50 protein-coding genes, 2 tRNA genes, 1 other RNA gene and 2 pseudogenes (1 of these 55 cut by a window edge) are annotated in these 56,746 nt (G+C 62.7%); 14 read left to right on the top strand and 41 right to left on the bottom strand.

Annotation, left to right across the window (positions count from 1 at the left end; genetic code table 11):
• A pseudogene (locus tag G1E_RS30250) lies at positions 1-786 on the top strand (DUF748 domain-containing protein) (its annotated part extends 701 nt beyond the left edge of the window); the annotation flags it as partial.
• 36 nt (positions 787-822) lie between these two features.
• The gene (locus G1E_RS30245) at positions 823-2,235 is read left to right on the top strand and encodes a DUF748 domain-containing protein (RefSeq protein WP_371259931.1); all 1,413 of its coding nucleotides are present in this window, start codon (positions 823-825) and stop codon (positions 2,233-2,235) included.
• A gap of 147 nt (positions 2,236-2,382) precedes the next feature.
• Here G1E_RS30245 and G1E_RS14750 read toward each other — a convergent pair whose 3' ends face one another.
• Positions 2,383-2,796 (bottom strand): VOC family protein, encoded by a 414-nt coding sequence (locus tag G1E_RS14750; RefSeq protein ID WP_009685357.1) that lies wholly within the window; start codon positions 2,794-2,796, stop codon positions 2,383-2,385.
• 58 nt (positions 2,797-2,854) lie between these two features.
• Between G1E_RS14750 and G1E_RS14745 the strand changes: the two genes are divergently transcribed.
• Positions 2,855-3,157 carry a putative quinol monooxygenase gene (locus G1E_RS14745; protein WP_009685356.1) on the top strand — a complete coding sequence of 101 codons (303 nt, stop codon included), beginning with the start codon at positions 2,855-2,857 and terminating at the stop codon, positions 3,155-3,157.
• Between the two features lie 69 nt (positions 3,158-3,226).
• Here the strand turns inward: G1E_RS14745 and G1E_RS14740 are convergent, their stop codons facing one another.
• The 16 genes from G1E_RS14740 to rlmE form a co-directional block, all read right to left on the bottom strand.
• The gene (locus G1E_RS14740) at positions 3,227-3,577 is read right to left on the bottom strand and encodes a BON domain-containing protein (protein ID WP_009685355.1); all 351 of its coding nucleotides are present in this window, start codon (positions 3,575-3,577) and stop codon (positions 3,227-3,229) included.
• Between the two features lie 264 nt (positions 3,578-3,841).
• On the bottom strand, positions 3,842-5,947 hold the full coding sequence (pnp, locus tag G1E_RS14735) for a polyribonucleotide nucleotidyltransferase (protein ID WP_009685354.1): 2,106 nt from the start codon (positions 5,945-5,947) through the stop codon (positions 3,842-3,844).
• A gap of 250 nt (positions 5,948-6,197) precedes the next feature.
• Positions 6,198-6,467, bottom strand: coding sequence for a 30S ribosomal protein S15 (gene rpsO, locus G1E_RS14730; protein WP_009685353.1), 270 nt, complete (start codon positions 6,465-6,467; stop codon positions 6,198-6,200).
• Between the two features lie 147 nt (positions 6,468-6,614).
• The gene (gene truB, locus G1E_RS14725) at positions 6,615-7,532 is read right to left on the bottom strand and encodes a tRNA pseudouridine(55) synthase TruB (protein ID WP_009685352.1); all 918 of its coding nucleotides are present in this window, start codon (positions 7,530-7,532) and stop codon (positions 6,615-6,617) included.
• A gap of 3 nt (positions 7,533-7,535) precedes the next feature.
• Positions 7,536-7,934, bottom strand: coding sequence for a 30S ribosome-binding factor RbfA (gene rbfA, locus G1E_RS14720; protein WP_009685351.1), 399 nt, complete (start codon positions 7,932-7,934; stop codon positions 7,536-7,538).
• Between the two features lie 116 nt (positions 7,935-8,050).
• Entirely contained in the window at positions 8,051-10,579 is a 2,529-nt protein-coding gene (infB, locus tag G1E_RS14715) for a translation initiation factor IF-2 (RefSeq protein ID WP_009685350.1), read from the bottom strand.
• 27 nt (positions 10,580-10,606) lie between these two features.
• Entirely contained in the window at positions 10,607-12,088 is a 1,482-nt protein-coding gene (nusA, locus tag G1E_RS14710; protein ID WP_009685349.1) for a transcription termination factor NusA, read from the bottom strand.
• A gap of 59 nt (positions 12,089-12,147) precedes the next feature.
• On the bottom strand, positions 12,148-12,606 hold the full coding sequence (rimP, locus tag G1E_RS14705) for a ribosome maturation factor RimP (protein ID WP_009685348.1): 459 nt from the start codon (positions 12,604-12,606) through the stop codon (positions 12,148-12,150).
• Positions 12,607-12,735: 129 nt separating this feature from the next.
• Positions 12,736-12,812 (bottom strand) — tRNA-Met (locus G1E_RS14700).
• A 100-nt stretch (positions 12,813-12,912) separates the two neighbouring features.
• A tRNA-Leu gene (locus G1E_RS14695) sits at positions 12,913-12,998 on the bottom strand.
• A 21-nt stretch (positions 12,999-13,019) separates the two neighbouring features.
• Positions 13,020-13,421 (bottom strand): preprotein translocase subunit SecG, encoded by a 402-nt coding sequence (secG, locus tag G1E_RS14690; RefSeq protein WP_009685347.1) that lies wholly within the window; start codon positions 13,419-13,421, stop codon positions 13,020-13,022.
• A gap of 4 nt (positions 13,422-13,425) precedes the next feature.
• On the bottom strand, positions 13,426-14,181 hold the full coding sequence (tpiA, locus tag G1E_RS14685; RefSeq protein WP_009685346.1) for a triose-phosphate isomerase: 756 nt from the start codon (positions 14,179-14,181) through the stop codon (positions 13,426-13,428).
• A 65-nt stretch (positions 14,182-14,246) separates the two neighbouring features.
• Complete coding sequence (gene glmM, locus G1E_RS14680; RefSeq protein ID WP_009685345.1) at positions 14,247-15,587, bottom strand: phosphoglucosamine mutase; 1,341 nt, start codon at positions 15,585-15,587, stop codon at positions 14,247-14,249.
• A 16-nt stretch (positions 15,588-15,603) separates the two neighbouring features.
• Positions 15,604-16,455: a dihydropteroate synthase gene (gene folP, locus G1E_RS14675; RefSeq protein ID WP_009685344.1), complete on the bottom strand. Its 852-nt coding sequence runs from the start codon at positions 16,453-16,455 to the stop codon at positions 15,604-15,606.
• An 8-nt stretch (positions 16,456-16,463) separates the two neighbouring features.
• Positions 16,464-18,368, bottom strand: a complete 1,905-nt coding sequence (gene ftsH / locus G1E_RS14670; RefSeq protein ID WP_009685343.1) for an ATP-dependent zinc metalloprotease FtsH — start codon at positions 18,366-18,368, stop codon at positions 16,464-16,466.
• A gap of 203 nt (positions 18,369-18,571) precedes the next feature.
• Entirely contained in the window at positions 18,572-19,198 is a 627-nt protein-coding gene (gene rlmE, locus G1E_RS14665; protein WP_009685342.1) for a 23S rRNA (uridine(2552)-2'-O)-methyltransferase RlmE, read from the bottom strand.
• A gap of 102 nt (positions 19,199-19,300) precedes the next feature.
• On the opposite strand from rlmE, the gene yhbY reads away from it, so the two are divergent.
• Positions 19,301-19,609: a ribosome assembly RNA-binding protein YhbY gene (yhbY, locus tag G1E_RS14660; protein ID WP_009685341.1), complete on the top strand. Its 309-nt coding sequence runs from the start codon at positions 19,301-19,303 to the stop codon at positions 19,607-19,609.
• 152 nt (positions 19,610-19,761) lie between these two features.
• Here yhbY and guaD read toward each other — a convergent pair whose 3' ends face one another.
• From guaD to xdhA, 4 genes are all read right to left on the bottom strand, one after another.
• The gene (guaD, locus tag G1E_RS14655) at positions 19,762-21,066 is read right to left on the bottom strand and encodes a guanine deaminase (protein ID WP_009683927.1); all 1,305 of its coding nucleotides are present in this window, start codon (positions 21,064-21,066) and stop codon (positions 19,762-19,764) included.
• Between the two features lie 10 nt (positions 21,067-21,076).
• Positions 21,077-21,922: a xanthine dehydrogenase accessory protein XdhC gene (gene xdhC / locus G1E_RS14650; RefSeq protein WP_009683926.1), complete on the bottom strand. Its 846-nt coding sequence runs from the start codon at positions 21,920-21,922 to the stop codon at positions 21,077-21,079.
• A gap of 162 nt (positions 21,923-22,084) precedes the next feature.
• Positions 22,085-24,484 carry a xanthine dehydrogenase molybdopterin binding subunit gene (gene xdhB, locus G1E_RS14645; RefSeq protein WP_009683925.1) on the bottom strand — a complete coding sequence of 800 codons (2,400 nt, stop codon included), beginning with the start codon at positions 24,482-24,484 and terminating at the stop codon, positions 22,085-22,087.
• On the bottom strand, positions 24,477-25,931 hold the full coding sequence (gene xdhA, locus G1E_RS14640) for a xanthine dehydrogenase small subunit (protein WP_009683924.1): 1,455 nt from the start codon (positions 25,929-25,931) through the stop codon (positions 24,477-24,479). Before xdhA ends, xdhB begins: the two co-directional genes overlap by 8 nt.
• A gap of 268 nt (positions 25,932-26,199) precedes the next feature.
• On the opposite strand from xdhA, the gene G1E_RS14635 reads away from it, so the two are divergent.
• The 5 genes from G1E_RS14635 (at position 26,200) to ffs (ending at position 34,333) form a co-directional block, all read left to right on the top strand.
• Complete coding sequence (locus G1E_RS14635) at positions 26,200-26,859, top strand: GntR family transcriptional regulator (protein WP_009683923.1); 660 nt, start codon at positions 26,200-26,202, stop codon at positions 26,857-26,859.
• Between the two features lie 3 nt (positions 26,860-26,862).
• Positions 26,863-30,351: a chromosome segregation protein SMC gene (smc, locus tag G1E_RS14630; protein WP_009683922.1), complete on the top strand. Its 3,489-nt coding sequence runs from the start codon at positions 26,863-26,865 to the stop codon at positions 30,349-30,351.
• A 205-nt stretch (positions 30,352-30,556) separates the two neighbouring features.
• Positions 30,557-31,447, top strand: a complete 891-nt coding sequence (zipA, locus tag G1E_RS14625; RefSeq protein ID WP_009683921.1) for a cell division protein ZipA — start codon at positions 30,557-30,559, stop codon at positions 31,445-31,447.
• A 205-nt stretch (positions 31,448-31,652) separates the two neighbouring features.
• On the top strand, positions 31,653-33,983 hold the full coding sequence (ligA, locus tag G1E_RS14620; RefSeq protein ID WP_009683920.1) for an NAD-dependent DNA ligase LigA: 2,331 nt from the start codon (positions 31,653-31,655) through the stop codon (positions 33,981-33,983).
• A gap of 253 nt (positions 33,984-34,236) precedes the next feature.
• Positions 34,237-34,333: signal recognition particle sRNA small type (gene ffs, locus G1E_RS27655), an RNA gene on the top strand.
• Between the two features lie 28 nt (positions 34,334-34,361).
• On the opposite strand, the gene G1E_RS14615 is transcribed toward ffs, so the two are convergent.
• A complete protein-coding gene (locus G1E_RS14615) occupies positions 34,362-34,781 on the bottom strand; it encodes a helix-turn-helix domain-containing protein (protein ID WP_009683919.1) in 420 nt (139 codons plus the stop codon).
• A gap of 82 nt (positions 34,782-34,863) precedes the next feature.
• On the opposite strand from G1E_RS14615, the gene G1E_RS14610 reads away from it, so the two are divergent.
• Positions 34,864-35,352 (top strand): DUF2938 domain-containing protein, encoded by a 489-nt coding sequence (locus G1E_RS14610; RefSeq protein WP_009683918.1) that lies wholly within the window; start codon positions 34,864-34,866, stop codon positions 35,350-35,352.
• 15 nt (positions 35,353-35,367) lie between these two features.
• On the opposite strand, the gene G1E_RS14605 is transcribed toward G1E_RS14610, so the two are convergent.
• The 3 genes from G1E_RS14605 to G1E_RS14595 all read right to left on the bottom strand — a co-directional run bounded on the left by G1E_RS14605 (position 35,368) and on the right by G1E_RS14595 (position 36,736).
• Positions 35,368-35,547, bottom strand: a complete 180-nt coding sequence (locus G1E_RS14605; protein WP_009683917.1) for a hypothetical protein — start codon at positions 35,545-35,547, stop codon at positions 35,368-35,370.
• Between the two features lie 33 nt (positions 35,548-35,580).
• Complete coding sequence (locus G1E_RS14600) at positions 35,581-35,775, bottom strand: hypothetical protein (protein WP_009683916.1); 195 nt, start codon at positions 35,773-35,775, stop codon at positions 35,581-35,583.
• A 187-nt stretch (positions 35,776-35,962) separates the two neighbouring features.
• Positions 35,963-36,736 carry an ABC transporter substrate-binding protein gene (locus G1E_RS14595; RefSeq protein WP_009683915.1) on the bottom strand — a complete coding sequence of 258 codons (774 nt, stop codon included), beginning with the start codon at positions 36,734-36,736 and terminating at the stop codon, positions 35,963-35,965.
• A 120-nt stretch (positions 36,737-36,856) separates the two neighbouring features.
• On the opposite strand from G1E_RS14595, the gene dnaX reads away from it, so the two are divergent.
• The 3 genes from dnaX (at position 36,857) to recR (ending at position 40,090) form a co-directional block, all read left to right on the top strand.
• Positions 36,857-38,914 (top strand): DNA polymerase III subunit gamma/tau, encoded by a 2,058-nt coding sequence (gene dnaX, locus G1E_RS14590; protein WP_047149905.1) that lies wholly within the window; start codon positions 36,857-36,859, stop codon positions 38,912-38,914.
• A gap of 64 nt (positions 38,915-38,978) precedes the next feature.
• Positions 38,979-39,314, top strand: coding sequence for a YbaB/EbfC family nucleoid-associated protein (locus G1E_RS14585; protein ID WP_003254305.1), 336 nt, complete (start codon positions 38,979-38,981; stop codon positions 39,312-39,314).
• A gap of 173 nt (positions 39,315-39,487) precedes the next feature.
• Entirely contained in the window at positions 39,488-40,090 is a 603-nt protein-coding gene (recR, locus tag G1E_RS14580) for a recombination mediator RecR (RefSeq protein WP_009683911.1), read from the top strand.
• Between the two features lie 137 nt (positions 40,091-40,227).
• Here the strand turns inward: recR and G1E_RS14575 are convergent, their stop codons facing one another.
• The 16 genes and pseudogenes from G1E_RS14575 to ccoN (G1E_RS14500) all read right to left on the bottom strand — a co-directional run bounded on the left by G1E_RS14575 (position 40,228) and on the right by ccoN (G1E_RS14500) (position 55,974).
• Complete coding sequence (locus G1E_RS14575) at positions 40,228-40,776, bottom strand: adenine phosphoribosyltransferase (RefSeq protein ID WP_009683910.1); 549 nt, start codon at positions 40,774-40,776, stop codon at positions 40,228-40,230.
• Between the two features lie 55 nt (positions 40,777-40,831).
• On the bottom strand, positions 40,832-41,566 hold the full coding sequence (gene fnrA, locus G1E_RS14570; protein ID WP_009683909.1) for a Crp/Fnr family transcriptional regulator FnrA: 735 nt from the start codon (positions 41,564-41,566) through the stop codon (positions 40,832-40,834).
• A gap of 186 nt (positions 41,567-41,752) precedes the next feature.
• A complete protein-coding gene (hemN, locus tag G1E_RS14565) occupies positions 41,753-43,135 on the bottom strand; it encodes an oxygen-independent coproporphyrinogen III oxidase (RefSeq protein WP_009683908.1) in 1,383 nt (460 codons plus the stop codon).
• Positions 43,136-43,335: 200 nt separating this feature from the next.
• On the bottom strand, positions 43,336-44,019 hold the full coding sequence (locus G1E_RS14560) for a sulfite exporter TauE/SafE family protein (protein ID WP_009683907.1): 684 nt from the start codon (positions 44,017-44,019) through the stop codon (positions 43,336-43,338).
• Positions 44,012-44,227 carry a cbb3-type cytochrome oxidase assembly protein CcoS gene (gene ccoS / locus G1E_RS14555; protein ID WP_009683906.1) on the bottom strand — a complete coding sequence of 72 codons (216 nt, stop codon included), beginning with the start codon at positions 44,225-44,227 and terminating at the stop codon, positions 44,012-44,014. Before ccoS ends, G1E_RS14560 begins: the two co-directional genes overlap by 8 nt.
• Positions 44,206-46,696 (bottom strand): annotated as a pseudogene (locus G1E_RS14550) (heavy metal translocating P-type ATPase). Before G1E_RS14550 ends, ccoS begins: the two are co-directional and overlap by 22 nt.
• Before the next feature lie 155 nt (positions 46,697-46,851).
• Positions 46,852-47,376 carry a FixH family protein gene (locus G1E_RS14545; protein WP_009683903.1) on the bottom strand — a complete coding sequence of 175 codons (525 nt, stop codon included), beginning with the start codon at positions 47,374-47,376 and terminating at the stop codon, positions 46,852-46,854.
• Positions 47,377-47,391: 15 nt separating this feature from the next.
• A complete protein-coding gene (gene ccoG / locus G1E_RS14540; protein WP_009683902.1) occupies positions 47,392-48,807 on the bottom strand; it encodes a cytochrome c oxidase accessory protein CcoG in 1,416 nt (471 codons plus the stop codon).
• Positions 48,808-49,115: 308 nt separating this feature from the next.
• A complete protein-coding gene (gene ccoP, locus G1E_RS14535; RefSeq protein ID WP_029885690.1) occupies positions 49,116-50,093 on the bottom strand; it encodes a cytochrome-c oxidase, cbb3-type subunit III in 978 nt (325 codons plus the stop codon).
• A complete protein-coding gene (locus G1E_RS14530) occupies positions 50,090-50,281 on the bottom strand; it encodes a CcoQ/FixQ family Cbb3-type cytochrome c oxidase assembly chaperone (RefSeq protein ID WP_009683899.1) in 192 nt (63 codons plus the stop codon). Before G1E_RS14530 ends, ccoP (G1E_RS14535) begins: the two co-directional genes overlap by 4 nt.
• Before the next feature lie 5 nt (positions 50,282-50,286).
• The gene (ccoO, locus tag G1E_RS14525) at positions 50,287-50,895 is read right to left on the bottom strand and encodes a cytochrome-c oxidase, cbb3-type subunit II (protein WP_009683898.1); all 609 of its coding nucleotides are present in this window, start codon (positions 50,893-50,895) and stop codon (positions 50,287-50,289) included.
• The gene (ccoN, locus tag G1E_RS14520; RefSeq protein WP_029885689.1) at positions 50,895-52,337 is read right to left on the bottom strand and encodes a cytochrome-c oxidase, cbb3-type subunit I; all 1,443 of its coding nucleotides are present in this window, start codon (positions 52,335-52,337) and stop codon (positions 50,895-50,897) included. Before ccoN (G1E_RS14520) ends, ccoO (G1E_RS14525) begins: the two co-directional genes overlap by 1 nt.
• Positions 52,338-52,789: 452 nt before the next feature.
• The gene (gene ccoP, locus G1E_RS14515) at positions 52,790-53,731 is read right to left on the bottom strand and encodes a cytochrome-c oxidase, cbb3-type subunit III (RefSeq protein ID WP_009683896.1); all 942 of its coding nucleotides are present in this window, start codon (positions 53,729-53,731) and stop codon (positions 52,790-52,792) included.
• Positions 53,728-53,922, bottom strand: a complete 195-nt coding sequence (locus G1E_RS14510; protein ID WP_009683895.1) for a cbb3-type cytochrome c oxidase subunit 3 — start codon at positions 53,920-53,922, stop codon at positions 53,728-53,730. The genes ccoP (G1E_RS14515) and G1E_RS14510 overlap by 4 nt, the downstream gene beginning before the upstream one ends.
• A 5-nt stretch (positions 53,923-53,927) precedes the next feature.
• Complete coding sequence (gene ccoO, locus G1E_RS14505; RefSeq protein WP_009683894.1) at positions 53,928-54,536, bottom strand: cytochrome-c oxidase, cbb3-type subunit II; 609 nt, start codon at positions 54,534-54,536, stop codon at positions 53,928-53,930.
• A 13-nt stretch (positions 54,537-54,549) separates the two neighbouring features.
• Positions 54,550-55,974, bottom strand: a complete 1,425-nt coding sequence (ccoN, locus tag G1E_RS14500; protein WP_029885688.1) for a cytochrome-c oxidase, cbb3-type subunit I — start codon at positions 55,972-55,974, stop codon at positions 54,550-54,552.
• A 50-nt stretch (positions 55,975-56,024) separates the two neighbouring features.
• Here ccoN (G1E_RS14500) and G1E_RS14495 point away from each other — a divergent pair, with 50 nt between their 5' ends.
• Positions 56,025-56,717, top strand: coding sequence for an alpha/beta family hydrolase (locus G1E_RS14495; protein ID WP_009683891.1), 693 nt, complete (start codon positions 56,025-56,027; stop codon positions 56,715-56,717).
• Positions 56,718-56,746 lie beyond the last annotated feature (29 nt).

Here is a 56,746-nt window from a genome sequence, read left to right as displayed (position 1 = left end):
TGCCGTGCCCCTGGTGCTGCAGGACGGGCTGGTCAGCCTTCAGACCCAGTACAAGCTCAACCTCGCCAAGCAGACCGAGCTGCTGCTGGACAACGCCACGCTGCGGGTGGCCCCGTTCGCCATCAACGCGCCAGACGGCCGCCCGTTGGCGCGCCTGGCCAACCTGGAGGTGAGCGAGACGACCGTCGACCTGGTCAAGCAACAGGTCAGTGTGGGCAAGCTGCGCAGCGACAAGCTGGAAACCTGGGCAGCACTGGAAAAGGACGGCCAGCTCGACTGGCAGAAGCTGTTCGCCAGCCAACCGGCCAAAGCCACGCCGAAAGAAAAGGCCGAACCGGCTGCCGCCGGCCCTGCGCCTGAGCCGCAATCGGCCAACGAACCGGCCAAGCCTTGGCAGGTATTGCTCAAGGACGTGCAACTGCGCAACTACCTGGTGCACCTGGCAGATCGCAGCCAGAAAGAACCGGTAGCGCTCGATGTCGGCCCGCTAAATGTCGACCTGCAAGGCTTCGACAGCCTCAACCAGGCCCCCTTTACCCTCAAGCTCGATACCGGCGTGGCAAGCAAGGCAAGCTGCAGGCCGCCGGCCAGGTGAACCTGGCGCCCATCCAGGCCAAGCTCGACGTCAGCACCCGCGACATCGACCTGCGCGTGGCCCAGGCCTACGTCAGCCCGTTCATCCTGCTGGAACTGCGCAGCGGCATGCTCGACAGTGACCTCCAGGTCGACCTGAAGAACACCACGCCACTGGCCTTCACGGTCACCGGCAAGGCCCAGGTCAGCCAACTGCATACGTTGGACACCATCAAGAGCCGGGACTTCGTGAAATGGCAACAGGTCAACGTAGACGGCTTGTCGTATGTGCACGGTGATGCCCTGTCGATCGACAAGGTGACCCTGCAGGAGCCCTACGCGCGCTTCATCATCAACGAAGACCGCACGACCAACGTCAATGACCTGTTGATCCCGCAACCGGCCGGCGCCAAGCCAAGCAGCCCGGCCACAACGGCCCCCGCCAGCAGCAGCAAGCCGCTGGGCATTCATATTGGCCAGGTCGACATCAAGAACGGCTCGGCCAACTTTGCCGACCTGTCCCTTACCCCCAACTTCGCCACCGCCGTGCAGCAACTCAACGGCCAGATCGGCACCATCGACAACCGCAAGCCGGTGCCTGCCAAGGTTGACGTGAAAGGCAAGGTCGACCGCTATGCCCCGGTTACCATCAAGGGCGCCCTCAACCCGTTCAACCCGCTGGCCAGCCTGGATATCGCCACCAGCTTCAAGCGCGTCGAGCTGACCACCTTGACGCCCTACTCCGGCAAATTCGCCGGCTACCGCATCCGCAAAGGCCGGCTCAACCTCGATTTGCACTACCTGATCACCAATGGCCAGCTCAAAGCCGAGAACAAGGTGGTGGTGGAGCAACTGCAGTTAGGTAAGAAAGTCGACAGCCCGGATGCAGTCGACCTGCCGATCCGCCTGGCAGTGGCGTTGTTGAAGGACACGCAAGGCAAGATCTCGATTGAGCTGCCGGTGTCGGGCGACCTCAACAACCCGCAGTTCAGCGTGATGCCGATCGTCTGGCAAACCCTGCGCAACCTGGTGCTGCGGGCAGCCCAGGCGCCCTTCAAGTTCATCGGTGGGCTGATCACTGGCGGCGGTTCGCAAGACCTGGGTAACGTTGCCTTCGCCCCCGGTTCCAGTACCCTCAGTGGCGATGCCCAGGCGGCGCTGGACAAGCTGGCTTCCGCGCTTAAAGAACGCCCGGAATTGCGCCTGGAAATCGAGGGCACCAGCGCCCAGGCCAGCGATGGCCCACTGATTGCCCAGCAACGCCTGGAACGTGAGTATCAGGCCACCTGGTACAAGATATTGCAGCGCCGCGGCGACAAGGTGCCTGCCAATGCCTCGATGCTGGTGGTCGACGACAGCGACAAACCGGCGATGCTCGAAGGCATCTACCGTACGCGCCTGAAGCAACACCCGCCGGCCGAATGGGAGCAACTTAGCCGTGACGAACGCACAGCCAAGTTGCGCGATGCGGTGATCAAGTCGTGGGCGGAGAGTACTGCGTTGTTGCGCACGCTGGGTCAGGAGCGGGCCAGCAGCATCAAGGATTACCTGGTCGACAAAGGCAAGCTGGAAGATGACCGGGTGTACTTCATCGACACCAGCCTGGGCCAGCCCGAGAAAGACGGCCGGGTGGTCACGCCAATGCATCTGGATGCTGAGTAATTAGCAAGCCTGACGCGCACCTGTGGGAGCGGCCTTGTGTCGCGAAAGGGCCGCAAAGCGGCCCCAGCAATTGATAAATCGCTGCTGAAACCCTGGGGCCGCTGCGCGGCCCTTTCGCGACACAAGGCCGCTCCCTCAGAGGCGGCTTCAGACCAACCGCTGCCCCGACACCGCCGGGTGATACAGCGGCTGCACCTTGTTCCCCGCCGGGTCCAGCAGGTGGAAGCTGCGCGCGCCATCACCATGGTTGAAAGGCCGGTCGAGCAAGGTCACCCCTCGGGCCTTGAAGTACGCATACCAGGCCTCCAGTTCCTCGACGCTGTCCACGATGAACCCGTAATGGTCCAAGGTCTGCAACCCGTTGGCAGCCCCTGCCCCGCGCCCCAGCGACATGTTGTCATTACCGCAGGTCAGGTACACCAAGTCTTCATTGGCGCGGCTCAGTACTTCCATACCCAGCACATCGACGTAAAAGCGTTCGCACTCCTCAAGGTTGGGTACCAGCAAGGCAATATGGCGCAGGCCATTCAGGCGGCCAGGGCGGGCAGGCAATTCAGGCATGGCTAGGCTCCTTTTTGTATACAATTCATTATTGAATTTAAAACAAAAGGAGCACTTTGTGTATAGCCTGTTCATTAAGACCCGCGTGAAGCCCGGGTGTGCCGATGCTTTCCTAAGCGCGATCAAAGTCAATGCCGCTGCTTCGGTGGCCAGCGAGGCGGGTTGCCTGGTGTTCGATGTGTCGCAGGACAGGGTCGATCCGGATGTGATCTACCTGTATGAGATCTACCGCGATGATGCGGCGTATGAGGCGCATACCCAGACCGCCCATTTTCGAGATAGCCGGCCCCTGGTCGAGCCGCTGATCATTGAGCAGGAATGCTTCGAGAGTGGTGTGGTAGCGCGTAATCCGGCTTATTAAATAAAAGGGGCCGCGAAGCGGCCCCTACAGCATTGGGTGGCCAAATCCGTTTGGCCGACGGGACATTCCTTATTCGGCTTTCAGGCCGTCAGCCGAAACGGCCTGTACGCCTTTGATCTTCTTGGCAATGCTGACTGCCATTTCTTTCTGGGACTCAGTCACTTTCATGTCAGACGACAGCGAAACCACGCCTTTGTTGGTTTCTACCTTGATGTCGCTGCCCGGTACGCCTTTCTCGGTCATCAGGTCAGCTTTGACCTTGGTGGTGATCCAGGTATCGGAGGTAGCTTCCTTGGCTTTGGTCACCTCACCGGCCGCCAGCATCATCGGGGCCTGGGTGGTCTGTTGGGCAAAAGCCGCATTAGCCATGGTCAGGGTCAGAGCGGTAGCAGTAGCGGCAGCAATGGCGAACTTCTTCATGTGGGTCACTCCTGTTTTTCGAAAGGTCTGCGCCGTGTGTCCTGGCGTCAGGTATGAAGGTAGTTGCATGCGCTGTGCCAGGTTTTGATTTTCTATTAAAACCTTATAAATCAGTACGTTAGCGATTAGACCAAACGGCAGTAGTCATGCATTTTGCAATCTGCACCTGCAACCTGCATGCAAGATGCAAGTCCGCAAAAGGTTCCCGCCCCGGTCAAAAAAAAAGAGCCCCGAAGGGCTCTTCCATTGCTGCGTAGCGGTCGCTTAAACGCCCGAGGCCTTGGCCGCGGCTACGTCCTTGATCGACAGCTTGATACGGCCGCGGTTGTCCACGTCCAGCACCAGTACTTCAACTTCCTGGCCTTCTTTCAGGATGTCGGTGACTTTCTCGACGCGCGCATCGCTCAGCATGGAGATGTGCACCAGGCCGTCTTTGCCAGGCAGGATATTGACGAAGGCGCCGAAGTCGACGATACGCTCGACCTTGCCGACGTAGATCTTGCCGATCTCGGCCTCGGCGGTGATGCCCAGGATGCGCTGCTTGGCAGCATCTGCCGCTTCCTTGGTTTCGCCGAAGATCTTGATCGAGCCGTCGTCTTCGATGTCGATCGAAGCCTTGGTCTCTTCGCAGATGGCGCGAATGGTGGCGCCGCCTTTACCGATCACGTCACGGATCTTGTCGGTGTCGATCTTCATCGAGATCATGGTAGGCGCATTGGCCGACAGCTCGGTACGCGACTGGCCAATGACCTGGTTCATCTGGCCGAGGATGTTCAGGCGCGCTTCCAGGGCTTGGCCCAGGGCGATTTCCATGATCTCTTCGGTGATGCCGTTGATCTTGATGTCCATCTGCAGCGCGGTGACGCCTTTGGCGGTACCGGCTACCTTGAAGTCCATGTCGCCCAGGTGGTCTTCGTCACCGAGGATGTCGGTCAGGACCGCGAACTTGTCGCCTTCCTTCACCAGGCCCATGGCGATACCGGCCACTGGCGCCTTCATCGGCACACCGGCGTCCATCAGCGCCAGCGAAGCACCGCAAACCGAAGCCATGGAGCTGGAACCGTTGGATTCGGTGATTTCCGATACCACGCGGATGGTGTACGGGAACACGTCGGCGGCAGGCAGCATGGCCTGGACCGAACGACGGGCCAGACGGCCGTGGCCGATTTCACGACGGCCAGCGCCGCCCATGCGGCCACACTCACCTACCGAGAACGGTGGGAAGTTGTAGTGCAGCATGAAGGGGTCTTTCTTCTCGCCTTCGAGGGTGTCCAGCAGCTGGGCGTCACGGGCAGTACCCAAGGTCGCAACCACCAGGGCCTGGGTTTCACCGCGGGTGAACAGCGCCGAACCGTGGGTTTTCGGCAGCACGCCCACTTCGATGTTCAGCGGGCGAACGGTCTTGGTGTCGCGGCCGTCGATACGTGGCTTGCCGTTGACGATGTTTTCGCGAACGGTGCGGTATTCGATTTCGCCGAAGATGTCTTTTACTTCAGCAGCCGAAGGCTGACCTTCTTCACCGGAGAACTTGGCAACCGCCTGGTCACGCAGCTCGCCCAGGCGCGCATAGCGGTCGGCCTTGACGGTGATGGTGTAGCCTTGCGAAACCGCTTCGCCGAACTCGGCACGGATGGCGTTGAACAGCTCGGTGTTGGCCACCGCAGGTTTCCAGTCCCAGGTTGGCTTGCCCGCTTCGGCAGCCAGCTCTTTCACGGCCTGGATCACGGCCTGGAACTCGTCATGGGCGAACAGTACCGCGCCCAGCATCTGGTCTTCGGTCAGCTCCTGGGCTTCGGATTCAACCATCAGCACGGCGTCGGAAGTACCGGCAACGACCATGTCCAGGCTGGAGGCAGCCAGTTGCTCGTAAGTCGGGTTCAGCAGGTAGCCGGTGCTTTCGTGGAAGGCCACGCGCGCGGCGCCGATCGGGCCTTCGAACGGAATACCGGAAATGGCCAGGGCAGCCGAGGTACCGATCATCGCAGCGATGTCCGGGTCAGTCTTCTTGCTGGTGGAAACCACGGTGCAGACGACCTGCACTTCGTTCATGAAGCCTTCCGGGAACAGCGGGCGGATCGGACGGTCGATCAGGCGCGAGGTCAGCGTCTCTTTCTCGGAAGGACGGCCTTCACGCTTGAAGAAGCCACCTGGGATCTTGCCGGCGGCGTAGGTCTTTTCCTGGTAGTGAACCGACAGCGGGAAGAAGCCCTTGCCTGGATCAGCCTGTTTGGCGCCTACCACAGTCACCAGCACGGTGACGTCGTTATCGACAGTAACCAGCACGGCGCCGGTTGCCTGACGGGCAATACGGCCCGTTTCGAGAGTGACGGTCGATTGACCGAACTGGAAAGTCTTGATTACCGGGTTCACGGTTTCCTACCTTTTTCAGTGGCTCTTGGGGGAACTGGTTTCTTGCGAATTCTTGGGCAGAACGGGGAATCGGCCCCATTGACCGTCCAGATACAACACGAGGCTGGGAGCCTGGCCGCTGCGCGGTAAACCGCTCAGCTGAACCAGGCTGCCAACCTCGGAGATACGCGTGGCGTGCCCGACGACCCTGCTGCGAAACAGCAAAGCCGAAGCCTGCGACACGCCATGCACACCACTGACCAGGCCGCTATTAGCGACGCAGGCCCAGGCGACCGATCAGGGCGCTGTAACGAGTGGTGTCTTTGCCCTTCAGGTAGTCCAGCAGCTTACGACGCTGGTTAACCATACGGATCAGACCACGACGGGAGTGGTGGTCTTTATCGTTGGCCTTGAAGTGGCCTTGCAGCTTGTTGATGTTGTGGGTCAGCAGAGCAACCTGCACTTCCGGGCTACCGGTATCGCCGGCGGCTTGCTGATATTCGGCAACGATCTTAGCTTTTTCTTCAACGCTGAGGGCCATTTGGCTTCTCCTGATAACGGATCCCGCATGCGGGGTCCAATAGGCCAGGGACAAATCCCTGTATTAATAAAAAAGGTGTGACCGTGCCTACTGACAGCCACCCTTGCTGCCGTGGGGTTCGGCAATTGCCTGGCCCCGCGGTTTCGGTCATTCCGACCGAATAAGCCGACGTGGCGCGATGCGCCCGTCTTCGCTCACTTCACCGATACCGATGAAGCGCGCATTATGATCCTGTACCCGGACCATGCCAAATTGTGGCGCGTCCGGCGCGCGTACCGCCTGCCCATGCAGCCAGTAGAACGCACTGTGTTCGGACAGGCTGACCATTGGCCAGTCCTGCAGGCCGCTGTCCGAGGGCATCAGGAAGCGGTCCAGCGCTTCGTTGCCGCCTTCGGCGTGAGCCTGTTCGAGCGCTTCGAGGGTCACCGTCTGTGCCAGCGCGAAGGGCCCGGCCTGGGTCCTGCGCAGCTCGGCAACATAGGCGCCGCAGCCCAGGGCCTCGCCAATATCCTCCACCAGGGTGCGGATATAGGTGCCTTTGCTGCAACCTACGCTCAACCGTGCACGGGTGCCTTCGCACTCGAGCAACTCCAAGCGGCCAATAGTAACAGAACGCGCCTCGCGCTCCACTACCTCTCCTGCACGTGCCAGCTTGTACAGCGGCTGGCCATCACGCTTGAGTGCCGAGTACATCGGCGGTATCTGGCTGATGGGGCCGCGAAAACGCGGCAGCACCGCCTCGATATCGGCGCGACCAACGGTCACCTCGCGGGTCTGCAGAACCTCACCTTCGGCGTCGCCGGTGTTGGTAGTCTGCCCCAGCTGCATGACCGTTTCGTAGCCCTTGTCGGAGTCGAGCAGGTACTGCGAAAACTTGGTCGCCTCGCCAAAGCACAACGGCAGCACGCCGGTTGCCAGCGGGTCGAGGCTACCGGTGTGGCCGGCCTTTTCCGCATTCAGCAGCCAGCGCACTTTCTGCAGGGCGGCATTGGAGGTGAAGCCCAGCGGCTTGTCCAGCAGGATGATGCCGCTGACGTTGCGGCGGATACGTTTGACCTGGGCCACCGCTTACTCCTTGGTGTCCGGCTCGTCGGCTTCCTTGTGCATGCGGTCTTCGGCCACTGCACGCTCGATCAGCGCCGACAGGTGCACACCGCGGCTGACACTTTCATCGAAGTGGAAGTGCAGTTGCGGCACGCTGCGCAGTTGCATCGAACGCCCCAGGTGCAGGCGCAGGAAGCTGGCAGCGCTGTTGAGTGCCTTGAGCGACTGCTGCACCGCGTCCGGGGTTTCTTCGCCCATGACGGTGATGAACACCTTGGCATGGCCCAGGTCGCGGCTCACGTCCACGGCGGTGATGGTCACCAGGCCGACACGCGGGTCCTTGACTTCGCGACGGATCAGCTCGGCCAGCTCGCGCTGCATCTGATCGCCAATACGTTGGGTACGGCTATATTCTTTGGCCATTCTTGCTACCTGTAACTTAAAGCGGCAAACGCCCGGGCAGACCTGAGCCTGACCGGGCGCTACCTGAAGAGGTACCGCAAGCCGCCCTGCAAGGGGCGCTTGCGGCTCGCTCGCCCTTAAAGGGTACGAGCCACCTGGACTTTCTCGAAGACTTCGATCTTGTCGCCGACCTTGACGTCGTTGTAGCTCTTGACGCCAATACCGCACTCCATGCCCGAACGCACTTCGGAGGCGTCGTCCTTGAAGCGACGCAGCGATTCCAGCTCGCCTTCGAAGATCACAACGTCGTCGCGCAGTACGCGGATCGGACGGTTGCGGTACACGGTACCCTCGATGACCATACAGCCAGCGATGGCGCCAAACTTCGGCGAACGGAACACGTCACGCACTTCGGCAACACCCAGGATGTTCTCGCGAACATCGCTGCCGAGCATGCCGGTCAGGGCCTTCTTGACGTCTTCGATGATGTCGTAGATCACGTTGTAGTAACGCATATCCAGACCTTCCTGCTCGACGATCTTGCGCGCACCGGCATCGGCACGCACGTTGAAGCCGAACAGTACAGCGTTCGAAGCCAGCGCCAGGTTGGCATCGCTCTCGGTGATACCACCGACGCCACCACCAATCACGCGCACTTGCACTTCGTCGTTGCCCAGGCCGCCAAGCGAACCCTGCAGCGCCTCGAGAGAACCACGCACATCGGTCTTGAGCACGATGTTGAGGGTTTTCTTCTCTTCCTGACCCATGGTCTCGAAGATGTTTTCCAGCTTGCCGGCGTGAGCGCGGGCCAGCTTGACCTCGCGGTACTTGCCTTGACGGAACATGGCAACTTCGCGGGCTTTCTTCTCGTCGGCAACCACGGAAAGCTCGTCACCGGCTTCCGGGGTACCGTCCAGGCCAAGGATCTCGACCGGGATCGACGGGCCGGCTTCTTTCACAGGCTTGCCGTTCTCGTCGAGCATGGCACGCACGCGGCCATAGTTGGAACCGCACAGCACCATGTCGCCCTGACGCAGCGTACCGTCCTGAACCAGGATGGTCGCGACCGGGCCGCGGCCCTTGTCCAGGCGCGATTCGACGACCACGCCACGACCAGGTGCAGTCGGGGTAGCAGTCAGCTCGAGGATCTCGGCCTGCAGCAGCACGGCTTCGAGCAGCTCGTCGACACCGGTACCCATCTTCGCCGATACCTTGACGAATGGCGTGTCACCACCCCAGTCCTCGGAGGTAACGCCTTCGACGGCCAGTTCGTTACGGATACGATCGAGGTCAGCACCCGGCTTGTCGATCTTGTTCACTGCAACCACCAGCGGAACGCCAGCTGCCTTGGCATGCTGAACCGCTTCGCGGGTTTGCGGCATTACGCCGTCGTCCGCCGCCACCACCAGGATGACGATGTCGGTCGCCTTGGCACCACGGGCACGCATCTGGGTGAACGCAGCGTGGCCCGGGGTATCGAGGAAGGTGACCATGCCGCGGTCGGTTTCCACGTGGTAGGCACCGATGTGCTGGGTAATGCCACCGGCTTCGCCAGCAGCAACTTTGGCACGACGGATGTAGTCGAGCAGCGAGGTCTTGCCATGGTCAACGTGACCCATGACGGTAACCACCGGCGCGCGGGACTCGGCCTGGCCTTCGAACTTCAGCGATTCGGCCAGGGAATCTTCCAGCGCGGTGTCGCTGATCAGCGTGACCTTGTGGCCCAGCTCTTCAGCGATCAGCTGGGCAGTTTCCTGGTCGAGCACCTGGTTGATGGTGACCGGGGTACCCATCTTGAACATGAATTTGACCACTTCAGCGGCCTTGACCGACATCTGCTGGGCCAGTTCGGAGACGGTGATGGTCTCGCCGATGGTCACGTCACGGATGACTGGACCGGTCGGGTTCTGGAAGCCGTGCTGGTTACGCTTCTTCAGCTTGCTCTTGCCACCACGACCACGACGGGCGCCGTCGCTCTCTTCATCGGTGGTACGCGGAGCGGCACGTGGCGTTGGAGCCTTTTCCTTCTCCTTGACCTTGACCTTGATCGACACACGAGGGGCTTCGCCACGACGACGGTCGTCATCACGGGTACGGCTCTCGTTGCGACGGGTCTCGTCCTTCTTGCGCTCGGCAGCACGGGCTGCAGCGTCTTCGGAGGCTGGCGCGTCGGCGACGACCGGGGCCGGGGCAGCGGCAGGCGCCGGCTCTGGCTTGGCGGCAGGCGCCGGGGCCGCTGTTGCAGTATCGGCAGCCTGACGGCGAGCCTGTTCCTCGTTGCGCTGGCGAACTTCGGCCTCGACCTTGTCGCGCGCGGCGTTTTCGGCCGCACGGCGCTCTTCCAGCTCACGCTTCTGCTCAGCCTGGATTTCTTCCGGGCTGCGCTGCACGAAAACTTTCTTCTTGCGTACTTCTACGCTGATGCTCTTGCTACCGGCGACACGCAGGGTGCTGGTGGTTTTGCGCTGCAAGGTAATCTTGCGCGGCTCTTCCGCCTTGCTCTTGTGGCTGCTTTTCAAATGAGTCAGCAGGGTCTGCTTCTCATTGTCGGTCACTACCTGACCGGCGTCGGTGTGCGGCAGACCTGCCTCACGCATCTGCTGCAGCAGGCGCTCTACCGGTGCCTCGACCTCTTGGGCCAGTTCTTTCACCGTGACTTGCGTCATGCACTTCTCTCCTCAGGCCGCGCCTAATTACTCGAACCAGTGGGCTCGGGCGGCCATGATCAACTTGCCGGCACGCTCTTCGTCGATGCCGTCGATGTCGAGCAGATCGTCGATCGACTGCTCGGCCAGGTCTTCGCGGTTAACCACGCCGCGCACCGCCAGTTCAGCCGCCAGGTCCTTGTCCATGCCCTCAAGGGAGAGCAGGTCTTCGGCCGGGTGGGCGTCTGCCAGTTTTTCTTCGGTAGCGATGGCCTTGGTCAACAAACGGTCCTTGGCTCGAGCGCGGAGCTCATTGACGATATCTTCGTCAAAGCCATCGATGTTGAGCATTTCTTCCAACGGTACGTAGGCAATTTCTTCGAGGCTGGTGAAGCCTTCGTCGACCAGCACTTGGGCCAGCTCCTCGTCGACTTCCAGTTCATCGATGAAATTGCGCAGGATGTCACCGGTTTCGGCCTGTTGCTTGGCCTGGATGTCCTTCTCGGTCATCACGTTCAAGGTCCAGCCGGTCAACTGACTGGCAAGACGAACGTTCTGACCGCCACGGCCAATGGCCTGGGCCAGGTTGTCCTCGGCGACGGCGATGTCCATGGCATGGGCATCTTCATCAACGATGATCGCCGCGACTTCAGCCGGCGACATGGCGTTGATGACGAACTGCGCCGGGTTATCGTCCCACAGGACGATATCCACACGCTCACCACCCAGCTCCCCGGATACAGCCTGGACGCGCGAACCACGCATGCCGATACAGGCACCTTGCGGGTCGATACGCTTGTCCTTGGAGCGGACGGCGATCTTGGCTCGCGAACCCGGGTCACGGGAAGCAGCCATGACTTCGATCAGGCCCTCGGCAATTTCCGGCACTTCAATGCGGAAAAGCTCGATCAGCATCTGCGGCGCGGTGCGCGACAGGATCAGCTGAGGGCCACGGTTTTCAGTGCGAATTTCCTTCAGCAGTGCACGCAGGCGCACGCCAACACGGAAGGTTTCGCGGGGAATGATGTCTTCGCGGGCCAACAGGGCCTCGGCGTTGTTGCCCAGGTCAACGATAACGTTGTCGCGGGTAACCTTTTTAACGGTACCGGAGATGATTTCGCCAACGCGTTCGCGGTAGGCATCGACCACCTGGGCACGCTCGGCCTCACGGACCTTCTGCACGATGACCTGCTTGGCGGTCTGGGCGGCGATGCGACCAAATTCGATGGACTCGATCTTCTCTTCGATCACGTCACCTACCTTGGCTTCAGGGTGGGTGTCCTTGATCTTGTCCAGCCAGGTCTCGATCGCCGGATCGTCCAGATCGGCTTCATCGACCACGGTCCAGCGACGGAAGGTCTCGTAGCTACCGGTGTGGCGATTGATTTCCACACGCAGATCGACTTCGTCTTCAAAACGTTTTTTGGTTGCAGTGGCCAGGGCCACCTCCAGCGCTTCGAAAATGACGCCGGGCGGTACACCTTTTTCGTTGGATACCGATTCAACAACCAGCAGTACTTCTTTGCTCATCGTACGCCTCGCCTTGCGCAAGCCATTGGGCCCGGATAGTCCGCCGGGCCCGGCACGTCTCAGTCAAAACTGGGAATAATATTGGCCTTGTCGATCGAATCGATCGGCAGAAGGAATTCCTGGTTGTCCACCTGGACCACCACGTCCTGCTCCTCCACACCGCGGAGAAGGCCCTGGAAGTTACGACGACCCTCGAAGGGTGAGCGCAGCTTGATCTTCACTTGTTCGCCGGCATGCGAGGCAAACTGTTCCAGAGTGAACAGTGGGCGATCCATGCCTGGGGAAGACACCTCTAGGGTGTATTCACTGCTGATTGGATCTTCCACATCGAGGATTGCGCTGGCCTGACGGCTGACTGCTTCGCAATCGTCCACCAGAATACCGCCTTCCTTGTCGATGTAGATGCGCAATACCGAATGCTTACCCTGGGAAACGAACTCGATCCCCCAGCATTGATAGCCCAGACCCTCGACAACCGGGGCCAACAAGGCCTGCAACTGTTCTAGCTTGCTCGACACCTGAACCCCCTCGTGCATGCTGTGCAAATAAAAAATGGGCAAAGCGCCCATCCCTGAAAGCGCCGTTGGACAACGACGCCGAAACTGTTCGGTTAGCAAAAAGCCCCTGAAAAGGGGCTCCGCTGAAGCTGGTTGCGGGGGCTGGATTTGAACCAACGACCTTCGGGTTATGAGCCCGACGAGCTACCAAGCTGCTCCACCCCGCGACAAAGCTGGGGCGAAAGTATAAGACCGAACCCTGCTGAGGGTCAAATCCAAACCTTCACCTGCAAGAAAGCCCGCTAAAGCGGGCTCTCAAGCTTCAATTGGTACCGAGAAGGGGACTCGAACCCCTACACCCTATGGGCACAACCACCTCAAGGTTGCGTGTCTACCAATTCCACCACCTCGGCAATACTACTACTTGAAACCCGTTACTTCTGCTCTTCTGCCGGAGGAGGTACATCACCCGTATTAGGAGTGGCTTCGCTCTTCTGCTGCTGTTGGAGCACCGGTACATCATCATTGACTGCCGGTTTTTGCGGCTCTTTCACTTCTAGCACTGCTGGATCTGGAAGACCTGCTTGGCTAAGCTGGTGAGCTTGTTGCTTCGCGAAGTATCCTAACCCAAGTGCTGTCAAAAAGAAAGTGGCAGCGAGTATAGCAGTTAATTTACTTAGGAACGTTGCAGAGCCTTGGCTCCCGAACACGGTATTAGAAGCACCCGCGCCGAAAGATGCACCTGCTTCAGCACCTTTACCCTGTTGCAACAGTACCAGCACTACTAGCGAAAGCGCTGCCAACAGATGAAAAACAACGATGACTGTTTCCAGCATTTGTTCAGTTTCCTGCGGCGCGACAAATTGCACCGAATTCGTCTGCGTTCAGGGACGCTCCACCAATGAGCCCCCCATCGATATCCGGCATGCCGAACAGTTCGGCCGCATTGGCCGCCTTCACGCTGCCGCCGTAGAGCAACTGCACCTTCGCAGCCACTTCAGCATCTTCTGCCGCCAGCTGGCCGCGGATGGCGGCGTGCACATCCTGGGCCTGCTGTGGCGTGGCCGTAAGGCCAGTGCCGATGGCCCATACAGGCTCATAGGCAATTACTGCATTGGCAAAAGCCTTAACACCGAATGCTTCGATGATACTGCTTAGTTGACGCCCGACAACTTCGAGCGTTCTGCCTGCCTCGCGCTCTTCCAGGGTTTCCCCTATGCAAAGCACTGGCTTCAAACCTTTGGCCTGGGCCGCTGCAAACTTGCGATTCAGCACTTCGTCGGTTTCGCCAATGATCTGGCGACGCTCGGAATGGCCAATCAACACCAACTTGCAACCTGCTTCAACCAGCTGCTCAGGAGCAACTTCCCCGGTCAGCGCACCCTGTTCGGGTTGTACAGCAGAATTCTGTGCACCGACAGTAATTTCTTTACCCGCCAGGCCATCGATCACTTGATTGATGAACAAGGCCGGTGGAAATACTGCGACTTCCACTCCGCTCGGCAAGGCGAGATTGCTCAAGCCTTCGGTCAGCTCAGCGACGCTAGCGCGGGTACCGTGCATCTTCCAGTTACCAGCTACCATAGGGCGACGCATGCTTTACCTCGTCGGTCAAAGTGGGCGCAGATCTTACCCAACCAGATCTGCGCTGGCAAGCGCCTTCAGACACAAACTTCGCCAACCAGTTTGGCCAGGGCTTCGGCATGGCCACGCACCTGCGCTTCGTCCTCGCCTTCGACCATTACCCGCACCAGCGGCTCGGTACCGGACTTGCGCAACAGCACACGCCCGCGCCCCGCCAGCGCCTCGGTGACCTTGGCGCTGGCTTCCTGCACGGCCGGGTGCTGCAGCGGGTCGACCTTGCTGCCGCCAAAGCGCACATTGATCAGCACCTGCGGGCATTTGCGCAGGGCCTGGCGGGCCTGGGCCAGGCCCTCGCCGCGGCGCTTGAGCGCCATCAGCACCTGCAACGCAGCAATGATCGCATCACCGGTAGTGGTGTAGTTGCAGCACACCACGTGGCCCGAGTTTTCGCCGCCCACAAGCCACTCACGCTCCAGCAACTCGGCCATCACATAACGGTCACCGACCTTGGCCCGCACGAAGGGGATATCCAGGTCCTTGAGCGCCAGCTCCAGGCCCAGGTTGCTCATCAGCGTACCCACTACCCCGCCCTGGAGCTTGCCACGCTCCTGCAGGTCGCGGGCAATGATGAACAGCAGCTCGTCGCCATCGACGATCGCCCCGGTGTGGTCGACCATCAGTACGCGGTCACCGTCACCGTCGAAGGCAATGCCGAGATCGGCATGCCCGACCAGCACCGCTGCCTGCAGCGATTCGATATGGGTCGAGCCGCAGTTTTCGTTGATGTTCAACCCGTCGGGCTGGGCATGCAGCACAGTGACATCGGCACCCAGCTCACGGAACACGCTTGGCGCAACCTTGTAGGTGGCACCATGAGCGCAATCGACCACCAGCTTGAGGCCTGCGAAACTGGTGCTGCTCGGTACGCTGCTTTTGCAAAACTCGATATAGCGGCCAGCAGCATCGTTGATACGCGACACCTTGCCCAGTTTGCTCGACTCGACCACGGTCATCGGCTGATCGAGCAGTTCCTCGATCATCAGTTCGACGTCGTCCGGCAGTTTGGTGCCCTGGCCCGAGAAGAACTTGATGCCGTTGTCGTCATGCGGGTTGTGCGAGGCACTGATGACGATACCGGCTTCGGCGTGGAAGGTACGTGTAAGGTAGGCGATGGCCGGTGTCGGCATCGGCCCCAGCAGCATCACATCGGCCCCTGCCGCCGACAGCCCGGCTTCGAGGGCAGACTCGAACATGTAGCCGGAGATACGCGTGTCCTTGCCCACCAGTACCCGGCAGTGGCCGAGCTTGCGGAAGGCCATGCCGGCCGCCCAACCCAGCTTCAGCATGAAGTCCGGGGTGATCGGGTATTCGCCGACGCGGCCACGAATGCCGTCGGTACCAAAGTATTTTCTGCTCATAGGGACTCCAATGTTCTTATTCGGCGCCTTGTACCGCAGCGATCATGCGCACCACATCGACCGTTTCGGCCACGTCGTGGACACGCAGGATGCTCGCGCCCTTGGTCATGGCCAGGGCTGCCAGTGCCAGGCTGCCGTACAGGCGCTCGTCGACCGGACGTTCCAGCGTCAGGCCGATCATGCTCTTTCGCGAGACGCCCACCAGGAGTGGGCGCCCAAGACGATGGAGCGTTTCCATGTGCTTGAACAGGCTCAGGTTGTGCGCCAGCGTTTTGGCGAAACCAAAGCCAGGGTCAAGGATGATGCGTTGTTCATCAATACCGGCCGATGCGCAGGCCGCCATGCGCTGCTGCAGATACCGGGCAACATCGGCAGTCACGTTCTCGTAGTGCGGGTCGTCCTGCATGTTGCCCGGCTCGCCACGCATGTGCATCAGGCACACCGGCAGGCCGGTGGCGGCAGCGGCATCCAGGGCGCCGTCGCGCTCCAGGCCTCGCACGTCGTTGATCAACCCGGCGCCAAGGCGCGCAGACTCACGCATGACAGCCGGGGTCGAGGTATCGACGGAGATGACCACGTCCAGGCGACTGTTGATGGCCTCGACCACGGGCGCCACACGCTCGAGCTCCTCGGTGACCGAAACGGCGCGCGCCCCAGGCCGTGTGGACTCACCACCGATGTCGATCAGCGTGGCACCGGCGGCAACCATGGCTTCGGCATGGCGCAAGGCCTCGTCGCGCTGGTTGAAGCGCCCGCCATCGGAGAAGGAATCGGGTGTGATATTGAGAATACCCATGACATGAGTACGTGACAAATCAAGAACCCGGTTGCCGCAAGGCAACCGGGTCGGGTACTGCACTGAGCTCATAGATGCCCTTAGTGTTGAGCTGCCGGGCCGCCAATCGGCGATTCCGGACGATCGTTCTGGGCAGCAGGCGTGCCCGAATCCGTATCATCGTCCCAGTCACGCGGCTCGCGCGGCGTACGCCCAGCCATGATGTCGTCGATCTGATCGGCATCAATGGTCTCATACTTCATCAGCGCTTCGGTCATTGCTTCGAGCTTGTCGCGGTTTTCGACCAGCAACTGCTTGGCCGTGGCGTAGCACTGGTCGATGATGCTGCGCACCTCGGAGTCGATCAGCTTGGCGGTTTCGCCGGAAACGCTGGCGTGCTGGCTGGCAGCGCTGCGGCCCAGGAACACCTCGCCGTCTTCTTCGGCATACATCAACGGACCGAGTTTTTCGGACAGGCCCCACTTGGTCACCATGTTTCGTGCGATCTGGCTGGCACGCATGATGTCGTTGGAAGCGCCGGTGGTAACCCCGTCGAAGCCCAGGGTCATCTCTTCGGCGATACGACCGCCGTACAGCGAGCAGATCTGGCTGATCAAGGCACGCTTGGACAGGCTGTAACGGTCCTCTTCCGGCAGGAACATGGTCACACCCAGGGCCCGACCACGCGGGATGATCGAAACCTTGTAGACCGGGTCGTGCTCAGGCACCAGGCGGCCGACGATGGCGTGGCCCGCCTCGTGGTAGGCAGTGTTACGTTTTTCTTTCTCGGACATGACCATGGTCTTGCGCTCGGCGCCCATCATGATCTTGTCCTTGGCCAGCTCGAACTCCTTCATCTCCACCAGGCGCTTGTTGGAGCGGGCGGCAAACAGGGAAGCTTCGTTGACCAGGTTGGCAAGGTCGGCACCGGAGAAGCCCGGCGTACCCCGCGCGATAACGGCCGGGTTGACGTTCTCGCTGACCGGCACCTTGCGCATGTGCACCTTCAGGATCTGCTCGCGGCCGCGGATGTCCGGCAGGCCGACCACCACCTGGCGGTCGAAACGGCCGGGGCGCAGCAGCGCCGGGTCGAGTACGTCCGGGCGGTTGGTGGCGGCGATGACGATGATGCCATCGTTCATCTCGAAGCCGTCCATTTCCACCAGCAGCTGGTTCAGGGTTTGCTCACGCTCGTCGTGACCACCGCCCATGCCGGCACCACGGTGGCGACCCACGGCGTCGATCTCGTCGATGAAGATGATGCACGGGGCGTGCTTCTTGGCCTGCTCGAACATGTCGCGCACACGGCTGGCACCGACACCGACGAACATTTCAACGAAGTCCGAACCGGAAATGGTGAAGAACGGGACTTTTGCCTCACCGGCAATGGCCTTGGCCAGCAGGGTTTTACCGGTACCGGGCGGGCCTACCATCAGCACGCCACGCGGGATCCGGCCGCCCAGGCGCTGGAACTTGCCCGGGTCACGCAGGAACTCAACCAGCTCGCCAACTTCTTCCTTGGCCTCGTCGCAACCGGCGACGTCGGCCAGGGTCGTCTTGACCTGGTCTTCGGACAGCAGGCGCGCCTTGCTCTTGCCAAAGCTCATGGGCCCGCCTTTACCGCCGGCACCGCCCTGCATCTGGCGCATGAAGAACATGAACACGGCGATAATCACCAGGATCGGGAAGCTTGCTACCAACAGCTGCGTCCAGATGCTCTGCTGCTCAGGCTGCTTGCCTTCGACCACTACGTGGTTGTCGACGAGGTCGCCGATCAGGCCGTTATCGGTGATGGCCGGGCGCACGGTCTTGAAGCTGTCGCCATCGGAGCGCTTGCCGGTAATGATGTAGCCGTCGACGGTCACACGCTCGACCTTGCCATCCTTGACCTGCTGGATGAAGTCGGAGTAGTTGAGGGTCTGCGGCTCGTTAGGGCTGGAGAAGTTGTTCATCACTGTCACCAGGACAGCTGCGATGATCAACCACAGGATCAGATTCTTTGCCATGTCGTTCAATTCGCTACCCTCTGAGGCCGGCGCACGACGCAGCCGTGCCTCGCATGATATTCATCGCCCTAACTTACTACATTACCTACGCAGCCGCAGGCACCGTCTGTAACCCTTTGTGAAAGCTAGACTACACGAAGTTCGGACGATCCTGACGCCGCGGCCGATTGGAAATAACTATCGGCCGCCGCGCTTCACGCCTTTCAAGCGCCTTTGAAACCTTTGCCCAACAGGTACTGTTCACGCGAGCGGTCCCGCGATGAAGAAGGCTTGCGCATCTGCACCTTGTCGAACTTGGTGCGCACGTCCTTCAGGTACATGTCGAAGCCTTCGCCCTGGAAAATCTTGATCAGGAAATCCCCGCCGGGCTTGAGCACGCGGGTTGCCAGGTCCAGGGCCAGCTCGCAGAGGAACATGGCACGTGGCATGTCCACTTCGGGCGTACCACTCATATTGGGGGCCATGTCGGAAATCACAAGGTCCACGTGCGAATCACCGACCGCGTCGAGGATTTGCTGGAGCACGGCGTCTTCGGTGAAATCGCCCTGGATGAAGGTAACGTCGGGGATCGAGTCCATTTCCAGGATATCCGAAGCGATGAGCCGGCCCTGGCCGCCAATCAGACGACTGGTCACCTGCGACCACCCGCCCGGGGCCGCACCCAGGTCGATTACGCTCATGCCGGGGCGGATCAGGCGGTCCTTTTCCTGGATCTCCAGCAGTTTGTAGCTCGCACGCGAGCGGTAGCCGTCCTTCTGTGCCTGTTTCACAAAAGGATCGTTGAAATGCTCTCGCAGCCAGTTTGCGCTGCTTTTGGAACGTTGTACCACGGGGCACCTCGATGATATGCGTCGTGATTGACTGGGCGGAGCCGGTGGCCCTCGGGTAAAATGCCGGTCAATTTTACAGAATCAGACGGAAAGGGTCAGATTATGCCGCTCAATAACGAGCAGAAGAAGCAATACAAGTCCATTGGTCATGACCTGAAGCCGGTCCTGATCGTTGCTGGCAATGGTTTGAATGAAGGCGTGGTCGCCGAGCTGGAACGCGCACTGGTCGATCATGAACTGATCAAGGTCGAGATTCGCTCGGAAGACCGCGAAGAACGCGCCGAGACCATCGCCGAGCTGTGCAAGGCCGGCCGCGCCGAACTGGTGCAGACCATCGGCAAGAAAGCCCTGATCTACCGCAAGAACCCACAACCGAACAAGCAGCTGTCCAACATTCACCGTTACAAGTAACGGAAAGGATAGCGCGCCGCCTGTGTAGGAGCGGCCTTGTGTCGCGATGGGCTGCGAAGCGGCCCCCTGCAATATCTGTGGTTAAGCTGATATCTGGGGGCTGCTTCGCAGCCCATCGCGACACAAGGCCGCTCCTACCAGGGCTGTGGCGGCTAGCGCTGGTGCACGCAACGCCCGGCAGCGTAGGTTTCACGCACGGTGCGGTCGTCACCCAGGGTGGTCAGCACGAACAGGGTCTCTTCAATGCTGTTGGACTGCTGAATGCGGTAGTCCAGCAGCGGCGTGGCCTTGTAGTCCAGCACCACGAAGTCGGCATCGTTGCCGGGGCGCAGGCTGCCGATGCGGTCGTCCAGGCGCAGCGCACGGGCGCCGCCTAGGGTGGCCAGGTACAGTGACTTGAACGGGTGCAGGCGCGCGCCTTGCAGTTGCATCACCTTGTACGCCTCGTTCAGGGTGTTGAGCAGCGAGAAGCTGGTCCCGGCGCCGACGTCGGTGCCCAGGCCCACATTGACCTTGAAGCGCTCGGCCTGCGGCAGGTTGAACAGGCCGCTGCCGAGGAACAGGTTGGAGGTGGGGCAGAAGGCCACGGCCGAGCCGGTTTCGGCCAAGCGCTGGCATTCGTCGTCGCACAGGTGCACGCCGTGGGCGAATACCGAGCGCTCGCCCAGCAGCTCGAAGTGGTCATAGACGTCCAGGTAACCCTTCTGCTCAGGGAACAGCGACTTGACCCAGTCGATTTCCTTGAGGTTTTCCGACAGGTGCGTGTGCATGTACACGCCCGGGTGCTCCTTGAGCAACTGGCCGGCCAGGGTCAACTGTTCAGGCGTGCTGGTCGGGGCGAACCGCGGGGTGACGGCGTAGTGCAGGCGGCCCTTGCCGTGCCAGCGTTCGATCAGCGCCTTGCTTTCGGCATAGCCGGACTCGGCAGTGTCGGTCAGGTAGTCCGGGGCGTTGCGGTCCATCATCACCTTGCCGGCGATCAGCCGCAGGTCCAGGCGCTCGGCCTCTTCGAACAGGGCATTCACCGATTCCGGGTGCACGCTGCCGAATACCAATGCGGTGGTGGTGCCGTTGCGCAGCAGTTCCTTGAGGAAGATCTTCGCCACCTGGTCGGCGTGGGCCTTGTCGGCAAACTGCTTTTCGCACGGGAAGGTGTAGGTGTTCAGCCAGTCCAGCAACTGCTCGCCGTAGGAGCCGATCATGCCGGTTTGCGGGAAGTGGATGTGGGTATCGATGAAACCCGGGGTGATCAGTGCGTCCTGGTAGTGCTCGACCGGAAAGTCCGCGGCCAGGGTCGGCAGCAGCTCGCTGGCGTGGCCGACGGCGCTGATGCGGCCATCGTCGACGACCAGCAGGCCGTCTTCGTAGTATTCATGGGATGCCTCCAGGCCCACCTCGGCCGGGTCAGCGATGCTGTGCAGGATGGCGGCACGGTAGGCTTTGCGGGTAACGGTCATAACTCACTCGTCAAAGGGCTTGGCTGCGCCGGGAAGGCGGCAGCAACTGGGCAATGGGGCCGGCATTGGCGGCAGCGTCGTGCTGGCCAAAGCAGGCGTTGTAGGTGGCGATGATTTCGCCGGCAATGGACACCGCGATCTCGATGGGCAGTTTGCCCTTGACCTCGGCCAGGCCCATCGGGCAGCGCATGCGCGCCATCAGCGCGTCGTCGTAGCCCCGCTCGCGCAGCCGGTGCTCGAATTTGACCCGTTTGGTCTTCGAGCCAATCAGGCCGAACCAGGTGAAGTCGTTGCGCTTGAGAATGGCGGCGGTCAGTTCCAGGTCGAGCTGATGGTTGTGGGTCATGACGATGCAGTAGCAACCTGGTGGCAGCTGTGCCACTTCGTCGACCGGCTCTTCACTGACCACCTTGGTCACCCCGTTGGGGATGAATTCGGGGAATTCCTGTTCACGCGAGTCGACCCAGCGCACCCGGCAGGGCAGGGCGGCGAGCAAGGGTACCAGAGCGCGGCCGACATGGCCCGCGCCGAACACGGCGATGTGCGCCTGCACGGCAGCCATGGGTTCGAACAGCAGCACGGTGACGCCGCCGCAGCACTGGCCCAGGCTGGCGCCGAGGCTGAAGCGTTCCAGGTGCGGCGTGGTGCGTTGTGCTTCAAGCATTTGCCGGGCGATGTGCAGGGCCTTGTATTCCAGGTGGCCACCGCCGATGGTGTCGAACAGGCCGCTGGCGCTGACCACCATCTTCGAGCCGGCATTACGCGGGGTCGAGCCGCGTTCCTCGATGATGGTCACCAGTACGCAGGCTTCGCCACGGGCCTGGTGGTCGGCGAGGGCGTTGATCCATTGGTGCATGATGCGACCTCTCTAAAGATCGACACGGCCCCCTTGTAGGAGCGGTCTCGTGTCGCGAATGGGCTGCACCGCAGCCCCGACAATCTATGCAGTAGCCAAGATCTTGGGGCCGCTTCGCGACCCTTTCGCGACACAAGGCCGCTCCTACAGGGCCTTGCGTTGTCAGTGGGTGACGGTTTCCAATTCATGTTCAGACGGTTGCTGCTGGGCCACCGCCTTTCGCATCTGCTCACACCCCCACAACACCCGCTCCGGCGTTGCCGGCGCGTCGATGTTCGGCTGCACGCGGTAATCGGCAAGGCTCGCCACGGCATCCTTGATCGCGCACCAGGCGGCAATGCCGAGCATGAACGGCGGCTCGCCCACGGCCTTGGAGTGGAACACGGTGTCTTCCGGGTTCTTGCGGTTTTCCACCAGCTTCACGCGCAGGTCCAGTGGCATGTCGGCCACTGCCGGAATCTTGTAGCTGGCCGGGCCGTTGGTCATCAGCTTGCCCTTGGCGTTCCACACCAGTTCCTCGGTGGTCAGCCAGCCCATGCCCTGGATGAAACCGCCCTCTACCTGGCCAATGTCGATGGCCGGGTTCAGCGAGTCACCGACATCGTGCAGGATATCGGCGCGCAACATCTTGTATTCACCCGTCAGGGTGTCGACGATCACCTCCACACAGGCAGCGCCGAAGGCGAAGTAGTAGAACGGCCGGCCACGGGCCTGGCTGCGGTCGTAGTAGATCTTCGGCGTGCGATAGAAGCCCGTGCTGGACAGCGACACCTGGGCAAAGTAGGCCTGCTGCACCAGCTGCTCGAAACTGACGATCTGTTCGCGCACCCGCACATGGCCGTTGCGGAACTCGACGTCTTCCTCGGTCACCTGGTAGTGCCGTGCGGCAAACTCGGTCAGGCGCTTCTTGAGGATCTCGGCCGCGTTCTGCGCCGCCTTGCCATTCAGGTCGGCACCGCTCGAGGCGGCCGTGGGCGAGGTGTTGGGCACTTTGTCGGTATTGGTGGCGGTGATCTGGATACGGCTGAAATCCACCTGGAAGATCTGTGCCACCACCTGCGCCACCTTGGTGTTCAGGCCCTGGCCCATTTCGGTGCCGCCATGGTTCAGGTGGATGCTGCCATCGGTGTAGATGTGGATCAGCGCACCGGCCTGGTTGAGGAAGGTGGCGGTGAACGAAATGCCGAATTTGACCGGGGTCAGGGCCAGGCCTTTCTTCAGCACCGGGCTGTTGGCGTTGAAGCGGCGGATCGACTCGCGGCGCTCGGCGTAGTCGCTGCTGGCTTCCAGCTCGGCGGTCATCTCTTCGAGCATGTTGTGCTCGACGGTCTGGTAGTAATGCGTGACGTTGCGTTCGGTCTTGCCGTAGTAGTTGGCCTTGCGCACCGCCAGGGGGTCACGGCCCAGGTGGCGGGCAATGTGGTCCATCACCTGTTCGATGGCAACCATGCCCTGCGGGCCGCCAAAGCCGCGGTACGCCGTGTTGGAGGCAGTGTTGGTCTTGCAGCGGTGACCATGCACGGTGGCATCGCCCAGGTAGTAGGCATTGTCTGAGTGGAACATGGCGCGGTCGACGATCGAGCCAGACAGGTCGGGCGAATAGCCACAGTTGCCGGCCAGGTCCAGATTGATGCCATGCAGGCGCCCATTCTCATCGAAGCCCACGTCGTACTCGACGTAGAACGGGTGGCGCTTGCCGGTCATGGTCATGTCTTCGACCCGCGGCAGGCGCATCTTGGTCGGCTGGCCGGTCAGGCGCGCCACCACCGCGCACAGGCAGGCCGGGCTGGCGGCCTGGGTCTCCTTGCCGCCAAAGCCGCCGCCCATGCGGCGCATGTCCAGCACCACCTTGTTCATCGGCACGTCGAGTACTTCGGCGACCAGCTTCTGCACCTCGGTGGGGTTCTGCGTGGAGCAGTAGACGATCATGCCGCCATCTTCGGTAGGCATCACCGAGGAAATCTGCGTTTCCAGGTAGAAGTGCTCTTGGCCACCGATGTGCAGGGTGCCCTGGAGGCGGTGCGGGGCGCTGGCAAGGGCGCTGGCGGAATCGCCGCGCTGGTGGGTGTGGCTGTCGAGCACGAAGTGCCGCTTGCGCAGCGCGTCGACCACGTCCAGCACCGGCTCCAGGTCCTCGTACTCGACGATTGCGGCCATGGCCGCCTTGCGTGCGGTGTCCAGGTCACGTGCAGCCACGGCCAGCACCGGCTGGCCGAAGAACTCGACCTTGTCGATAGCCAGCAGCGGGTCACCCGCCACCACCGGGCCGATGTCCTTCAGGCCAGGGATGTCTTCGTGGGTGATGGCGATGCGCACGCCCTCGAAGGCATAGCACGGCGTGGTGTCGATGCGCAGGATGCGCGCATGGGCACGGTCGGCGGTGCGGGCATAGACGTGCAGCTGGTTGGGGAATTCCAGGCGGTCGTCGATGTACAGCGCCTCGCCGGAGACATGTTTGTCGGCGCTGTCGTGCTTGACGCTGCGGCCAACCCCGGTGGTCAGGTGCTGGCTGAACAGTTCGGCCATCTCGGCCTGGCTCTTGGCTACATGGTGGTTAGACATAAGCGGTCACCCGGGTTTCGATGTGCGGCGATTGCTGTTCGATGAAGTACTTGCGCAGCAGGTTCTGTGCAGTCAGCAGGCGGTATTCCTTGCTGGCGCGGAAGTCGCTGAGCGGGGTGAAGTCTTCGGCCAGGGCCTGGCAGGCACGCTCGATGGCCGCCGCGTTCCAGGGTTTGCCGCGCAGCGCGGCTTCGCAGGCGCGCGCGCGCTTGGGTATCGCTGCCATGCCGCCAAAGGCGATGCGCACACCGCTGACCACCCCGTCCTCGATGCTCAGGTTGAAAGCGCCGCACACGGCGGAGATGTCGTCGTCCAGGCGCTTGGATACCTTGTAGGCACGGAACGCCCAGTCGCGGCTGGCGCGTGGCACGATGATCTTCTCGATGAACTCGCTGTCCTGGCGGGCAGTGATGCGGTAGTCGATGAAGTAATCCTCCAGCGGCATCACCCGTTGACGCTCACCCTGGCGCAGCACCACCTGCGCATCCAGGGCGATCAGCAGGGGTGGCGAGTCGCCAATCGGTGAGGCATTGCCAATGTTGCCACCGAGGGTGCCCTGGTTGCGGATCTGCAGCGAGGCGAAGCGGTGCAGCAGGGCACCGAAGTCGGGGTACTCGTCGTTCAGGGCGCCGTAGCAGTCGGTGAGCGGGGTTGCGGCGCCGATTTCCAGGTGGCTGGCGGTTTTCTCGATGCGTTTGAGTTCGGCGACGTGGCCCACGTAGATCATCACCGGCAGGGTCTTGTGGAACTGGGTGACTTCCAGGGCCAGGTCTGTACCGCCGGCCAGCAGCCGCGCCTCTGGGTGCGAGCTGTACAATTCGGCAAGATCCGCCACGGTCAGTGGCACCAGGCAGCGCTTGTCGCCGCTGTTCAGTTCACCGGTCTGGGTGGGGGCAATGGCCTTCAGGCGGCTGATGGTATGCGCCTGCTGGGCATCGAACTGGTCGCGGCAAGGCTGGCGGCAGCTCTGCTCGGCGGCGTCGAGGATCGGCCGGTAGCCGGTGCAGCGGCACAGGTTGCCGGCCAGGGCCTCCTGGGCCTGGTGCAGGTCGGCGCCGTCGCTGTTCTTTTGCAGGGCAAACAGCGACATCACGAAGCCGGGTGTGCAGAACCCGCATTGCGACCCATGGCAGTCGGCCATGGCTTGCTGCACGCTGTGCAGTTGGCCCTGGTGCTTGAGGCCCTCGACGCTGATCAGCTGCTTGCCATGCAGCGACGAGACGAAGGTCAGGCACGAGTTGAGGCTGCGGTAGCGCAGGTTGTCGTTGCCCTGTGCGTCCTGGGTCAGTTCACCGACCACCACGGTGCAGGCGCCGCAGTCACCGCTGGCGCAGCCTTCCTTGGTGCCGGGTTTGCCCAGGTGCTCGCGCAGGTACTGCAGCACCGTCATGTTAGGGTCCAGGGCGTGCTCACTACGCAGCTCCTGATTGACGAGAAACTGGATCACGGGGATGGCCTCGCAATGGTTTTATTGTTGTTGGGCGGACTCTAAGCAACACCTGTCCAGCAGGTCAATATTTTTCTGACCCAAGGGTCAAGAAATTGCGCATGGTCTCGCCCAACCCTGTTCATTGCCCATATTGCAAGCATAGATCGCGCCGGGCCCGCGGTTGTCTGCTGGGTCAAATAAACCGCCTGCCCCCTCTGCGCGACCAATGGTCAAGTGCGCTACACTTCGCCCCTTGTGCCCAGTTCAATGATTTTGAAGGAAAACCATGACGTTCAAGGCCCCGGACAGCCTCTCCGAGCAGATTGCCGATTACCTGGCCGAACGCATCATCCGCGGCGAGCTGGCGCCCGGCGAGCGCATTCAGGAGCAAAAGGTTACGCAGGCACTCAATGTCAGCCGCGGTTCGGTGCGCGAGGCGTTGCTGATTCTCGAACGCCGCCACTTGGTGGCGATCTTGCCGCGCCGCGGTGCCCATGTCACCGAGCTGGACGAACGCAGCGTGCGCAGCCTGTGCGCGCTGATGGGCGAGTTCTATATCCTGCTGGGCAATGCGGTTGCACAAAAATGGCGCACCGAAGCCGACCTGCGCCCGTTTCTGGAGATTCAGCAGCGGCTGCAGCGCGCCCACGACCGGCTGGACATCAAGGCTTTCGTCGGTGACAGCTTCGCGGTGATGCGCGCCGCCTATCCATTTGCCGATAATCCTTTCTTGCAGGAAACCGTGGAAAACCTGCAGCCGGCCATGAGCCGTGCCTATTATCTGGCGCTGGACCAACGCCAGGCCAACATGATCGATTACCTCGACCTGTTCGCCCGCCTGCTCGAAGCGGTGGTCGCCCGTGACCTGCCGCACATTCGCGAGGTGCTTACCGCTTACTGCCAGCGCAGCTGCGAACTGGTGCTGGCGGCACTGGCCCGAGGCTGACCGATGCGCCTCAAATGCATTCGCCTGGCTGGCTTCAAGTCGTTCGTCGACCCGACCACAGTCAATTTCCCCAGCAACATGGCGGCCGTGGTCGGACCCAACGGCTGCGGCAAATCCAACATCATCGACGCGGTGCGCTGGGTGATGGGCGAGAGCTCGGCGAAGAACCTGCGCGGCGAATCGATGACCGACGTCATCTTCAACGGCTCCAGTGGGCGCAAACCGGTCAGCCAGGCCAGCATCGAGCTAGTCTTCGACAACAGCGAAACCACCCTGGTCGGCGAGTATGCCGCGTACGCCGAAATTTCCATCCGCCGCAAGGTCACCCGCGACGGGCAGAACAGCTACTACCTGAACGGCACCAAGTGCCGCCGGCGCGACATCACCGACATTTTCCTCGGCACCGGGCTGGGGCCGCGCAGCTACTCGATCATCGAACAGGGCATGATCTCCAAGCTGATCGAGGCCAAGCCCGAAGAGTTGCGCAATTTCATCGAGGAAGCCGCCGGCATCTCCAAATACAAGGAGCGCCGCCGCGAAACCGAGAACCGTATCCGCCGCACCCAGGAAAACCTGGCGCGCCTGACCGACCTGCGTGAAGAACTGGAACGCCAGCTCGAGCGCCTGCACCGCCAGGCCCAGGCCGCGGAAAAGTACCGTGAGTACAAGGCGCAGGAACGGCAGCTGAAAGCGCGGCTGTCGGCCTTGCGCTGGCGCGACCTGGACGAGCGGGTACGCCAGCGCGAGTCGGTGATTGGTGATCAGGGCGTGGCCCACGAGGCATTGGTGGCCGAGCAGCGCAACGCCGATGCCAGCATCGAGCGCCTGCGTGACGGCCATCACGAGTTGTCCGAGCGGTTCAACCAGGTGCAGGGCCGTTTCTATTCGGTGGCCGGTGACATTGCCCGGGTCGAGCAGAGTATCCAGCACGGCCAGCAGCGCCTGCGCCAGTTGCAGGACGACTTCAACGAGGCCGAGCGCACCCGTTTGGAAACCGAGTCGCACCTGGGGCATGACCGCACCTTGCTGGCGACCCTGGGCGAAGAGTTGGCCATGCTCGAACCCGAGCAGGAAATGACCCTGGCCGCCGCCGAAGAAGCTGCGGCGGCGCTGGAAGAGGCCGAGCTGGCCATGCACGGCTGGCAAGAGCAGTGGGACAGCTTCAACAGCCGCTCTGCCGAACCGCGCCGCCAGGCCGAAGTGCAGCAGGCGCGCCTGCAGCAGCTGGAAGCCAGCCTGGAGCGCCAGGCCGAGCGCCAGCGCAAGCTGGGCGAAGAGCGCGAGCAACTGGGGAGCGATCCGCAGGACGCCACCCTGCTGGATCTGGCCGAGCAGCTGGCCAGCAGCGAAATGTTGCTGGAAGAACTGCAGCTCTCCGAAGAACAGGTGGTCGAGCGTCTGGAAAGCGCGCGCGGGCAGTTGCAGCAGGCTACCCAGGCCCAGCAGCAGGCACAGGGCGACCTGCAGCGCCTGGGCGGCCGCCTGGCATCCTTGGAAGCGTTGCAGCAGGCAGCCCTGGAGCCGGGGGCGGGCGCCGCAGACTGGCTGCAGGGCCAGGGCCTGGAGCAACAGCCACGCTTGGCTGAAGGCTTGCGGGTAGAACCGGGCTGGGAGCTTGCCGTAGAAACCGTGCTCGGCGCTGACCTGCAGGCCGTGCTGGTGGACGATTTCAACGGCCTCGATTTTGCCGGTTTGGAACAAGGCGAGCTGCGCTTGCTGCAGGCCAGCGATGCCAGCGCGTCGTTGCCCGGCAGCCTGCTGGAAAAGGTCGAAGGCGGTGTCGATCTGGCACCCTGGCTGGGCCAGGTCAAGCCTGTCGAAGACTTGGCCCCGGCGCTGGCGCAGCGCATAGCGCTTGGCGACGGCCAGAGCCTGGTCAGCCGCGATGGCTACTGGGTTGGCCGGCACTTCTTGCGGGTGCGCCGTGGTGGTGAGGCCGAAGGCGGTGTGCTGGCGCGTGGCCAGGAAATCGACCGCCTGGGCCAGGAACAACTGCAGCAGGAAGCGGCGTTGGAACAACTTGAGCAACAGTTGCAAACCCTGCGCGAGCAGCAGCTGGACCTGGAGGAACAGCGCGAGCAACTGCGCCGCCGCAGCCAGGAAGAAAACCGCCTGCACGGTGAACTGAAAGCCAGCCTCTCGGCCAGCCGTGCGCGCGCCGAACAGGTCGAGCTGCGCCGCCGGCGCTTGCAGGAAGAACTGGCCGAACTGGAAGAACAGCGCGCCCTTGAGCACGAACAACTGGGCGAAGCCCGCCTGTTGCTGCAAGAGGCGGTGGAGCTGATGGCCCAGGACACCGAGCAGCGCGAGCAATTGATGGCCCGCCGCGACGCCCTGCGCGAAAGCCTCGACCGGGTGCGCCAGGAGGCCCGCCAGCACAAGGACCACGCCCACCAGCTGGCCGTGCGGCTGGGCTCGCTGCGTGCGCAGCATGACTCCACCCGCCAGGCCCTGGAGCGCCTGGAGCAGCAAGCAGCGAGGCTGACCGAGCGCCAGGAGCAACTGAGCCTGAACCTGGAGGAGGGCGAGGCACCACAGGAGGAGTTGCGCCTGAAGCTCGAAGCGCTGCTGGAACTGCGCATGAGTGTTGACGAGGAAATGCGCCTGGCGCGCCTGCACATGGACGAAGCCGACCGCGAATTGCGCGAGGCCGAGAAGCGTCGCTCACAGGCCGAGCAGCAGGCGCTGTTGTTGCGCGGCCAGCTGGAGCAGTTGCGGTTGGAGTGCCAGGGCCTGGATGTGCGGCGCAAGACCCTGCAGGAGCAGCTGCTGGCCGACGGTTACGACCTGCAAGGGGTGCTCGCCACCCTGGAGGCCGATGCCAGCGAGCAGGGCACCGAACAGGCGCTGGAACAACTCGAGGCGCGTATCCAGCGCCTGGGGGCGATCAACCTCGCCGCCATTGAGGAGTACGAGCAACAATCCGAGCGCAAGCGCTACCTGGATGCCCAGGACGCCGACCTGGTGGAGGCGCTGGAGACCCTGGAAAACGTCATTCGCAAGATCGACAAGGAAACCCGCAACCGCTTCAAGGATACCTTTGATCAGATAAATGCCGGATTACAGGCACTTTTCCCAAAAGTTTTCGGTGGTGGCAGCGCTTATCTGGAACTGACGGGCGAAGATCTACTCGATACAGGGGTGACGATCATGGCGCGACCGCCGGGCAAGAAGAACAGCACCATCCATCTGCTGTCCGGCGGCGAAAAGGCACTGACCGCATTGGCGCTGGTGTTTGCCATCTTCAAGTTGAACCCCGCACCGTTCTGCATGCTCGACGAAGTCGATGCGCCGCTGGACGATGCCAACGTCGGGCGCTACGCGCGCCTGGTCAAGGAAATGAGTGAGAGCGTGCAGTTCATCTACATCACCCATAACAAGATTGCGATGGAGATGGCCGATCAACTGATGGGGGTAACCATGCATGAACCCGGTTGTTCACGTCTTGTTGCAGTTGATGTGGAGGCCGCCATGGCCATGGTCGATGCGTGATGCGCGACGATGCGGGCACTTTCTCCAACGAAATGCCCCCGTCATGTGCGACAGACGGTGTAAAGTTGTCTTTGGTCGTGCTAGCTTAATGTCACTCGTTTATTGCGTGGGTAAAACGCCTGTCAGAACATAGAGTTGGCGCCACGTGTTAAAGGGCTTTGAACCCTTTGTTTTCAAGCATATTTTTATAGAGGCACGGGATTACATGGAAATCGGTCTGCGCGAGTGGCTGATCCTCATCGGCATCATTGTCATTGCCGGTATTCTTTTCGACGGCTGGCGCCGCATGCGCGGCGGCAAAGGCAAGTTGAAATTCCGTCTGGACCGCAGTTATTCCAACCTGCCGGACGAAGAGGGCGGCAGTGCCGAAGTACTCGGCCCGTCGCGGGTACTGGATACCCATAAAGAACCGGAACTGGACGAAAGCGACCTGCCTTCGCTCAGCGCCTCGGCGCGTGACCGCGAGCGCGAGCCAAAGCCGGCCAAGGCCAGCAAGCGTGGCAAGCGCGCCACAGCCGCGGCCGATGTGCAGCAGGGCGACCTGGGCCTGAGCGCCGAGCCGCGCGAGCCCGACCTGTTCACCGACAGCGACGACGACTTCGCCGCCGAAAATACCCGTGGCAACCCGGCGCCCGCTGCCAGCAGCGTCAAGGAGCTGCCACCGGCCGAAGAGGTGCTGGTCATCAGCGTCATTTCCCGCGACGAGGGTGGCTTCAAGGGCCCGGCATTGTTGCAGAACATTCTTGAAAGCGGCCTGCGCTTCGGCGAAATGGACATCTTCCACCGCCACGAAAGCATGGCCGGCCACGGCGAAGTGCTGTTCTCCATGGCCAATGCGGTCAAGCCTGGTGTGTTCGACCTGGACGACATCGACCATTTCAGCACCCGTGCGGTGAGCTTCTTCCTCGGCCTGCCTGGCCCACGTCATCCGAAGCAGGCCTTTGACGTGATGGTGGCGGCCGCGCGCAAGCTGGCCCATGAACTGAATGGTGAGCTCAAGGACGACCAGCGCAGCGTGCTGACCGCCCAGACCATCGAGCACTATCGCCAGCGCATCGTCGAGTTCGAGCGCCGTGCGCTGACCCAGAAGCGCTGACAGATCCAACGAAAGAGCAGCCTGAGGGCGTGCTGGCCGGTTCGGGTGTTGTTACCTGTTCCGGCCTTGTCGCCTGCAAGCCAGCTCCCACAAGGGCCTGTGGGAGCTGGCTTGCCGGCGACAGGGCCAGGGCAGGCAATGGCTACTCCAGACCGCAGCCGCCGCCCCAGGCTGCTCTTTTGCTTTGCAAGAGAAGACAAACCCCATGACCGCCGAAACCCGTATCCACGAACTGCGTGCCGAACTCGACCAGCACAACTACCGCTACTACGTGCTCGACGAGCCCAGTGTGCCCGACGCCGAATACGACCGCCTGTTCAACGAGCTCAAGGCGTTGGAAGCCGAACACCCGCACCTGGTTACCCCCGACTCGCCCACCCAGCGCGTCGGCGGTGCGGCCCTGTCGGCCTTTAGCCAGGTGCGCCATGAAGTGCCCATGCTCAGCCTGGGCAACGCCTTCGAGGAGGCCGACCTGCGTGAGTTCGGCCGCCGCGTGGTGGACGGCCTCGATCAGCCGGGCGCGGTTGACTACAGCTGCGAACCCAAGCTCGATGGCCTGGCCGTTAGCCTGTTGTACCGCGACGGCCTGCTGGTGCAGGGTGCCACGCGCGGCGACGGCACCACTGGCGAAGATATCAGCGCCAACGTACGCACCGTGCGCAACATCCCGCTGAAGTTGCACGGCGAGGGCTGGCCCGCGGTGCTGGAAGTGCGTGGCGAGGTCTACATGAGCAAGGCCGGCTTCGACCGCCTCAATGCAGCCCAGGCCGAAGCCGGCGGCAAGACCTTCGCCAACCCGCGCAACGCGGCTGCCGGTAGCCTGCGCCAGCTCGATTCGAAAATCACGGCCAGCCGCCCGCTGGAGTTCTGCTGCTACGGCGTCGGTCAGCTGTCTGCCAGCATCGGCGACAGCCATATCGGCATCCTTGAACAGCTCAAGGCATGGGGCCTGCCGATCAGCCGCGAGCTCAAGCATGCGGCAGGGATCGAAGAGTGCCTGGATTACTACCGCGACATCGGTGAGCGGCGCAACAGCCTGCCGTATGAAATCGATGGTGTGGTGTTCAAGGTCAACAGCCTGGCCGCCCAGCGTGAACTGGGCTTCCGCGCCCGTGAACCGCGCTGGGCAATCGCCCACAAGTTCCCGGCCATGGAAGAGCTGACCGAGGTGCTGGACGTCGAGTTCCAGGTCGGCCGTACCGGCGCGGTCACCCCGGTGGCGCGCCTGAAACCGGTCAAGGTGGCGGGCGTGACCGTGTCCAACGCCACCCTGCACAACATGGACGAAATCGCCCGCCTGGGCCTGCGCATTGGCGACACGGTGATCATCCGCCGGGCCGGCGACGTGATCCCGCAGGTGATGCAGGTGGTGCTGGAGCGTCGCCCGGACGATGCCCGCCCGGTTGCCGTGCCAAGCGAGTGCCCGGTGTGTGGCTCGCAAGTCGAGCGCACCCAGCTGGTCAAGCGCAGCAAGGGCAAGGAGACCACCAGCGAAGGGGCGGTGTACCGCTGTGTCGGCCGCCTGGCCTGTGGTGCGCAGCTCAAGCAGGCGATCATTCACTATGTGTCGCGTCGCGCCATGGACATCGACGGGCTTGGCGAAAAAAGCGTCGAGCAGTTGGTGGACGAAGGCCTGATCGGCTCGCCGGCTGACCTGTACAAGCTGCAGTTCGAGCAGGTGGTCGGCCTGGAAGGCTTCGCCGAGGTGTCCACCCGCAAACTGCTGGATGCCATCGAAGCCAGCAAGCGGCCGAGCCTGGCGCGTTTCATCTATGCGCTGGGCATACCGGATGTGGGTGAGGAGACGGCCAAGGTGCTGGCCCGTTCGCTGGGCAGCCTGGCGCGCGTGCAGCAGGCCTTGCCGCAGGTGCTGACGTATCTGCCGGACATTGGCCTTGAGGTCGCCTACGAGATTCACAACTTCTTCGAAGATGAGCACAACCAGAAGGTTATCCAGCAGTTGCTCGACAGCGGCATGCACCTGCAGGACGAAGGCGAGTTGGCCGCCGAATTCGCGGCCAGCACCAGCTTGGCCGGCATGATCGCCAAGCTCGACATCGCTTCGGTAGGCCCAACCGGTGCCGAGAAACTGGTAGCCAAGCTCGACAGCCTGGACAAGATCATCGCTGCCGACGGCATCGACCTGCGCCAGGCATTGGCGGCCAAGCAGGCGGACGCGGTGCGTGAATTCTTCAAGGATGAGGCCAACCAGCAACTGGCGCGCGCGATCGAAGCGCAGTTGCTGGCGTTCGGCATGCACTGGACCAGCGAGAAGAAAGTCGCCGAGGGTTTGCCGCTGGCCGGCCAGACCTGGGTGCTGACCGGTACCCTGGAGCGCATGAGCCGGGATGTGGCCAAGGACAAGCTGGAAAGCCTTGGCGCCAAGGTGGCCGGTTCGGTGTCTGGCAGGACCCAGTGCGTGGTCGCAGGGCCGGGGGCTGGATCGAAGCTGGCCAAGGCCAGCGAGCTGGGCGTGAAGGTGCTGGACGAGGAGGCCTTCGTCGCGTTCCTGGCTGGGCAGGGCATCACTATTTAAGTCCCTGCGCGCGCCACTTGTGGGAGCGGGCATGCCCGCGAACACCGGCAAAGCCGGTGCCATCCATCGCGTAGCTTGCTTCGCGGGCACGCCCGCTCCCACAGGCCTCGCGCCAGTCTTGCCTGCAGCGCCACCCCAACCCAGACAAGTCATTGAGAAATGATGACTTTTTCTGCTCCCAGAGGTTGTATCTGCCCCCAAGACCGGTACAATGGCGCCACTCGCTGCTCAGCGAGGCATGTAGTGGTGGCCCCATCGGTCCCCCCGCATTGATTACCCGTTAACCTGGTCAGGCCCGGAAGGGAGCAGCCATAGCGGGAACATCGAGTGCCGGGGTGTGGCTGGGGGGGCCGCCTCCATTTCCGGGGTCGGAAAACCTCAATCTGCTGCGAACGCCTTCTTTCTGTCCTGCTTCTCGCCCAATGCTCCCACCGCCGACAGCTTCATCAGTCGCTGGAATTTAGGGCAGGCCAGATGATCCTCCTCAGGGCACTGCGCCGCATGTCGCAAGCCTTTGCTCATCGCCTGTAGGCGCCTGATCCGTGCATCCAGTTCATCGGCTTTGAGTAGCAGCTTCTGCCGGTCGACCTGCAGATTCACCAGCATCGCTCCCATCTCATCCAGCGAAAACCCCGCAGCCTGGCCCAAGGCGATCAGCGCCAAGCGGTCGGTCACATCGGCTGCGAACTGGCGCCGCTGGCCGTGTGCAGCGAGCGATTTGAGCAGCCCTTTCTTCTCGTAGTAACGCAGTGTCGAGGCGGGTACGCCCGTGCGTTTGGCAACGTCGGCTATGTCCATTTTGGGTCCTTGACTTAAAGCTGGCTTCAACTTCTATGCTGCGTGGCGTGGTGATGACAGTCAATCTATGGGGGATTTTTCAATGACGTTGACTGCGATGTTTTCAGCGGCCTTGCCGATTGGTATCGGTGCTACGGTAGTGATGGACATGTGGGGCCTGTTGCTGAGGCGCTTTGGCGTTGCCACCTTGAGTTTCGCCATGGTCGGGCGTTGGGCGGGGCATCTGCTGAATGGGCGGGTGCGGCATCAGGCGATTGCCAGGGCTGAGCCGGTGCGGCATGAGCAGGTGTTGGGGTGGGGGATTCATTACGCCGTCGGCGTGCTGTTCGCGATATTGCTGATTGGGTTTGTGGGGGAACGATGGTTGATGGCGCCTACCTTGCTGCCCGCGGTAGCGCTCGGCGTGGGCACGGCCGTTGCGCCGTTGTGTCTCATGCAGCCGTTGTTGGGGGCAGGGTTCTTTGCGTCGAGGACACCGGCGCCTGCGCGTAACTGCGTGAAGAGCCTGGCTACGCATTTTGTGTTTGGTGTGGGGTTGTTCCTGAGTGCGGGGCTGCGGGCCTCGGTGTGAGGACAGGCCAGGCGGTCAGAGCGAGCGCAGGATGAAAATGCCGGCAATCAGCATGAGCGCTGTAGAGAGGGCGCCAAGGTAAAACAGCAGCACGCCTGTCCAGGGGGAGGATGTTCTGAGCTTGCGCATTTCCTCGGCGAATGCCTCCGCTTCACTTCGTGCGTTTTCAGTGTGACTTGGGGGAGTGAAGCGCATTAGCGACTCCTTGTTACTGGATCGATCTAAAACTCACAGCTTGCTGGCCAGCGCCATGATGCCAACGATGGTCGTTACAACCGCTGAGCCAGTTGCTATGGGATGCCAAAGTGCTTCTTGTCTGAGCTTACGCGCTTCTGCCACGAATTTCTGCGTCTCGGCGCCTAGCTTGCGGCCTTCATTTTGTAACTTCTCAAGTTCGAGGTGTTCGCGGTCAGCCTGAAGCAAGCATGTTGTAGTCCATGGCACAGGCACCACGCGAGCTCGAATCGGTCGCAATACCCTGTGGGAGCGGGCGTGCCCGCGAAACAGGCGACGCGGTATAGGCACCCGCTTCGCCGTAGATCGCCGGCAAGCCAGCGACCACAGGGAGCGTGCTGGCTTGCTGCCTCTGTACATCACCAGCGCTTCTGTTTCACGGGCGAGCGACAGACGGGTTGTCGCTACGGCCCATCCCTGCGTATCGCTGCAGGATCCGCTCGATTTCCCCCGTCTGTTTCAGGCGCACCAAGGCCCGCAGCAGCCCTTGTGTGGGTATCGCCGGGTCGTTGCGCACCATGCACCCCAGGTCCTGCTCCTCCAGTACTGCCAGCACTTGCAGCTGCCGAGCTGCCGGCTGCCCCTGGTTGAACCACTGCAGCGACAACTCGTTGCTCACTGCATGGCGATAGCGGTGGGCTTGCAGTTTCTGCAGGACCAGCAGCTGGCTGCGGCTGTCTTCGCGACTCAGCCGGCCTTGGTCCAGCAGGGGTTGCAAGGTTGGATAGGTGTACCCCAGCACTGTACCGATGGCCTGGGGCGGCAGTTGCTCTGCTGCGACCGGGTTGCTGTCGCCAAGGCGCCCCACCAGCACGTCGCGCTGGTGAAACAGCGGGATGCTCCAGACAAAGTCCCCCGGGCGGTCATTGAACCATTGCGTGCTGACGTAGCAGCGCACATCAATGTCACCGCTGTTCATGGCCTCCTGCAAGCGCAGCCTGGCCATCACGTGATACTGCGGGCGGACCCCTGCTTCCCGGGCCAGCGCCTGTACAAGGTCATAGACCAGGCCCTCGACCGGCTGGTCATCTTCAATCCGCACCAGCGGCATGCTCCAGCTTTCAGCCACGGAAAAACGCAGCACCGGCTGTTCTGCCACGCTCTGGGTAGCCCAGACCAACAGCAAGGCCAGCAGTTTTCGCAAAAGCATCTCCTCCCTGGACAACAGGCGCCCGATTCATAGCTTAGACGAGCTGCGCAGGGTGCAATTTTGCCCCCGCTCCGCTAGCATTAGCGATCTTCCGCTCGATCAGGCTACGATGGTTTTTCGATGAGTTATCAGGTTCTTGCACGTAAATGGCGTCCGCGCTCGTTCCGCGAAATGGTCGGCCAGACCCATGTGCTCAAGGCCTTGATCAATGCCTTGGACAACCAGCGCCTGCACCATGCCTACCTGTTCACCGGTACTCGTGGCGTGGGCAAGACTACCATTGCCCGTATCATCGCCAAATGCCTGAACTGCGAGACGGGCATCACCTCCACGCCCTGCGGCACCTGTTCGGTGTGCCGGGAGATCGACGAGGGCCGCTTCGTCGACCTGATCGAAATCGACGCCGCCAGCCGTACCAAGGTCGAAGACACCCGCGAACTGCTCGATAACGTGCAGTACGCGCCCAGCCGTGGGCGCTTCAAGGTCTACCTGATCGACGAAGTGCACATGCTCTCGACGCACTCGTTCAATGCCTTGCTCAAGACACTGGAAGAGCCGCCGCCGTACGTCAAGTTCATCCTGGCCACCACCGACCCGCAGAAGCTGCCGGCCACCATCCTGTCGCGTTGCCTGCAGTTCTCGCTGAAGAACATGAGCCCAGAGCGGGTGGTCGAGCACCTCAGCCATGTGCTGGCTGCGGAGAACGTCCCGTTCGAGGCAGATGCCCTGTGGCTGTTGGGCCGCGCCGCCGACGGTTCCATGCGTGACGCCATGAGCCTGACCGACCAGGCCATCGCATTCGGCGAAGGCAAGGTGCTGGCCGCCGATGTGCGGGCCATGCTCGGCAGCCTCGACCACGGGCAGGTCTATGGGGTGCTGCAGGCGCTGCTCGAGGGCGATGCCCGGGCCCTGCTGGAGGCCGTGCGCAACCTGGCCGAGCAAGGGCCGGACTGGGCTGGCGTGCTGGCGGAAATGCTCAACGTGCTGCACCGTGTAGCCATCGCCCAAGCGCTGCCCGAGGCAGTGGACAACGGCCAGGGCGACCGTGACCGGGTGCTGGCGCTGGCCCAGGCATTACCGGCCGAGGATGTGCAGTTCTATTACCAGATGGGCCTGATCGGTCGGCGTGACCTGCCGCTGGCGCCGGACCCGCGTGGTGGCTTCGAGATGGTCTTGTTGCGAATGCTCGCCTTCCGCCCGGCCGACACCGACGATGCGCCGAAACCGGTGCTAAAGCCAGTGGGGATCAGCCAGGCCACAGCTGATCCTGCCAACCCGGTGGCAGCCCCTGCGCCTGCCGTGCCGCCGCCCGCCGCCGAGCCTGCGCCCGCGCCGCTGGTAGTGCCGCCGCCAGCCACGGTGGACCATGAGCCCGAGCTGCCCGCAGACGCCGAGCTGAGGGCCGAAGTCGAGGCCATTTCGGTGCCTGAGCCCGTCGCCGAGGTGGTCGACCTGCCGTGGGAGGACCCAGCCCCGACCAGCGCGCCTGTGGCGCCGCAGACGCCAGTCGCAGAGCCTGCGTCAGCCCCGCGGCCGACCCCGCAGGCGGCGCCTACGGCCGCGCCTGCCGTGCATGACGAGCCGCCTTTCGACCCGTCTGCCTACGCCGCCGTTGGCATGGACCGGGACGACGAGCCGCCGCTGGACGAAGACTACTACGGCGGCGAAAGCGATCCGGTTGGCTTCAGCTACTTCGACGAGTTAGCCGAACACGTTCAGGAAGAAGCCCCTGCGCCCGCGCCTGCTCCGTTGCCAGCCGCCAAGCCGGCCACCGGTCTGGCCCTGCAATGGCTGGAATTATTCCCACAGTTGCCTGTCTCGGGTATGACAGGCAACATCGCAGCAAACTGTACGCTGATTGCCGCCGATGGCGACGACTGGCTGCTGCACCTGGACCCAGGCCAGGGTGCGCTGTTCAACACGACCCAGCAGCGGCGCCTGAACGAGGCGCTCAACCAGCATCTGGGGCGCACGCTGAACCTGCGCATCGAACTGGTCCTGCCCGAGCAGGAAACCCCGGCCCAGGCCGCCGCGCGCAAGCGGGCCGAGCGTCAGCAGGGCGCCGTCGCCTCGATCGAGCAGGATCCATTGATCCAGCAGATGATCAAGTTGTTCGGTGCCAAGGTGCGGCAGGATACTATTGAGCCTGTAGAAGCCCTGGCCAACCAGGGCCAGTAACGGATAACCCTGCGGCCGGCCCGGCGCCGGGCCGCATCAAATGACCCAATCGAGGTATACCCCCATGATGAAAGGTGGCATGGCCGGCCTGATGAAGCAGGCCCAGCAGATGCAGGAAAAAATGCAGAAAATGCAGGAAGAGCTGGCCAACGCCGAAGTCACCGGCCAGTCTGGTGGCGGCCTGGTGAGCGTGGTGATGACCGGTCGTCACGACGTCAAGCGCGTCAGCATCGACCAGAGCCTGATGTCGACCGATGAAGATGACAAGGAAGTGCTGGAAGACCTGATCGCCGCTGCGTTGAACGATGCAGTGCGCAAGGTGGAGCAGAGCAGCCAGGAAAAAATGGGCGGCATGACCGCCGGCATGCAGCTGCCGCCGGGCTTCAAAATGCCGTTCTAAGGCATGCGCCCTCGAAAACCGCCGCTGACACCAGCGGCGGTTTTTTTTTGTGCGTACTCGCAGCCGCCGCGGTCATTATTCTTGACCCGGCGCGCTCCCACCCGGAGGCTGATTTGACGCCACTGTCCCCGCTGGGTATAAACCGCCCCTTATTGAATTGTCAGGCCTTCCCCATGAGCTTCAGCCCCCTTATCCGCCAATTGATCGACGGCCTGCGCATCTTGCCAGGTGTAGGCCAGAAAACCGCCCAGCGCATGGCCCTGCAACTGCTCGAGCGTGACCGTAGCGGGGGGCTGCGCCTGGCCCAGGCTTTGACCCAGGCCATGGAAGGGGTAGGGCATTGCCGGCAGTGCCGCACCTTGACCGAGCAGGACCTGTGCCCACAGTGTGCTGACCCGCGGCGTGACGACACCCAGCTGTGTGTGGTCGAGGGGCCGACCGATGTGTATGCGGTCGAGCAGGCCGGCTACCGCGGCCGTTACTTCGTGCTCAAAGGCCACCTGTCGCCACTGGACGGCCTGGGGCCGGAGGCCATCGGCATTCCGCAACTGATGGCGCGGATCGAAGAGCAGGGTACCTTCACCGAGGTGATCCTGGCGACCAACCCGACCGTGGAAGGCGAGGCGACGGCGCATTACATCGCGCAGCTGCTCAATGAAAAAGGCCTGGTGGCCTCGCGCATCGCCCATGGTGTACCCCTGGGCGGGGAGCTCGAACTGGTGGATGGCGGAACACTGGCCCATGCCTTTGCCGGGCGGCGGCCGATTTCGCTCTGAAGCTGCAAGCTGCAAGCTGCAAGCTGCAAGCTACAAGCTGCAAGCTACAAGCTACAAGCTAAAGCAGATCGGCTTCTGCTTGTAGCTTGCGACTTGCGACTTGCGACTTGCGACTTGCGCTGCTTGCGACTTGCAACTCAATACTCGCTGAGGGAAAACTCGGTCAGGCAGAAGGTCGGCACCCCGGCCGCCTGCAGCCGGCGCGAACCGTCCAGTTCGGGTAGGTCGATGATCGCGGCGGCCTCGAACACCTGCGCACCGGTGCGGCGCACCAGGTTGGCCGCTGCCAGCAAGGTCCCGCCCGTGGCGATCAAGTCATCGAAAATCAACACCGAATCGCCTTCGCACAGGCTGTCGGCGTGCACCTCCAGAAAGGCCTCGCCGTACTCGGTCTGGTAACCCTCGCTCAGCACGTCGGCTGGCAGCTTGCCTTGCTTGCGGAACAGGATCAGTGGCTTGTTCAACTGGTGGGCGATGATCGAACCAATCAGGAAACCCCGCGCGTCCATGGCGCCAATGTGGCTGAACTCAGCCTCGACATAGCGCTCGATGAACTGGTCGGCCACATAGCGCAGCCCGCGCGGCGACTGGAACAGCGGGGTGATGTCACGGAAGATCACGCCGGGCTTGGGGAAGTCCACCACTGGGCGGATCAGGGCTTTGAGGTCGAAGGCGTCGCTGTGCATTGTTGCGGGTATCCTGGGAAAACGAATGCCCAAGTATACCCGCTAAATACCGGCATCAGGCCTCCATTGCACCACCGGCCAGCGCACACAGCTGGATCGGGTCGAGGATGTGCACTTCCTTGCCTTCGGCGCGCAGCAGGCCGTTCTGCTGGAAGCGGGTGAACACCCGTGACACGGTTTCCACTGCCAGGCCCAGGTAGTTGCCGATTTCGTTGCGCGACATGCTCAGGCGGAACTGGTTGGCCGAATAGCCGCGGGCGCGGAAGCGCGCCGACAGGTTCACCAGGAACGTGGCAATGCGCTCGTCGGCGGTTTTTTTCGACAGCAGCAGCATCATTTGCTGGTCATCGCGGATTTCACGGCTCATTACCCGCATCAGCTGGCGGCGCAGCTGCGGGAGCTGGACCGACAGTTCGTCGAGGCGCTCGAAGGGGATTTCGCACACCGAGGTGGTTTCCTGAGCTTGCGCCGACACCGGGTAGGCTTCGGTGTCCATGCCCGACAGGCCGACCAGTTCGCTGGGCAGGTGGAAACCGGTGATCTGTTCTTCGCCGCTGTCGCTGAGGCTGAAGGTTTTCAGGGCGCCGGAACGTACCGCGTAGACCGAGCCAAAATTGTCACCCTGGCGGAACAGAAACTCGCCTTTTTTCAGCGGACGCCCGCGTTTGACGATTTCATCCAGTGCATCCATGTCTTCCAGGTTGAGTGAAAGAGGCAGGCACAGGGGGGCCAGGCTGCAATCCTTGCAATGGGCCTGGTTGTGAGGGCGCAGTTTGACTGGCTCGGACATTTGGATCGATCCTTGTGGGAAAGCACACATAAGTCGTAAGGGTAACCTACGACACAGGGTGTAGGCCAGTGTGCGCATCAATGCTGCGCGCTGGCAAAACCCCGGCAGATGCCCTGCCGGGACTCCTCGTTCGCCCATAGTGTGCCCGGCAAGGTGGGGTGTCCATGCGGTTGAACGTCTCGCTTTTCAGATAACCCGGGAGAAGCGCTGGCGGTTCTGCATCGCCAGGTAGGCATCGAACACCATGCATACCGAACGCGCCAGCAAGCGCCCGGCCGGGAGAATGCGGATGCCCTTGTCGTCCAGGCTGATCAGGCCGTCGCGCTGCAGGGTCAGCAGTTCTGGCCAGAGGTGGTCGAAGTAACCGCGGAAATCGATGGTGAACGCTTGCTCGATGGGTTCGTAAACCAGCTGGAAATGGCAGATCAGTTGCTGGATGACCGCCCGGCGGATGCGGTCGTCATGGTTGCACAGCAGGCCGCGCTGGGTCGCCAGCTGGGCGTTGGTCAGGCTGTCCTGGTAGGTGTTGAGGTCACTGCTGTTCTGGCAGTACAAGTCGCCGATCTGGCTGATGGCCGACACGCCCAGGCCGATGAGGTCGCAGTGCCCGTGGGTGGTATAGCCCTGGAAATTGCGCTGCAGGGTGCCTTCTTCCTGGGCGATGGCCAGCTCGTCGTCGGGCAGGGCGAAATGGTCCATGCCGATATAGCGGTAGCCAGCGGCGGTCAACTGCTCGATGGTGGCGTGCAGCATCTCCAGCTTGGCGGCCGCGCTGGGCAGGTCGCTGCTGTCGATACGCCGTTGCGGCATGAAGCGTTCGGGCAGGTGGGCGTAGTTGAACACCGACAAGCGGTCGGGCTGCAGGCGGATCACCTCTTCGACGGTGCGGGCGAAGCCTTGCGGGGTTTGTTTGGGCAGGCCGTAGATCAGGTCGAGGTTGATCGAGCGGAATTGCAAGGTGCGCGCCGCCTCGATCAGGGTGCGGGTCTGCTCCAGGCTTTGCAGGCGGTTGATCGCGCGCTGCACGGCGGGGTCGAGGTCTTGCACGCCGAGGCTGACGCGGTTGAAACCCAGTTCACGCAGCAGGCCCATGGTCGACCAGTCGGCTTCGCGCGGGTCGATCTCGATGCCGTAGTCGCCGGAGTCATCGTCCAGCAAGTGGAAGTGCTGGCGCAGGGTAGTCATCAGTTGGCGCAGTTCCACATGGCTGAGGAAGGTCGGGGTGCCGCCGCCGAAATGCAGCTGTTCCACTCGCTGTTTCGGTGCCAGGTGGCAGGCGATCAGCTGAATCTCCTGCTCCAGGCGCTGCAGGTACGGCGCGGCGCGGGCGCGGTCCTTGGTGATGACTTTGTTGCAGGCGCAGTAGTAGCAGATGTTGGCGCAGAACGGCACATGCACATACAGCGACAGCGGGCGTACCGCCCGGCGGCTTTCGCGCAGGGCGTGGAGCAGGTCGAAGGAACCCACCTCGCTGTGCAGTTGCACGGCGGTCGGGTAGGAGGTGTAGCGTGGCCCGGCAAGATCGTAGCGGCGGATCAGGTCGGTATCCCAACGAATGTCGTCGAGCATGTGGGCGGTCCCCGGAAAGAGCAGCAGTGAACCGGAGTCTATGGGCGTCTGTAGGAATCTGTGTTGATTTGTATCAAGCGGCAAGCGGCAAGCGGCAAGCGGCAAGCGGCAAGCAGCAAGCAGCAAGTGGAAAGTCGAAAGTCGAAAGTCGAAAGCAGATCTGCTTTTTCTTGTAGCTTGTAGCTTGTAGCTTGTAGCCCTCAATGCCCCATCAGCCAATGCTGGTGCGGCCCGGGCATGGTCCAGATACCAAACAGCATCACCAGCACCCCGCCAGCCACCCGCACACTGCGCCGTTTCAACAAAGTGTTTACCCGCTCTGCCGCCAATCCGGTCGCCAGCAGCACCGGCCAGGTGCCCACCCCGAACGCCAGCATCAACGCCGCGCTGTAGCCGGCATGGCCCTGGCTGGCCGCCCATAACAACGTGCTGTACACCAACCCGCATGGCAACCACCCCCACAAGGCCCCCAGCAGCAACGCACGGGGCAGGCTGGACACCGGCAGCAAGCGTGACGCCAGCGGCTGGATATGCCGCCACACGCCGCGGCCTAGCACCTCGATACGCGTCAGCCCGCTCCACCAGCCGGCCAGGTACAGGCCCATGGCAATCAACAGCAAGGCGGCCAGGACCCGCAGGGCCAGGGCGGCCGGGCTGCTGGCCACGGCCCAGCCGGCCAGGCCCAGCAGCAACCCGGCGCAGGCATAGCTGAAGATGCGCCCCAGGTTGTACGCCAGCAGCAGGCGCAGGCGCCTGCCGCGTTGTTCAGGGGGGATGGCCAAAGTCAGCGCACCCATCAGGCCGCCGCACATGCCCAGGCAGTGGCCGCCGCCGAGCAAGCCGAGCACCAGCGCCGAGCCCAGCAGGGGAAGCAGGTCAGACACGGGGTGGCAAGTCCTTGTCGGCGCTGCCCGGCGTGTCGTCGGGTTTGACCGCCGCCTGGTGACGAGGGTCCTGGTCGTCGAACAGAATGCTGTGCGCCGGGCCGTCGAGGTCGTCGTACTGGCCGCTGTCCACGGCCCAGAAGAAGATGTACACGGCCACGCCGACCAGCAGCAGGGCTGCGGGGATCATGACATAGAGGGCGGGCATGGCGTACTCCTGGCGGGTTGCGCGGCATCCATCGCGGGCAGCCCCGCACTGACTGGCGCGCGGGTCAGGCGCAGGGCATTGAGCACCACGATCAGTGAGCTCACCGACATGCCGACAGCAGCCCACACCGGGGTGACCCAGCCGAGGGCGGCGAACGGCAACATCAGGCCATTATACAGGGTTGCCCACAGCAGGTTCTCGAGGATGTTGCGGCGGGTGCGGCGCGCCAGTTCCAGCGCCTGCACCAGCGCGCTCAGGCGGTTGGACAGCAGCACCGCGTCGGCGCAGGTCTTGGCCAGGTCGGTGGCGCTGCCCATGGCGATGCTGATGTCGGCGGCGGCCAGCACCGGCACATCGTTGACCCCGTCGCCCAGCATCAGCACCTTGCGCCCTTCGGCCTGCAAGGCTTTGAGGCGGTCCAGTTTGTCGTCCGGGCGCAGGCCGCCAATGGCGTGGTCGATGCCCAGTTGCGCGGCGACTTCCGCGACCATCGGCGAACTGTCGCCAGACAGCAGCAGGGTGCGCCAGCCCCGCGCTTTGCAGGCAGCCAGCAGGGCCGGTGCATCATCGCGCAAGCGGTCGTCCAGGCCGAACCAGGCCAATGGCCCCTGGCGGGCGCCCCGCAGCAGCCANNCCCCCCCCCAGCCACTGGCCGCGAGGCTCGGGCACCGCAGGTACTTGCGCGCCGCTCAAGGCGCAGACGAAGCTGGCCTGGCCAATGCGCAGGCGCTGGCCATCGACCAGCCCTTCCAGGCCCAGGCCGGGTACACTCTGCACCTCTTCAGCAGCTGTGGCCGCGCGCCCGAACGCGCGGGCGATGGGGTGCTCCGAGCGGTTCTCCAATGCCGCCGCCAGCGCCAGGCAACGGTCCGCGGGGTGGCTGCCGAGTGGGCGAATGCTGCGCAAGGTCAGCCTGCCTTCGGTCAGCGTGCCGGTCTTGTCAAAAATCACCGTATCGATCTGGTTCAGGCCTTCCAGCACATGGCCACGGGTCACCAGCAGGCCAAGCTTATGCAGGGTGCCGGTGGCTGCAGTGAGTGCGGTGGGGGTGGCCAGCGACAGCGCACAAGGGCACGTCGCCACCAGCATGGCCAGCACGATCCAGAACGCCCGGGCCGGCTCCAGGTACCACCACCACAGGCCGATGGCCACTGCGGCCAGCAGCGAGAACAGCAGGAACCCCTGCGAGGCGCGGTCGGCAATTTCTGCCAGGCGTGGTTTTTCCGTCTGCGCGCGCTCCAGCAGGCGGACGATAGCCGACAGCCGCGAGTCGTGGCCCAAGGCCTGGACTTCTATATTCAGCGTGCTTTCCACGTTCAAGGTGCCGCCGGTGACCCGGTCCCCCACCCGCCGCGGCTGTGGCAAGTATTCACCGGTGAGCAGCGATTCGTCGACGCTGGAGCGGCCTTCGACGACGCGCCCGTCGGCGGGAATCACCGCGCCGGGCAGCACCTGTACGGTGTCGCCGCATTGCAGTTCACTGAGCAGAATGCGCCCGCTGCGGCCTTGGCTGTCCAGGCGCAGGCACGAAGCCGGCAGCAAGTTCACCAGTTGCGCCGTGGCCGCTGCGGTGCGCTCGCGGGCGCGGCGTTCCAGGTAGCGGCCGGTCAACAGGAACAGGGCGAACATGCCCACGGTGTCGAAATACAGCTCGCCGCTGCCGGTGATGGCTGTCCAGATGCCGGCACCGAAGGCCAGGCCAATGGCCAGTGACACCGAAACATCCATGGTCAGGTGGCGGGTGCGCAAGTCGCGGGCGGCGCCCTTGAAGAACGGTGCGCAGCTGTAGAACACGATGGGGATCGTCAGGAACAGCGCCACCCAACGCAGGATGGTGTGCAGCTCGGGCGACAGGTCGATGTTGAATTCCGGCCAGGTGGCCATGGTCGCCATCATTGCCTGGAACCACAACAACCCGGCAACGCCCAGGCGCCGCAGGGCACTGCGGTTTTCCCGGGCCAACTGCTCGGCGGCCTGGTCGGGTTGGTAGGGGTGAGCGGCGTAACCGATCTGGCGCAGTTCGGCCAGCAGGCGCGACAGTGGCAGCTGCGAGGCATCCCAGGCAACCAGCAGGCGGTGGTTGGACAGGTTAAGGCGCGCCTCGGCGACGCCGGGCAGGTTGCGCAGGTGTTTTTCGATCAGCCAGCCACACGCTGCACAGCTGATACCTTCGATCAGCAAGGTGGCCTCGGCCAGGTCGCCCAGGTGGTGGACGAAGGTTTGCTGCACGTCACTGCGGTCGTACAGGGCCAGTTCGTCCTGCAACTGCCTGGGCAACGCTTCGGGGTTGGTGCTGTTGTCGCTGCGGTGCTGGTAGTAGTGTTCCAGGCCGCCGGCCACGATCGCCTCGGCCACTGCCTGGCAGCCGGGGCAGCAGAACTCGCGGGGCTCGCCGAGCACCACAGCGGTGAAGCGGCTGCCGGCCGGAACGGGCAGGGCGCAGTGGTAGCAGGGAATGGGTTGGGTCATCACATCATTGCCTTACACATAGCGGCCGGTTGGCGCGCTTCCCTGTAGGAGCGGCCTTGTGTCGCGAAAGGGGCGCGAAGCGGCCCCACGATCTTAGCTTCGCAGCATAGGTTGCAGGGGCTGCTGCGCAGCCCTTTCGCGACACAAGGCCGCTCCTACAGGTGCTCGGCGCCTTGGATGGCTTCATCACCAAGCTGCAAGGTCACGCCATGCTCGACCTTCTCCTCCTCGAACAGCCGCCACACCTGGCCACCTTCACTGCCCAGCAGCTCAACGAAACGCCGCCCGTCAACCTTGTCTTGCAGTTGCCCCACGTAACGCCCGGCCTCGACCTGGCTCAGCAGCACCTTGCGATCCTTTTCCGGCTGGGTGGGCGATATCAGGTTCAGTTCCAGGTTCTGCGGGTTGCTGTTGCCGGCCAGGCGCAGGTCCACTTCGCCGGTCAGTTCATCCAGGTGCACACTGGCCTGGAGGCGCAGCTTCTGTGCCAGCAGTTCGCGGTCCAGTGAGCGGTTGATGCCCTTGCCCGCCTCGTAGTAATTGTCGTTCACCAGGTTGTCCGGGTTGTTCACGGCGATGCTGACCATGCTCAGGCTCAGGCACACCGAGGTGGTGAGGATCGCGATGATGATCCAGGGCCAGAGGTGCTTGTACCAAGGGTCGGCGGCGGTGGCAGGCATTGTGGGTTATCTCTCTTAGCGGATCTGTGGGCCGATGAAGCGGCTCTTGGCTTCAACTTGTGCGCTGCTGTCGTCGGCGCTTTTGAGGATGAAGGTTATTTCGTTGGTGGTCGATGGCAGTTTTTCCGGCGCCACCGACAGCTGCACCGGCAGGCTGACGATATCCCCGGCGGCCACGCGGATCTCGCGTTGGCCTTCGAGCGTGAGGTCTGGCAGGCCAGTGGCGTCCAGCACATACACATGGTCACGCTGGTCCTTGTTCATGACCTTCAGGCTGTACACGTTCTCGATCCGGCCCTGGGCATTTTCGCGGTACAGCACACGGTCCTTGCTGACGTCGAAACCGACCAGCGAGCGGGTGGCGAAGGCCGTGGCCAGGCCGATGATCATCACCAGCAGCACCAGCGCGTAGCCGATCAGGCGGGGCCGCAGCAGGTGGGTTTTCTGCCCGGAGAGGTTGTGCTCGGTGGTGTAGCTGATCAGCCCTTTGGGGTAGTTCATCTTGTCCATGATGCCGTCGCAGGCATCGATGCAGGCGGCGCAGCCGATGCATTCGATCTGCAGGCCGTCGCGGATGTCGATGCCGGTCGGGCAGACCTGCACGCACAAGGTGCAGTCAATGCAGTCACCCAGGCCTTGGGCCTTGTAATCCGCGCCTTTCTTGCGCGGCCCCCGGGTTTCGCCGCGGCGCGGGTCATAGGAGACGATCAGTGTGTCCTTGTCGAACATCACGCTCTGGAAGCGGGCGTAGGGGCACATGTACACACACACCTGCTCGCGCAGCCAACCGGCGTTGCCGTAGGTGGCGAGGGTGAAGAAGCCGACCCAGAAATAGGCCCAGCCATCGGCCTGGCCGGTGAAGAACTCGATCACCAGTTCACGGATCGGCGAGAAGTAGCCGACGAAGGTCATGCCGGTGACGAAGCCGATCAGCAGCCACAGGCTGTGCTTGCTGAACTTGCGCAGGAACTTGCTGGCGCTCATGGGCGCCTTGTCCAGTTTGATGCGCTGGTTGCGGTCGCCCTCGGTGACCTTTTCACACCACATGAAGATCCACGTCCACACGCTTTGCGGGCAGGTGTAGCCACACCAGACCCGGCCTGCGAACACGGTGATGAAGAACAGGCCGAAGGCGGCGACGATGAGGATGCCTGACAGCAGGATGAAGTCCTGCGGCCAGATGGTGGCACCGAAGATATAGAACTTGCGCTCGGGCAGGTTCCACCACACCGCCTGGTGGCCACCCCAGTTCAGCCATACCGTGCCGAAGTACAGCAGGAACAGCGCGGCACCGCCAACCATGCGCAAACGCCGGAACAGGCCGGTGAAGGCGCGGGTATAGATTTTTTCGCGGGACGCGTAGAGGTCGACGGAGTCCTTCCCTTTCGTGGCAGGCGGGGTTACATCATGTACCGGAATTTGCTTGCTCATCATCAAGTCCCACGGCAGTGGAAAAATGCCGCGGCCAGTGCGTGCCGGCCGCAGTCTCGCGCAATCTGCTAGCGCTCTGCGGTTCATGATACGCCGCTGTGGGCGGCCCGGGGTCGCACTGCGACCTTTAGTCGCGTTGGGTTCGCGGTGTGAATCGTGTTATGGCGGGTGTCAATTGATCCAGGTCATCAGCCTGCGAGAAATGCTTGGTTGTGCCGGCCTTTTCGCGGGCTTGCCCGCTCCCACAGGTCCCTCATCAGCCTCGAGGCTGTGGGAGCGGGCGAGCCCGCGAAGAGGCCGGGCCTGCCTTACTCGGCCTTGGCCGGCTCAGCCTGGTGCGACAGGCTGTACACATAAGCCGCCAGCAAGTGCACCTTGTCGTTACCCTGCAGCTGTTCCTGGGCCGGCATCTGCCCCTGGCGGCCATAGCGGATGGTCTGCTGCAACTGGGCAAAGCTGGAGCCGTAGATGAACGCCTGCGGGTGGGTCAGGTTCGGTGCCCCCATGGCTGGCGTGCCTTTGCCTTCCGGCCCGTGGCAGGCCACGCAGTTGGCGGCGAAGATCTTCTGCCCATTCTGCACATCGGCCTTGACCCCTTGCGGCAGGGTACGGCCATCGAGCTTGCTGACCACGAATGCCGCGACGTCGGCCACACCTTGGTCGCCGATCACTTCGGCCCATGCCGGCATCACACCGTGGCGGCCGCCCATGATGGTGGCCTTGATGGTTTCCGGCTCGCCGCCCCAGCGCCAGTCATTGTCGGTCAGGTTGGGGAAACCGAAGGCGCCCTTGGCGTCGGAGCCATGGCATACCGAGCAGTTGGAGGCGAACAGGCGTGCGCCCATTTTCAGCGCCTGTGGGTCTTTGGCCACTTCCTCGATAGGCATGGCGGCGAACTTGGCGTAGATCGGGCCGAAGCGCGCCTGGGCCTTGGCCATTTCCTTTTCCCACTCGTGCACGCCGGTCCAGCCCTGCTGGCCGTTGGAAAACTCGGTCTGTTTGTCGTTGTCCAGGTAGGCATAACCCGGCAGCATGCCTTTCCAGTTGCCCAGCCCTGGGTACAGCACCAGGTAGCCGAGGGCGAAGACGATGGTGCCGACGAACAGCCAGAACCACCATTTCGGCAGTGGGTTGTCGTACTCCTCGATACCATCGAAGGCGTGCCCGACGGTTTCGTCGGTCACCTCTTCGCGCTGGCCCTTGCGGGTCGACAGCAGCAGCCAGGTCAACGAGAAGATGGTGCCCAGGGTCAGGACGGTAACGTACAGACTCCAGAAGGTTGTCATTGTTGTTTGCTCCCAGAAGCTTTTGCTTGCTCGACGTGCCGTTTGGCCTCGGGGTCATCGGCGAAGGGCAGTTGGGTGGCTTCGTCGAAGTCCTTCTTGCGCCGTGGGTTGAACACCCACAGCGCCAGGCCCACGAACGCCACCATCACCACGACGGTACCCAGGCCGCGAATCATCCCGATATCCATCAGCGTCACCGTTTGCTCTTGATGATGGTGCCAAGACCCTGCAGGTACGCCACGAGGGCGTCCATTTCGGTCTTGCCCTTGACCGCGTCACGGGCGCCGGCAATGTCGGCGTCGGTGTACGGTGTGCCGAGTGTGCGCAGCACCTCCATCTTCTTCGCGGTGTCCTTGCCGTCGAGCGTGTTCTCGACCAGCCAGGGGTAGGCCGGCATCTTCGATTCCGGCACCACGTTGCGCGGGTTGTACAGGTGCGCGCGGTGCCAGTCATCGGAGTAGCGGCCACCGACCCGTGCCAGATCCGGCCCGGTGCGTTTGGAGCCCCACAGGAACGGGTGGTCCCACACGCTCTCGCCGGCGACCGAGTAGTGCCCGTAGCGCTCGGTTTCGGCGCGGAACGGGCGGATCATCTGCGAGTGGCAGCCCACGCAACCTTCGCGGATATAGATGTCGCGGCCTTCCAGCTCCAGGGCGGTACGCGGCTTCATGCCCTCGACCGGCTTGTTGGTGACGTCCTGGAAAAACAGCGGGACGATCTGGGTCAGGCCACCGACGCTTACCGCGATGACCATGAAGAAGGCCAGCAGGCCAATGTTCTTCTCGACGGCTTCATGCTTCATCAGTGCGCTCCCACAACGACGATCTTGGCGGCTTCTTCAGCCTGTGCCGGGTTGGCGGCACGCACGGTACGCAACACGTTGTAGGCCATCAGCAGCATGCCGCTGGCGAAGAACGCACCGCCCAGGGCACGCACGATGTAGCCCGGGTGGCTGGCTTGCAGTGCCTCGACGAACGAGTAGGTGAGGGTGCCGTCATCGTTGATGGCACGCCACATCAGGCCCTGGGTGATGCCGTTGACCCACATCGAGGCGATGTACAGCACGGTGCCGATGGTGGCCAGCCAGAAGTGCGCGTTGATCAGGCCAACGCTGTGCATCTGCACGCGGCCATACAGGCGCGGGATCATGTGGTACACGGCGCCGATCGAAATCATGGCGACCCAGCCGAGGGCGCCTGCGTGCACGTGGCCGATGGTCCAGTCGGTGTAGTGCGACAGCGAGTTGACGGTCTTGATGGCCATCATCGGGCCTTCGAAGGTGGACATGCCGTAGAACGCCAGCGACACCACCAGAAAGCGCAGGATCGGGTCGGTACGCAGTTTGTGCCAGGCGCCCGACAGGGTCATCATGCCGTTGATCATGCCGCCCCAGCTTGGCGCCAGAAGGATGATCGACATCACCATACCCAGCGACTGCGCCCAGTCGGGCAGGGCGGTGTAGTGCAGGTGGTGCGGGCCGGCCCAGATGTACAGGGTGATCAGCGCCCAGAAGTGCACGATCGACAGGCGGTACGAGTAGATCGGCCGCTCGGCCTGCTTGGGCACGAAGTAGTACATCATGCCCAGGAAGCCGGTGGTCAGGAAAAAGCCCACGGCGTTGTGCCCGTACCACCACTGGATCATCGCATCGGTGGCGCCGGAGTAGGCCGAGTACGACTTGAACAGGCTGACCGGCAGGGAGATGTGGTTGACGATGTGCAGCATCGCGGTGACCACGATGAAGGCACCGTAGAACCAGTTGCCGACATAGATATGCTTGGTCTTGCGCTTGACGATGGTGCCGAAGAACACCACCCCGTAGGTGACCCAGACAATGGCCAGCAGAATCGCCAGTGGCCACTCCAGCTCGGCGTATTCCTTGGTGGTGGTGTAGCCCATCGGCAGGGTGATCAGCGCCCCGACGATCACCGCCTGCCAGCCCCAGAAGGTGAAGGCGGCCAGGCTGTCGGAAATCAGCCGCGTCTGGCAGGTGCGCTGCACCACGTAGTAGCTGGTGCCGAACAGCGCGCAGCCGCCGAAGGCGAAGATCACCAGGTTGGTGTGCAGCGGACGCAAGCGCCCGAAGCTGGTCCAGGGCAGGTCCAGGTTCAGTTGTGGCCACACCAGCTGCGAGGCGATGAAGACGCCGAGGCCCATGCCAAGGATCCCCCAGACCACCGTCATGATGGCGAACTGGCGGACGACCTTATAGTTATAAGCAGTCGGACTGATTGCTGTGCTCATTCTAAGGTTCCACGGTTTTGATGTTCTTGTTGGTTGAAAAATCGGCGCCAGTATTGATAACCCTCCGGGTTACCGCAACGCAACTTTGGTACGCCGACCCGTGTCCGGGCCCGTTCACTGATGTCCCGCAGCGCTCGGGTCAGGTGGATTGTACACAAATAAATATTTGTAATGTGTACCGTTTTTCACCTTTTTCTGATCGATCGGTCAAGCTTTTTTTGGAGGCGGCCACTGACCAGGCGCGGCGTCTGCGCCGGTGCTTTCGTAGGATGCCCACTGTGGCAACAAGCTTAGTTCTGTTCGGAGGGGGTGCAAGGGAGGGAGTAGGGCGGGGGAGCGCTGGGGCTGCTCTGCAGCCCTTTCGCGACACAAGGCCGCGCCTACAGAAAAAATGCGATCTCCTGTAGGAGCGGCCTTGCGTCGCGATGGGCCGCAAAGCGGCCCCGGGGGTATTACTTGGAGGTCACAGTTTCAGCCGCGCCATCCTGCGACAGGCTGTACACATACGCCGCCAACAGGTGCACTTTGTCATTACCCTGAATCTCGGCCTGCGCCGGCATCTGCCCTTGGCGACCGTAGCGGATGGTCTGTTGCAGCTGGGCAAAGCTCGACCCATAGATGAACGCCTGTGGGTGGGTCAGGTCGGGCGCGCCCATGGCCGGGGTGCCTTTGCCTTCCGGCCCGTGGCAGGCCACGCAGTTGCCGGCGAAGATCTCCTTGCCCTTGGCCGGGTCGGCCTTGGCGCCTTCCGGCAGTTTACGGCCGTCCATGCTGGTCAGCACGAACGCGGCGACGTCGGCCACGCCCTGCTCGCCAATCACCTCGGCCCAGGCCGGCATCACACCATGGCGGCCGTTCATGATCGACGCCTTGATGGTCTGCGCATCACCGCCCCAGCGCCAGTCCTTGTCGGTGAGGTTGGGGAAGCCGAACGCGCCCTTGGCGTCCGAGCCATGGCAGACCGAACAGTTGGAGGCGAACAGGCGCCCGCCCATTTTCAACGCCTGCGGGTCCTTGGCCACTTCCTCCACCGGCATGGCGGCGTACTTGGCGAAGATCGGCCCGAAGCGGGCATCGGCCTTGTCCATTTCCTTTTGCCATTCGTTGGCGCCGGTCCAGCCATTTTCATAACCCGGCAGAATGCCTTTCCAGTTGCCCAGGCCCGGGTAAAGGATCAGGTAGCCGACCGCGAACACCAGGGTGCCGACGAACAGCCAGAACCACCACTTGGGCAAGGGGTTGTCGTACTCCTCGATGCCGTCGAAGCTGTGGCCCATAGTCTGGTCGGTGGGGTTGTGGCTCTGGCCCTTGCGGGTGGCGAGCAACAGCCAGGTCAGGCCAATCAGGCTCCCGATGGTCAGTACGCTGATATACGTACTCCAGAAGGTGGTCATTGCCCGTTACTCCTTTTTGCAGCAGGTTCCTGCCCGGCAGCGGGCAGGCGGTCGTCGACGAAGGGCAGCAAGCGCGCCTCGGCGAAATCACGGTCGCGACGGCGGTTGAATACCCACAGGGAGAGGCCGATGAAGGCGACCATCACCACCAGGGTGCCGAGGCCGCGAATCATGCCGGTGTCCATTTCCATCGCAATCACCTCTTGTTCTTGATCGCGGTGCCAAGCACCTGCAGGTAGGCCACCAGCGCGTCCATCTCGGTCTTGCCCTTGACCGCGTCGCGGGCACCGGCGATGTCGTCGTCGGTGTACGGCACGCCGAGCGTACGCAGGGTGCGCATCTTCACGTCGGTGTGGCTGTTATCCACCTGTTGGGCGACCAGCCAGGGGTACGCCGGCATCTTCGACTCCGGTACCACGTTGCGCGGGTTGTACAGGTGCGCGCGGTGCCAGTCGTCCGAGTAGCGGCCGCCGACCCGGGCCAGGTCCGGGCCGGTACGCTTGGAGCCCCACAGGAACGGGTGGTCCCACACGCTCTCGCCGGCGACCGAGTAGTGGCCGTAGCGCTCGGTTTCGGCGCGGAATGGGCGGATCATCTGCGAATGGCAGCCTACGCAGCCTTCGCGGATGTAGATGTCGCGGCCTTCGAGCTGCAGCGCGGTGTAAGGCTTCATGCCTTCGACCGGCTTGTTGGTGACGTCCTGGAAGAACAGCGGCACGATCTGGGTCAGGCCGCCGATACTGACGGCCAACACCATCAGCAGGGCCAGCAGGCCAACGTTTTTCTCGATGACTTCATGTTTCATCAGGCAGGTCTCCTCAAGCCAGCTGGGCGTTCGCAGGGGCAGCATCAAGCGCCGGCGAACGCACGGTGCGCCAGGTATTCCAGGCCATCAGGAACATGCCGCTGAGGAAGATCGCACCGCCGACGAAGCGCACGATGAAGCCTGGGTGGCTGGCCACCAGGGTTTCCACGAACGAGTAGGTGAGCGTGCCGTCGCTGTTCACTGCGCGCCACATCAGGCCCTGGGCAATGCCGTTGACCCACATCGAGGCGATGTACAGTACGGTGCCGATGGTGGCCAGCCAGAAATGCGCGTTGATCAGGCCGATGCTGTACATGCGTTCCTTGCCGAACACTTTCGGGATGGTGTGGTACAGCGCGCCGATCGAGATCATCGCGACCCAGCCGAGGGCGCCAGCGTGCACGTGGCCGATGGTCCAGTCGGTGTAGTGGGAAAGGGCGTTGACCGTCTTGATGGCCATCATCGGGCCCTCGAAGGTGGACATGCCGTAGAACGCCAGCGACACCACCAAAAAGCGCAGGATGGGGTCGCTGCGCAGTTTGTGCCAGGCCCCCGACAGGGTCATCATGCCGTTGATCATGCCGCCCCAGCTCGGTGCCAGCAGGATCAGCGACATCACCATGCCCAGCGATTGCGCCCAGTCAGGCAGGGCGGTGTAGTGCAGGTGGTGCGGGCCGGCCCAGATGTACAGGGTAATCAGCGCCCAGAAGTGCACGATCGACAGGCGGTAGGAATACACCGGGCGTTCGGCCTGCTTGGGCACGTAGTAGTACATCATCCCCAGGAAGCCCGCGGTCAGGAAGAAGCCCACCGCGTTGTGGCCATACCACCACTGCACCATGGCGTCGGTGGCACCGGCATAGACCGAGTACGACTTGGTCAGGCTGACCGGCAGTTCCAGGTTGTTGACGATGTGCAGCATGGCCACCGTCAGGATGAACGCGCCGAAGAACCAGTTGCCCACGTAGATGTGCTTGGTGTTGCGCTTGATCAGCGTGCCGAAGAACACGATGGCGTAGCAGACCCAGACGATGGTGATCAGGATGTCGATCGGCCATTCCAGCTCGGCGTATTCCTTGGAGCTGGTGTAGCCCAATGGCAGGCTGATGGCCGCCAGCAGGATCACCAGCTGCCAGCCCCAGAAGGTGAACGCGGCCAGGCCGGGTGCGAACAGGGTGGTCTGGCAGGTGCGTTGCACCGAATAATAGGACGTGGCGAACAGCGCGCAGCCGCCGAAGGCGAAGATCACCGCATTGGTGTGCAGTGGGCGCAGGCGGCCGAAGCTGGTCCAGGGGAGGTCGAAGTTGAGGGCAGGCCAGGCAAGCTGGGCGGCGATGAAAACGCCGAGCCCCATCCCGACGATTCCCCACACCACCGTCATGATGGCGAATTGGCGGACCACCTTGTAGTTATAGGCGGTACTGCTGGTTGTGTTCATGTATGGGTTCCCATCCACGGTTATTTGGCAGGCTTTACAGCGAGGCAAGCATGATTAATGGGCAAAGTGCCGGTATTGACGGGGATCAATGGGCGAAGGTCGGAAATGTCCCAGGCTTGCGCTGCAATCTTGCGCAGGTCGAGGGCGGGGAGGGTTACAAGGGCTGCCTGATCCTGGCCCATGGTGCCGGTGCGCCGATGGACAGCGGGTTCATGGACGAAATGGCGCAAAGGCTTGCGGCACTTGGGGTAGCGGTGCTGCGCTTCGAGTTCCCGTACATGGCCGAGCGCCGGGTTGGCGGTGGCAAGCGGCCGCCGAACCCGCAGAAGGTATTGCTGGAAAGCTGGCGCGAGGTGTACCGGCAGGTGCGACCTTTGGTCGCGGGCAAGCTGGCGGTGGGTGGCAAGTCGATGGGCGGGCGCATGGCCAGCCTGCTGGCCGACGAACTGGGCGCCGATGCGCTGGTGTGCCTGGGCTACCCGTTCTACGCGGTGGGCAAACCCGAGAAGCCGCGCGTGGAGCACCTGGCCGGGTTGAAAACCCCGACGTTGATCGTGCAGGGCGAGCGCGATGCGCTGGGCAACCGGGAGGCGGTGGCAGGGTATGCGTTATCGCCGGCGATCGAGGTGAGCTGGCTAGTGGCGGCGGACCATGACCTGAAGCCGTTGAAGGCTTCGGGGTTCAGCCATGAGCAGCATTTGCAGGCGGCGGCTGAACAGGTGGCGGCATTCCTGAAGGGTTAGCGCTGGATGCTTCGCGGGCTTGCCCGCTC

Source organism: Pseudomonas sp. TJI-51, assembly GCF_000190455.2.
GTDB classification, from domain to species: domain Bacteria; phylum Pseudomonadota; class Gammaproteobacteria; order Pseudomonadales; family Pseudomonadaceae; genus Aquipseudomonas; species Aquipseudomonas juntendi.
The sequence above is the reverse complement of the archived record's forward strand: the minus strand, read 5'-3'. Positions and strand labels throughout refer to the sequence as shown.

What these genes read in the sequence shown, in the direction of transcription:
- rpsO (WP_009685353.1), bottom strand. Translation starts at nt 6,467, where the DNA reads ATGGCCCTCAGCGTTGAAGAAAAAGCTAAGATCGTTGCCGAATATCAG.
- ligA (WP_009683920.1), top strand. Translation starts at nt 31,653, where the DNA reads ATGACCGCCGAAACCCGTATCCACGAACTGCGTGCCGAACTCGACCAG.
- fnrA (WP_009683909.1), bottom strand. Translation starts at nt 41,566, where the DNA reads ATGTCCGAGCCAGTCAAACTGCGCCCTCACAACCAGGCCCATTGCAAG.
- ccoS (WP_009683906.1), bottom strand. Translation starts at nt 44,227, where the DNA reads ATGCCCGCCCTCTATGTCATGATCCCCGCAGCCCTGCTGCTGGTCGGC.
- G1E_RS14740 (WP_009685355.1), bottom strand. Translation starts at nt 3,577, where the DNA reads ATGAAGAAGTTCGCCATTGCTGCCGCTACTGCTACCGCTCTGACCCTG.
- G1E_RS14605 (WP_009683917.1), bottom strand. Translation starts at nt 35,547, where the DNA reads ATGCGCTTCACTCCCCCAAGTCACACTGAAAACGCACGAAGTGAAGCG.
- ccoP (WP_009683896.1), bottom strand. Translation starts at nt 53,731, where the DNA reads ATGACCACCTTCTGGAGTACGTATATCAGCGTACTGACCATCGGGAGC.
- ccoN (WP_029885688.1), bottom strand. Translation starts at nt 55,974, where the DNA reads ATGAACACAACCAGCAGTACCGCCTATAACTACAAGGTGGTCCGCCAA.
- G1E_RS14495 (WP_009683891.1), top strand. Translation starts at nt 56,025, where the DNA reads ATGATTAATGGGCAAAGTGCCGGTATTGACGGGGATCAATGGGCGAAG.
- smc (WP_009683922.1), top strand. Translation starts at nt 26,863, where the DNA reads ATGCGCCTCAAATGCATTCGCCTGGCTGGCTTCAAGTCGTTCGTCGAC.
- folP (WP_009685344.1), bottom strand. Translation starts at nt 16,455, where the DNA reads ATGAGCTCAGTGCAGTACCCGACCCGGTTGCCTTGCGGCAACCGGGTT.
- ccoN (WP_029885689.1), bottom strand. Translation starts at nt 52,337, where the DNA reads ATGAGCACAGCAATCAGTCCGACTGCTTATAACTATAAGGTCGTCCGC.
- xdhC (WP_009683926.1), bottom strand. Translation starts at nt 21,922, where the DNA reads ATGCACCAATGGATCAACGCCCTCGCCGACCACCAGGCCCGTGGCGAA.
- G1E_RS14615 (WP_009683919.1), bottom strand. Translation starts at nt 34,781, where the DNA reads ATGGACATAGCCGACGTTGCCAAACGCACGGGCGTACCCGCCTCGACA.
- ccoO (WP_009683894.1), bottom strand. Translation starts at nt 54,536, where the DNA reads ATGAAACATGAAGTCATCGAGAAAAACGTTGGCCTGCTGGCCCTGCTG.
- G1E_RS14530 (WP_009683899.1), bottom strand. Translation starts at nt 50,281, where the DNA reads ATGGATATCGGGATGATTCGCGGCCTGGGTACCGTCGTGGTGATGGTG.
- nusA (WP_009685349.1), bottom strand. Translation starts at nt 12,088, where the DNA reads ATGAGCAAAGAAGTACTGCTGGTTGTTGAATCGGTATCCAACGAAAAA.
- zipA (WP_009683921.1), top strand. Translation starts at nt 30,557, where the DNA reads ATGGAAATCGGTCTGCGCGAGTGGCTGATCCTCATCGGCATCATTGTC.
- ccoP (WP_029885690.1), bottom strand. Translation starts at nt 50,093, where the DNA reads ATGACAACCTTCTGGAGTCTGTACGTTACCGTCCTGACCCTGGGCACC.
- glmM (WP_009685345.1), bottom strand. Translation starts at nt 15,587, where the DNA reads ATGAGCAGAAAATACTTTGGTACCGACGGCATTCGTGGCCGCGTCGGC.
- recR (WP_009683911.1), top strand. Translation starts at nt 39,488, where the DNA reads ATGAGCTTCAGCCCCCTTATCCGCCAATTGATCGACGGCCTGCGCATC.
- G1E_RS14635 (WP_009683923.1), top strand. Translation starts at nt 26,200, where the DNA reads ATGACGTTCAAGGCCCCGGACAGCCTCTCCGAGCAGATTGCCGATTAC.
- G1E_RS14575 (WP_009683910.1), bottom strand. Translation starts at nt 40,776, where the DNA reads ATGCACAGCGACGCCTTCGACCTCAAAGCCCTGATCCGCCCAGTGGTG.
- ccoO (WP_009683898.1), bottom strand. Translation starts at nt 50,895, where the DNA reads ATGAAGCATGAAGCCGTCGAGAAGAACATTGGCCTGCTGGCCTTCTTC.
- rbfA (WP_009685351.1), bottom strand. Translation starts at nt 7,934, where the DNA reads ATGGCCAAAGAATATAGCCGTACCCAACGTATTGGCGATCAGATGCAG.
- dnaX (WP_047149905.1), top strand. Translation starts at nt 36,857, where the DNA reads ATGAGTTATCAGGTTCTTGCACGTAAATGGCGTCCGCGCTCGTTCCGC.
- G1E_RS14595 (WP_009683915.1), bottom strand. Translation starts at nt 36,736, where the DNA reads ATGCTTTTGCGAAAACTGCTGGCCTTGCTGTTGGTCTGGGCTACCCAG.
- G1E_RS14610 (WP_009683918.1), top strand. Translation starts at nt 34,864, where the DNA reads ATGACGTTGACTGCGATGTTTTCAGCGGCCTTGCCGATTGGTATCGGT.
- G1E_RS14750 (WP_009685357.1), bottom strand. Translation starts at nt 2,796, where the DNA reads ATGCCTGAATTGCCTGCCCGCCCTGGCCGCCTGAATGGCCTGCGCCAT.
- tpiA (WP_009685346.1), bottom strand. Translation starts at nt 14,181, where the DNA reads ATGCGTCGCCCTATGGTAGCTGGTAACTGGAAGATGCACGGTACCCGC.
- infB (WP_009685350.1), bottom strand. Translation starts at nt 10,579, where the DNA reads ATGACGCAAGTCACGGTGAAAGAACTGGCCCAAGAGGTCGAGGCACCG.
- G1E_RS14585 (WP_003254305.1), top strand. Translation starts at nt 38,979, where the DNA reads ATGATGAAAGGTGGCATGGCCGGCCTGATGAAGCAGGCCCAGCAGATG.
- yhbY (WP_009685341.1), top strand. Translation starts at nt 19,301, where the DNA reads ATGCCGCTCAATAACGAGCAGAAGAAGCAATACAAGTCCATTGGTCAT.
- secG (WP_009685347.1), bottom strand. Translation starts at nt 13,421, where the DNA reads ATGCTGGAAACAGTCATCGTTGTTTTTCATCTGTTGGCAGCGCTTTCG.
- ftsH (WP_009685343.1), bottom strand. Translation starts at nt 18,368, where the DNA reads ATGGCAAAGAATCTGATCCTGTGGTTGATCATCGCAGCTGTCCTGGTG.
- G1E_RS14545 (WP_009683903.1), bottom strand. Translation starts at nt 47,376, where the DNA reads ATGCCTGCCACCGCCGCCGACCCTTGGTACAAGCACCTCTGGCCCTGG.
- ccoG (WP_009683902.1), bottom strand. Translation starts at nt 48,807, where the DNA reads ATGAGCAAGCAAATTCCGGTACATGATGTAACCCCGCCTGCCACGAAA.
- hemN (WP_009683908.1), bottom strand. Translation starts at nt 43,135, where the DNA reads ATGCTCGACGACATTCGTTGGGATACCGACCTGATCCGCCGCTACGAT.
- G1E_RS14510 (WP_009683895.1), bottom strand. Translation starts at nt 53,922, where the DNA reads ATGGAAATGGACACCGGCATGATTCGCGGCCTCGGCACCCTGGTGGTG.
- xdhB (WP_009683925.1), bottom strand. Translation starts at nt 24,484, where the DNA reads ATGTCTAACCACCATGTAGCCAAGAGCCAGGCCGAGATGGCCGAACTG.
- guaD (WP_009683927.1), bottom strand. Translation starts at nt 21,066, where the DNA reads ATGACCGTTACCCGCAAAGCCTACCGTGCCGCCATCCTGCACAGCATC.